Annotated in this window: 42 protein-coding genes and 1 tRNA gene (1 of these 43 running past the window's edge); 26 read left to right on the forward strand and 17 right to left on the reverse strand. The window is 65.1% G+C overall.

From position 1 onward, the window contains the following. The 10 genes from LK539_RS22510 to rpoC all read left to right on the forward strand — a co-directional run. Window positions 1-173 (forward strand): elongation factor Tu (locus LK539_RS22510; protein ID WP_227803379.1); only part of this gene is annotated, 173 nt, incomplete at its 5' end. 100 nt (window positions 174-273) lie between these two features. Next, window positions 274-349: transfer RNA gene (locus tag LK539_RS22515), tRNA-Trp, on the forward strand. Window positions 350-385: 36 nt separating this feature from the next. Then, a complete protein-coding gene (secE, locus tag LK539_RS22520; protein WP_227803309.1) occupies window positions 386-775 on the forward strand; it encodes a preprotein translocase subunit SecE in 390 nt (129 codons plus the stop codon). Then, complete coding sequence (gene nusG / locus LK539_RS22525; protein WP_227803310.1) at window positions 775-1,389, forward strand: transcription termination/antitermination protein NusG; 615 nt, start codon at window positions 775-777, stop codon at window positions 1,387-1,389. The genes secE and nusG overlap by 1 nt, the downstream gene beginning before the upstream one ends. 110 nt (window positions 1,390-1,499) lie before the next feature. Next, the gene (rplK, locus tag LK539_RS22530) at window positions 1,500-1,931 is read left to right on the forward strand and encodes a 50S ribosomal protein L11 (RefSeq protein ID WP_020653552.1); all 432 of its coding nucleotides are present in this window, start codon (window positions 1,500-1,502) and stop codon (window positions 1,929-1,931) included. Beyond that, entirely contained in the window at window positions 1,931-2,629 is a 699-nt protein-coding gene (gene rplA / locus LK539_RS22535; RefSeq protein WP_227803311.1) for a 50S ribosomal protein L1, read from the forward strand. Before rplK ends, rplA begins: the two co-directional genes overlap by 1 nt. 323 nt (window positions 2,630-2,952) lie before the next feature. Next, entirely contained in the window at window positions 2,953-3,477 is a 525-nt protein-coding gene (gene rplJ / locus LK539_RS22540) for a 50S ribosomal protein L10 (protein ID WP_227803312.1), read from the forward strand. Window positions 3,478-3,546: 69 nt separating this feature from the next. After that, complete coding sequence (gene rplL, locus LK539_RS22545) at window positions 3,547-3,927, forward strand: 50S ribosomal protein L7/L12 (protein ID WP_227803313.1); 381 nt, start codon at window positions 3,547-3,549, stop codon at window positions 3,925-3,927. A gap of 294 nt (window positions 3,928-4,221) precedes the next feature. Then, on the forward strand, window positions 4,222-8,331 hold the full coding sequence (gene rpoB, locus LK539_RS22550; protein ID WP_227803314.1) for a DNA-directed RNA polymerase subunit beta: 4,110 nt from the start codon (window positions 4,222-4,224) through the stop codon (window positions 8,329-8,331). Window positions 8,332-8,555: 224 nt separating this feature from the next. Then, window positions 8,556-12,806, forward strand: a complete 4,251-nt coding sequence (rpoC, locus tag LK539_RS22555; RefSeq protein WP_227803315.1) for a DNA-directed RNA polymerase subunit beta' — start codon at window positions 8,556-8,558, stop codon at window positions 12,804-12,806. Between the two features lie 104 nt (window positions 12,807-12,910). Here the strand turns inward: rpoC and LK539_RS22560 are convergent, their stop codons facing one another. The 4 genes from LK539_RS22560 to LK539_RS22575 all read right to left on the reverse strand — a co-directional run bounded on the left by LK539_RS22560 (window position 12,911) and on the right by LK539_RS22575 (window position 16,359). After that, window positions 12,911-13,780: a TIR domain-containing protein gene (locus LK539_RS22560; protein WP_227803316.1), complete on the reverse strand. Its 870-nt coding sequence runs from the start codon at window positions 13,778-13,780 to the stop codon at window positions 12,911-12,913. 120 nt (window positions 13,781-13,900) lie between these two features. Next, a complete protein-coding gene (locus LK539_RS22565) occupies window positions 13,901-14,704 on the reverse strand; it encodes a hypothetical protein (protein WP_227803317.1) in 804 nt (267 codons plus the stop codon). Between the two features lie 76 nt (window positions 14,705-14,780). Continuing rightward, window positions 14,781-15,512: a hypothetical protein gene (locus tag LK539_RS22570; protein ID WP_227803318.1), complete on the reverse strand. Its 732-nt coding sequence runs from the start codon at window positions 15,510-15,512 to the stop codon at window positions 14,781-14,783. Between the two features lie 487 nt (window positions 15,513-15,999). Further along, window positions 16,000-16,359 (reverse strand): hypothetical protein, encoded by a 360-nt coding sequence (locus tag LK539_RS22575; protein WP_227803319.1) that lies wholly within the window; start codon window positions 16,357-16,359, stop codon window positions 16,000-16,002. A gap of 247 nt (window positions 16,360-16,606) precedes the next feature. Here LK539_RS22575 and LK539_RS22580 point away from each other — a divergent pair, with 247 nt between their 5' ends. From LK539_RS22580 to LK539_RS22600, 5 genes are all read left to right on the forward strand, one after another. After that, entirely contained in the window at window positions 16,607-19,366 is a 2,760-nt protein-coding gene (locus LK539_RS22580) for a GAF domain-containing protein (RefSeq protein WP_227803320.1), read from the forward strand. Between the two features lie 65 nt (window positions 19,367-19,431). Further along, entirely contained in the window at window positions 19,432-20,421 is a 990-nt protein-coding gene (locus LK539_RS22585; RefSeq protein ID WP_227803321.1) for a hypothetical protein, read from the forward strand. Between the two features lie 82 nt (window positions 20,422-20,503). After that, entirely contained in the window at window positions 20,504-21,103 is a 600-nt protein-coding gene (locus tag LK539_RS22590; protein WP_227803322.1) for a PEP-CTERM sorting domain-containing protein, read from the forward strand. Between the two features lie 104 nt (window positions 21,104-21,207). Next, window positions 21,208-21,729, forward strand: a complete 522-nt coding sequence (gene sodC, locus LK539_RS22595) for a superoxide dismutase family protein (RefSeq protein ID WP_227803323.1) — start codon at window positions 21,208-21,210, stop codon at window positions 21,727-21,729. A 73-nt stretch (window positions 21,730-21,802) separates the two neighbouring features. Beyond that, complete coding sequence (locus tag LK539_RS22600) at window positions 21,803-22,255, forward strand: hypothetical protein (protein WP_227803324.1); 453 nt, start codon at window positions 21,803-21,805, stop codon at window positions 22,253-22,255. Window positions 22,256-22,365: 110 nt separating this feature from the next. On the opposite strand, the gene hpaR is transcribed toward LK539_RS22600, so the two are convergent. Next, window positions 22,366-22,833 carry a homoprotocatechuate degradation operon regulator HpaR gene (hpaR, locus tag LK539_RS22605; protein ID WP_227803325.1) on the reverse strand — a complete coding sequence of 156 codons (468 nt, stop codon included), beginning with the start codon at window positions 22,831-22,833 and terminating at the stop codon, window positions 22,366-22,368. Between the two features lie 113 nt (window positions 22,834-22,946). On the opposite strand from hpaR, the gene LK539_RS22610 reads away from it, so the two are divergent. After that, on the forward strand, window positions 22,947-23,888 hold the full coding sequence (locus tag LK539_RS22610; protein ID WP_227803326.1) for a bestrophin family protein: 942 nt from the start codon (window positions 22,947-22,949) through the stop codon (window positions 23,886-23,888). Between the two features lie 4 nt (window positions 23,889-23,892). Here the strand turns inward: LK539_RS22610 and LK539_RS22615 are convergent, their stop codons facing one another. The 4 genes from LK539_RS22615 to LK539_RS22630 all read right to left on the reverse strand — a co-directional run bounded on the left by LK539_RS22615 (window position 23,893) and on the right by LK539_RS22630 (window position 29,574). After that, window positions 23,893-24,732: an alpha/beta fold hydrolase gene (locus LK539_RS22615; protein ID WP_227803327.1), complete on the reverse strand. Its 840-nt coding sequence runs from the start codon at window positions 24,730-24,732 to the stop codon at window positions 23,893-23,895. A gap of 51 nt (window positions 24,733-24,783) precedes the next feature. After that, window positions 24,784-26,421, reverse strand: coding sequence for a M28 family peptidase (locus LK539_RS22620; protein ID WP_227803328.1), 1,638 nt, complete (start codon window positions 26,419-26,421; stop codon window positions 24,784-24,786). A 64-nt stretch (window positions 26,422-26,485) separates the two neighbouring features. Next, entirely contained in the window at window positions 26,486-28,792 is a 2,307-nt protein-coding gene (locus LK539_RS22625; RefSeq protein WP_227803329.1) for a M28 family peptidase, read from the reverse strand. Between the two features lie 116 nt (window positions 28,793-28,908). After that, the gene (locus LK539_RS22630; RefSeq protein ID WP_227803330.1) at window positions 28,909-29,574 is read right to left on the reverse strand and encodes an energy transducer TonB; all 666 of its coding nucleotides are present in this window, start codon (window positions 29,572-29,574) and stop codon (window positions 28,909-28,911) included. A 323-nt stretch (window positions 29,575-29,897) separates the two neighbouring features. Between LK539_RS22630 and LK539_RS22635 the strand changes: the two genes are divergently transcribed. Genes LK539_RS22635 through LK539_RS22650 form a run of 4 tightly spaced genes read left to right on the forward strand, consistent with a single transcriptional unit; the run spans window position 29,898 to window position 34,695 of the window. Further along, window positions 29,898-30,548, forward strand: coding sequence for a response regulator (locus LK539_RS22635; protein WP_227803331.1), 651 nt, complete (start codon window positions 29,898-29,900; stop codon window positions 30,546-30,548). Then, window positions 30,545-31,477: a hypothetical protein gene (locus LK539_RS22640; protein WP_227803332.1), complete on the forward strand. Its 933-nt coding sequence runs from the start codon at window positions 30,545-30,547 to the stop codon at window positions 31,475-31,477. Before LK539_RS22635 ends, LK539_RS22640 begins: the two co-directional genes overlap by 4 nt. Then, window positions 31,474-32,973 carry a sensor histidine kinase gene (locus tag LK539_RS22645; RefSeq protein WP_227803333.1) on the forward strand — a complete coding sequence of 500 codons (1,500 nt, stop codon included), beginning with the start codon at window positions 31,474-31,476 and terminating at the stop codon, window positions 32,971-32,973. The genes LK539_RS22640 and LK539_RS22645 overlap by 4 nt, the downstream gene beginning before the upstream one ends. 33 nt (window positions 32,974-33,006) lie before the next feature. Next, window positions 33,007-34,695 carry a M14 family zinc carboxypeptidase gene (locus LK539_RS22650; protein ID WP_227803334.1) on the forward strand — a complete coding sequence of 563 codons (1,689 nt, stop codon included), beginning with the start codon at window positions 33,007-33,009 and terminating at the stop codon, window positions 34,693-34,695. 81 nt (window positions 34,696-34,776) lie between these two features. Here LK539_RS22650 and LK539_RS22655 read toward each other — a convergent pair whose 3' ends face one another. The 7 genes from LK539_RS22655 to LK539_RS22685 all read right to left on the reverse strand — a co-directional run bounded on the left by LK539_RS22655 (window position 34,777) and on the right by LK539_RS22685 (window position 41,912). Next, a complete protein-coding gene (locus tag LK539_RS22655; protein WP_227803335.1) occupies window positions 34,777-35,934 on the reverse strand; it encodes an acyltransferase in 1,158 nt (385 codons plus the stop codon). Next, the gene (locus tag LK539_RS22660; protein WP_227803336.1) at window positions 35,931-36,680 is read right to left on the reverse strand and encodes a LytTR family DNA-binding domain-containing protein; all 750 of its coding nucleotides are present in this window, start codon (window positions 36,678-36,680) and stop codon (window positions 35,931-35,933) included. Before LK539_RS22660 ends, LK539_RS22655 begins: the two co-directional genes overlap by 4 nt. After that, window positions 36,677-37,711: a histidine kinase gene (locus LK539_RS22665; protein ID WP_227803337.1), complete on the reverse strand. Its 1,035-nt coding sequence runs from the start codon at window positions 37,709-37,711 to the stop codon at window positions 36,677-36,679. The genes LK539_RS22660 and LK539_RS22665 overlap by 4 nt, the downstream gene beginning before the upstream one ends. Before the next feature lie 38 nt (window positions 37,712-37,749). After that, complete coding sequence (locus LK539_RS22670) at window positions 37,750-38,229, reverse strand: nuclear transport factor 2 family protein (RefSeq protein ID WP_227803338.1); 480 nt, start codon at window positions 38,227-38,229, stop codon at window positions 37,750-37,752. Between the two features lie 164 nt (window positions 38,230-38,393). Then, a complete protein-coding gene (locus LK539_RS22675) occupies window positions 38,394-40,199 on the reverse strand; it encodes a DUF885 family protein (RefSeq protein WP_227803339.1) in 1,806 nt (601 codons plus the stop codon). A 16-nt stretch (window positions 40,200-40,215) separates the two neighbouring features. Continuing rightward, on the reverse strand, window positions 40,216-41,343 hold the full coding sequence (locus tag LK539_RS22680; RefSeq protein WP_227803340.1) for a branched-chain amino acid ABC transporter substrate-binding protein: 1,128 nt from the start codon (window positions 41,341-41,343) through the stop codon (window positions 40,216-40,218). An 83-nt stretch (window positions 41,344-41,426) separates the two neighbouring features. Beyond that, complete coding sequence (locus LK539_RS22685; RefSeq protein ID WP_227803341.1) at window positions 41,427-41,912, reverse strand: Lrp/AsnC family transcriptional regulator; 486 nt, start codon at window positions 41,910-41,912, stop codon at window positions 41,427-41,429. Between the two features lie 150 nt (window positions 41,913-42,062). Between LK539_RS22685 and LK539_RS22690 the strand changes: the two genes are divergently transcribed. The 4 genes from LK539_RS22690 (at window position 42,063) to LK539_RS22710 (ending at window position 54,958) form a co-directional block, all read left to right on the forward strand. Further along, window positions 42,063-44,027, forward strand: coding sequence for an aminotransferase class V-fold PLP-dependent enzyme (locus tag LK539_RS22690; RefSeq protein ID WP_227803342.1), 1,965 nt, complete (start codon window positions 42,063-42,065; stop codon window positions 44,025-44,027). Window positions 44,028-44,318: 291 nt separating this feature from the next. Continuing rightward, on the forward strand, window positions 44,319-52,355 hold the full coding sequence (locus tag LK539_RS24460; RefSeq protein ID WP_267877696.1) for a GH36-type glycosyl hydrolase domain-containing protein: 8,037 nt from the start codon (window positions 44,319-44,321) through the stop codon (window positions 52,353-52,355). Continuing rightward, the gene (locus LK539_RS22705; protein WP_227803343.1) at window positions 52,352-53,209 is read left to right on the forward strand and encodes an outer envelope protein; all 858 of its coding nucleotides are present in this window, start codon (window positions 52,352-52,354) and stop codon (window positions 53,207-53,209) included. Before LK539_RS24460 ends, LK539_RS22705 begins: the two co-directional genes overlap by 4 nt. Window positions 53,210-53,329: 120 nt before the next feature. Next, window positions 53,330-54,958: a CehA/McbA family metallohydrolase gene (locus tag LK539_RS22710; protein ID WP_227803344.1), complete on the forward strand. Its 1,629-nt coding sequence runs from the start codon at window positions 53,330-53,332 to the stop codon at window positions 54,956-54,958. Window positions 54,959-55,069: 111 nt separating this feature from the next. Here LK539_RS22710 and LK539_RS22715 read toward each other — a convergent pair whose 3' ends face one another. Then, window positions 55,070-55,645 (reverse strand): TMEM165/GDT1 family protein, encoded by a 576-nt coding sequence (locus LK539_RS22715; RefSeq protein WP_227803381.1) that lies wholly within the window; start codon window positions 55,643-55,645, stop codon window positions 55,070-55,072. Between the two features lie 146 nt (window positions 55,646-55,791). Between LK539_RS22715 and LK539_RS22720 the strand changes: the two genes are divergently transcribed. Both LK539_RS22720 and LK539_RS22725 read left to right on the forward strand, forming a co-directional pair. Further along, complete coding sequence (locus LK539_RS22720) at window positions 55,792-57,645, forward strand: M1 family metallopeptidase (protein WP_227803345.1); 1,854 nt, start codon at window positions 55,792-55,794, stop codon at window positions 57,643-57,645. Between the two features lie 25 nt (window positions 57,646-57,670). Beyond that, a protein-coding gene (locus tag LK539_RS22725; RefSeq protein ID WP_227803346.1) for a serine hydrolase crosses the window boundary here: on the forward strand, window position 57,671 shows a 1-nt sliver of it. The gene runs 1,592 nt beyond the window's last position; only 1 of the gene's 1,593 nt is visible here; its start codon straddles the right edge of the window (only 1 of its three bases is visible, at window position 57,671); the stop codon falls past the right edge of the window.

Raw genomic sequence — 57,671 nt, forward strand, 5'->3', positions numbered from 1 at the left:
TGACCGGTTCGATCGTGCTGCCGGCCGACAAAGAAATGGTCATGCCAGGCGACAACGTGTCGATCACCGTCAAGCTGATCGCTCCGATCGCGATGGAAGAAGGTCTGCGCTTCGCAATCCGCGAAGGTGGCCGTACCGTCGGCGCCGGCGTGGTTGCCAAGATCATCGCCTAATAAGTGATGCAAGAGGGAAGCGTCACAACGCTTCCCTCCAACAGCATTGCCTGGCACGCGCGTGCCATGTATAATGCTGGATTCAGCGAGAAGTTTTCGTAGGGGTGTAGCTCAATTGGCAGAGCGTCGGTCTCCAAAACCGAAGGTCGCGGGTTCGATTCCCTCCGCCCCTGCCACCGAATTCTGGTGCGCAAGCATCGAAAGAAAAGAAGATGTCCAATCAATCCGTGCAAACTGTCAGCACCTCGAATGACAAGTTCAAGGTCGCCCTGGCGGTAGTTGCCACGATTGCAGGCGTTGTCGGGTTCTTTTACCTGAAAGGCCAGAACAAACCAGCCTTGGTCGCCGCCGGCGCCCTCGTGGCTGGTTTAGTTTTTGCTGTCCTGCTTTTGTGGACTTCCACCACTGGTCGTGATTTCCTGAACTTCGCCAAGGAGTCGGTGCGCGAGACCAAGAAAGTTGTGTGGCCTACCCGCCGCGAAGCCACCCAGATCACCGGCATCGTGTTTGCCTTCGTGGTCGTGACGGCGATTTTCCTGTGGGGCACGGATAAGGTGTTGGAGTTCGTATTGTACGACCTGGTCCTGGGATGGAAAAACTGATGAGCGAAAACGTGCAAGACAATGCGCCGGGCCAAGACCCGGCGCAAGACGCTGGTGCGGCTCCCGTGAGTGTCCCGGTCAACAACAAGCGCTGGTACGTCGTCCACGTCTACTCCGGCATGGAAAAGAGCGTCATGCGCGCCCTGACCGAGCGTATCGAGCGCGCCGGCATGCAGCAGCAGTTCGGCCAGATCCTGGTTCCGACCGAGGAAGTCGTCGAAATGCGCAACGGCACCAAGGCCGTCTCCGAGCGTCGTTTCTTCCCGGGCTATGTCCTGGTTGAGATGGAAATGACGGACGAGACCTGGCACCTGGTCAAGAACACCAGCAAGGTCACCGGTTTCATCGGTGGCAAGTCGAACAAGCCGACGCCGATCCCGGCGCGCGAGATCGACAAGATCATGCAGCAGGTCCAGGAAGGCGTCGAAAAGCCGCGTCCGAAAGTCCTGTACGAAGTGGGCGAGCAGGTCCGCATCAAGGAAGGCCCGTTCACCGACTTCAACGGCAATGTCGAAGAAGTCAACTACGAAAAATCGAAGGTGCGTGTTTCTGTCACCATCTTCGGCCGCGCAACTCCGGTGGAACTGGAGTTCGGGCAGGTAGAGAAAGTCTAAAACGCCGAATCGGAGCGTCGCAGCAGCAAGGCGGAATCCGGTAAGAGGAGCCCCGCCGAAGAGTAGTAGCGGTGGGGCGCTACTACTCAATGCCAACTTAGGAGCCAGACATGGCAAAGAAGATTATTGGCTTTATCAAGCTGCAAGTCGCAGCCGGTAAGGCAAACCCCTCCCCACCGATCGGCCCGGCACTGGGCCAGCGCGGTCTGAACATCATGGAATTCTGCAAGGCGTTCAACGCCCAGACCCAGGGCTTCGAGCCGGGCATGCCGATTCCGGTCGTGATCACCGCCTTCGCGGACAAGTCCTTCACCTTCGTGATGAAGACCCCGCCGGCAACCTACCTGATCAAGAAAGCCGCTGGCATCACCAAGGGTTCGCCGAAGCCACATACCGACAAGGTTGGCACGCTGACCCGTGCACAGGCTGAAGAAATCGCAAAAACCAAGCAGCCGGACCTGACCGCCGCCGACATGGACGCCGCAGTGCGTATCATCGCTGGCTCGGCACGTTCGATGGGCATCACGGTGGAGGGTGTGTAATGGCTAAGCTGTCCAAGCGCGTTAAAGCAATGAAAGATAAAGTGGACCGCAACAAGGTCTACGCGTTCGACAACGCTGTGTCGATCGTCAAGGAATTCGCCACCGCCAAGTTCAACGAGTCGATCGACGTCGCCGTTCAACTGGGCGTGGACCCGAAGAAGTCGGACCAGGTCGTCCGCGGTTCGGTCGTGCTGCCTGCCGGCACCGGCAAGACCGTGCGCGTCGCTGTCTTCGCATCGGGCGACAAGGCTGAAGCTGCCAAAGCAGCCGGCGCCGACATCGTCGGTATGGAAGACCTGGCAGAGCGCGTCAAGGCCGGCGACATGCCGTTCGACATCGTGATCGCTTCGCCGGACACCATGCGTATCGTCGGTACCCTGGGTCAGATCCTGGGCCCGCGCGGCCTGATGCCGAACCCGAAGGTCGGCACCGTGACCCCGGACGTGGCTGGCGCCGTCAAGAACGCCAAGGCCGGTCAGGTTCAGTACCGTACCGACAAGGCAGGTATCATCCACGCCACCATCGGCCGCAAGTCGTTCTCGGACGAACAGCTGAAGACCAACCTGGCGGCACTGCTGGACGCCCTGAACAAGGCCAAGCCGGCAACCTCGAAGGGCGTGTACCTGCGCAAAGTCGCGATCTCGTCGACCATGGGCGCCGGCGTCCGCGTCGACCACGCTTCGATCGCTGCTGCTTAATAGCACTGAATTAAGCGACGGTGCTTGCACCGTCGTCCCGGCGCAGGCCGGGATCCAAGTTTAAGTCCTTATAGTTGTTTTATAAGGCGCATCTTTGGGCTGTCGGGGCAGATCACCGCTCCGGCAGGCAATCAAAGACCGTTGGGCCGAAGGCAGAGGTTGAGCCTGAGGTTAATAGACCACCCAACGCAGATGGTGTACCCGAACAAGTTTTGTAGTCCACGCTGCGTGAGTTCATCCGCGTTAGATTGACTTCTTAACTTCGGACGCCGTGTTCGAACCGATGCAAACAATGTTGTTCGCATCATTTAAGGAGATTGACCGTGGGTCTTAATCTGAATGACAAAAAGGCCGTCGTCGAAGAGGTAAGCGCGAAAGTTGCAACCGCGCAGACCATCGTCGTGGCTGAGTACCGTGGCATCCAGGTTGCTCACTTGACCAAACTCCGTGCAACCGCGCGCGCCCAGGGCGTGTACCTGCGTGTTCTGAAGAACACGCTGGCACGTCGCTCGGTGGAAGGCACGCAGTTCGCCCCGCTGGCTGACGCCATGACCGGTCCGCTGATCTACTCGATCTCGGACGACGCCGTTGCTGCCGCTAAAGTCATCTCTGACTTCGCGAAAACCAACGACAAGCTGGTCGTGAAAGCCGGTAACTATGCAGGCAAGCAGCTCGACGTAGCTGGCGTGTCGGCACTGGCGAACATCCCGTCCCGCGAAGTCCTCATCGCCCAGCTGCTGGGCGTTATGCAGGCACCGGTGTCGGGCTTTGCACGAGTTCTGGCTGCAGTCGCAGCACAAAAAGGCGAAGGCGCCGCTGCTCCGGCAGCGGAAGCCGCCGAAGCGTAATCGCTTCGCGACTTTTTGTTCAAGTAGAACCAATCCTGTACTACACACACAATATATTTGGAGTTTCAAATGGCAATTAGCAAAGAAGAGTTCCTGGACGCAGTTGGCGCAATGTCGGTCATGGAACTGAACGACCTGGTCAAGGCTTTCGAAGAGAAGTTCGGCGTGTCGGCAGCTGCAATGGCAGCACCGGCAGCTGGCGGCGCAGCCGGCGGCGGCGCAGCTGCTGCTGAAGAGCAGACCGAGTTCAACGTTGTTCTGTCGGAAGTCGGCGCGAACAAGGTCGGCGTCATCAAGGCAGTCCGTGAAATCACCGGTCTGGGCCTGAAAGAAGCCAAGGACCTGGTCGACGGCGCACCGAAGACCGTGAAAGAAGCCCTGCCGAAAGCTGACGCTGAAGCCGCTAAGAAGAAGCTGGAAGAAGCTGGCGCCAAGGCCGAGCTGAAGTAATACATTTGCAATGGGCACTCCAGGGTGCCCAGCGCGGGAGTCAAAGCTTGCAAACCTGCCGAAAGGGAGGGGATGCGGCTTTGGCTCTTTTGTCGTCCCTGAAACAAACGTTTGTGTCAGGTGCCGATAAGCAACACCAGTAGCACCAGCAGCAGAAGTCGGAAATATCGTAACACAGCAGTACGGCTGTCTTAATCACCTGGCGGGAAAGCAGAGGCTTCAGGCCTTGCGTGTGGTGTGACCACCACTGGCAATTCCTGAATTCTCATCCTTTCTGTCACTCACGGAGTGTCCATGCACTACTCATTTACTGAGAAGAAGCGCATTCGCAAGTCGTTCGCGAAGCGCGCCAACGTTCACAACGTTCCCTATCTTCTGGCTACCCAGCTCGAATCCTACGAGAATTTCCTGCAAGCGGATGCCGTTCCCTCCGTGCGCAAGAATGAAGGCCTGCAGTCCGCCTTCACCTCCATCTTCCCGATCGTGTCGCACAATGGTTTTGCGCGCCTCGAATTCCTGTCCTATGTGCTGGGCGACCCCGCGTTTGACGTGAAAGAGTGCCAGCAGCGTGGCCTGACCTTCGCGTCGCCGCTGCGCGCCAAGGTGCGTCTGGTGATCCTGGACAAGGAATCGCCGACCAAGCCGGTCGTGAAGGAAATGAAAGAGCAGGAAGTGTACATGGGCGAACTGCCGCTGATGACCACGAACGGTTCGTTCGTCATCAACGGTACCGAGCGCGTCATCGTCTCCCAGCTGCACCGCTCGCCGGGCGTGTTCTTCGAACACGACCGCGGCAAGACCCACTCGTCGGGCAAGCTCCTGTTCTCGGCACGTATCATTCCTTACCGCGGCTCGTGGCTGGACTTCGAGTTCGACCCGAAGGACATCCTGTTCTTCCGCGTCGACCGCCGCCGCAAGATGCCGGTGACGATCCTGCTGAAGGCCATCGGCATGACGCCGGAACAGATCCTGGCGAACTTCTTCGTCTTCGACAATTTCAATCTCCGCGATGAAGGCGGCGAGCTGGAGTTCGTGTCCGAACGCCTGCGCGGCGAAGTCGCGCGCTTCGACATCGTCGATCCGAAGTCGGGCAAGACCATTGTCACCAAGGACAAGCGCATCAACGCCAAGCACGTGCGCGACATCGAAGCTGCCGGCATCAAGTCGATCTCCGTGCCGGAAGACTACCTGCTGGGCCGCGTGCTGGCCAAGAACATCGTCGACCAGGACACCGGCGAAGTCATCGCCGTGGCCAACGACGAGCTGACCGAAGAGCTGCTGGGCAAGCTGCGCGACGCCAACGTCTCGGCGATCCAGACCCTGTACACCAATGACCTGGACCAGGGCGGCTACATCTCGCAGACCCTGCGCACCGACGACACCGCCGACCAGACCGCCGCTCGCGTGGCGATCTATCGCATGATGCGTCCTGGCGAACCGCCGACCGAAGAATCGGTGGAAGCCCTGTTCAACGGCCTGTTCTACAGTCCGGAACGCTACGACCTGTCGGCCGTCGGCCGCATGAAGTTCAACCGCCGTATCGGCCGTGACGAACTCGTGGGCGACATGACCCTGTCGAACGACGACATCCTGGCCGTGATCAAGATCCTGGTCGAGCTGCGCAATGGCCGCGGCGAAGTCGACGACATCGACCACCTGGGCAACCGCCGTGTGCGTTGCGTCGGCGAACTGGCTGAGAACCAGTTCCGTGCCGGCCTGGTGCGCGTGGAACGTGCAGTGAAAGAACGCCTCGGTCAGGCCGAAGCGGACAACCTGATGCCGCACGACCTGATCAACAGCAAGCCGATCTCGGCCGCGATCCGCGAATTCTTCGGTTCGTCGCAGCTGTCGCAGTTCATGGACCAGACCAACCCGCTGTCGGAAGTCACCCACAAGCGCCGCGTCTCGGCCCTGGGCCCGGGCGGTCTGACCCGCGAACGTGCAGGCTTCGAGGTGCGCGACGTGCACCCGACCCACTACGGCCGCGTGTGCCCGATCGAAACGCCTGAAGGCCCGAACATCGGCCTGATCAACTCGCTGGCACTGTATGCCCGCCTGAACGAATACGGCTTCCTGGAAACCCCGTACCGCAAGGTCGACGGTTCGAAGGTGACCGACAAGATCGAATACCTGTCCGCGATCGAAGAAGGCCGCTACATCATTGCGCAGGCGAACGCCGCGATCAATGAAGAAGGCCAGCTGGTCGACGAACTGGTGTCGGCGCGTGAAGCAGGCGAAACCATCCTGGTCTCGCCGGAACGCATCCAGTACATGGACGTGGCCCCGGGCCAGATCGTGTCGGTTGCAGCGTCGCTGATTCCGTTCCTCGAGCACGATGACGCGAACCGTGCACTGATGGGCGCCAACATGCAGCGCCAGGCCGTGCCTTGCCTGCGTCCGGAAAAAGCCTTTGTCGGTACCGGCATCGAGCGCACCGTGGCGGTCGACTCGGGCACCACCGTGCAGGCCCTGCGCGGCGGCGTGGTGGACTACATCGATGCGGGCCGTGTGGTGATTCGCGTGAACGACGACGAAGCGCAAGCTGGCGAAGTCGGCGTGGACATCTACAACCTGATCAAGTACACCCGTTCGAACCAGAACACCAACATCAACCAGCGTCCGATCGTGCAGGTTGGTGACCGCGTCGCCCGTGGCGACGTGATCGCCGACGGCGCATCGACCGACCTGGGCGAACTGGCACTGGGCCAGAACATGCTGGTGGCCTTCATGCCGTGGAACGGCCTGAACTTCGAAGACTCGATCCTGATCTCGGAAAACGTGGTCAAGGACGACCGCTACACCTCGATCCACATCGAAGAGCTGTCGGTCGTTGCACGTGACACCAAGCTGGGCGCGGAAGAAATCACCCGCGACATCTCGAACCTGGCCGAGAACCAGCTGGCTCGCCTGGACGAATCGGGCATCGTGTACATCGGCGCCGAAGTGCAAGCCGGCGACGTGCTGGTCGGTAAGGTCACCCCGAAGGGCGAGACCCAGCTGACTCCGGAAGAGAAGCTGCTGCGCGCGATCTTCGGCGAAAAAGCCTCGGACGTGAAGGACACCTCGCTGCGCGTGCCGTCGGGCATGGTCGGCACCGTCATCGACGTGCAAGTGTTCACCCGCGAAGGCATCCAGCGCGACAAGCGCGCCCAGCAGATCATCGACGACGAGCTGAAGCGCTACCGCCTGGACCTGAACGACCAGATGCGTATCGTGGAAGGCGACGCCTTCCAGCGTCTGGAGCGCATGCTGATCGGTAAAGTCGTCAACGGCGGTCCGAAGAAGCTGGCGAAGGGTGCTGCGATCACGGCCGACTACCTGGCGGACCTGGACAAGTTCCACTGGTTCGACATCCGTCCGGCCGACGACGACACCGCCAACGCGCTGGAAGCGATCAAGGAATCGATCAACGAGAAGCGCCACCAGTTCGACCTGGCCTTCGAAGAGAAGCGCAAGAAGTTGACGCAAGGCGACGAGCTGCAGCCTGGCGTGCAGAAGATGGTCAAGGTCTACCTGGCCGTCAAGCGCCGCCTGCAGTCGGGCGACAAGATGGCAGGCCGCCACGGTAACAAGGGTGTGGTCTCGCGTATCGTGCCGGTGGAAGACATGCCGTTCATGGCCGATGGTACCCCGGCCGACGTCGTGCTGAACCCGCTGGGCGTCCCGTCGCGTATGAACGTCGGTCAGATCCTGGAAACCCACCTCGGTTGGGCTGCGAAGGGCCTGGGCCTGCGTATCGGCGACATGCTGCGCGCTCAAGCGAAAGCGGAAGAGATCCGTGGCTTCCTGGGCAAGATCTACAACGAGACCGGCCGCAAGGAAGATCTCGACAACTTCAGCGATGAAGAGATCCTGACCCTGGCGAACAACTTGAAGAATGGCGTTCCGTTCGCAACTCCGGTGTTTGACGGTGCGCACGAGACCGAGATCCGCCGCATGCTGGACCTGGCGTTCCCGGACGAGATCGCGACCAACCTGGGCATGACCCCGTCGAAGAACCAGGTCACGATGTACGACGGCCGCACCGGCGAAGCATTCGAGCGCAAGGTCACCGTCGGCTTCATGCACATGCTAAAGCTGCACCACCTGGTCGACGACAAGATGCACGCCCGTTCGACCGGTCCGTACTCGCTGGTGACCCAGCAGCCGCTGGGCGGTAAAGCCCAGTTCGGTGGCCAGCGCTTCGGTGAGATGGAAGTGTGGGCACTGGAAGCCTACGGCGCGTCCTACGTGCTGCAGGAAATGCTGACCGTCAAGTCGGACGACGTGAATGGCCGTACCAAGGTGTACGAGAACCTGGTCAAGGGCGACCACGTGATCGACGCCGGCATGCCGGAATCGTTCAACGTGCTGGTGAAGGAAATCCGCTCGCTGGGTATCGATATCGATCTCGAGCGCAGCTAAGCAGGGCCGGTATGGCCGCCGCCTTCGGGCATGGCCTGCTGCCCCAGAACGTCGCTCCCGCGCAGGCGGGAGCCTAATTTCGGTGGAATAGCCGAAAACTTGGATCCCGGCCTGCGCCGGGATGACGCATTCAGGGGTGAGTGGTTCACGCAAGCACTGGCGAAAATCAGTGAGAAGCGGCGGTAGTAGTACTCAGTAAAGAATTCAATCACCTGGAGTGATACATGAAAGCACTGCTCGATCTATTCAAGCAAGTTCAAACGAACGAAAGCTTCGACGCCATCAAGATTGGCCTGGCGTCGCCCGAGAAAATCCGTTCGTGGTCCTACGGCGAAGTCAAGAAGCCGGAAACCATCAACTACCGTACCTTTAAGCCTGAGCGCGACGGCCTGTTCTGCGCCAAGATCTTTGGCCCGATCAAGGACTACGAATGCCTGTGCGGCAAGTACAAGCGCCTGAAGCACCGCGGCGTCATCTGCGAGAAGTGCGGCGTCGAAGTCACCCTGGCCAAGGTGCGCCGTGAGCGCATGGGCCACATCGAGCTGGCCTCGCCGACCGCCCACATCTGGTTCCTGAAATCGCTGCCGTCGCGTCTGGGCATGGTCCTGGACATGACCCTGCGCGATATCGAACGCGTGCTGTACTTCGAAGCATATGTCGTGACCGATCCTGGCATGACCCCGCTGAAGAAGTGCCAGATCATGTCGGAAGACGACTACGCCGCCAAGTACGAAGAGTACGGCGACGACTTCACTGCATTCATGGGCGCCGAAGGCATCCGTGAACTGCTGCGCTCGATCGACATCCACCGCGATGCCGAAGCCCTGCGCGTCGAGCTGAAAGAGTCGAAATCCGAAGCCAAGATCAAGAAATACGCCAAGCGCCTGAAAGTGCTCGAGGCGTTCCAGCGCTCGGGCATCAAGCCTGAGTGGATGATCATGGAAGTGCTCCCGGTCCTGCCGCCGGAGCTGCGTCCGCTCGTCCCGCTGGATGGTGGCCGTTTCGCTACCTCGGACCTGAACGACCTGTACCGCCGCGTCATCAACCGTAACAACCGTCTGAAGCGCCTGATGGAACTGCGCGCTCCGGAAATCATTACGCGAAACGAAAAGCGCATGCTGCAGGAAGCAGTGGACTCGCTGCTGGACAACGGCCGTCGCGGTAAAGCGATGACCGGCGCCAACAAGCGTCCGCTGAAGTCGCTGGCTGAAATGATCAAGGGTAAGGGCGGCCGCTTCCGTCAGAACCTGCTGGGTAAACGCGTCGACTACTCGGGCCGTTCGGTCATCGTGGTCGGTCCGCAGCTGAAACTGCACCAGTGCGGCCTGCCGAAGCTGATGGCCCTGGAACTGTTCAAGCCATTCATCTTCAACAAGCTGGAACTGATGGGTCTCGCGACCACCATCAAGGCAGCCAAGAAGCTGGTCGAAATCCAGGAACCGGTGGTCTGGGACATCCTGGAAGAAGTCATCAAAGAACACCCGGTCATGCTGAACCGTGCACCAACCCTGCACCGTCTCGGTATCCAGGCGTTCGAGCCGGTCCTGATCGAAGGCAAGGCAATCCAGCTGCACCCGCTGGTCTGCGCGGCGTTCAACGCCGACTTCGACGGTGACCAGATGGCAGTCCACGTGCCGCTGTCGATCGAAGCGCAGATGGAAGCGCGTACCCTGATGCTGGCGTCGAACAACATCCTGTTCCCGTCGAACGGCGAGCCGTCGATCGTCCCGTCGCAGGATATCGTGCTGGGTCTGTACTACGCGACCCGCGAAGCGATCAACGCCAAGGGCGAGGGCATGCTGTTCCCGGACGTGTCGGAAGTCATCCGCGCGTACGACAACAAGGAAGTCGAACTGGCGACCCGCATCACCGTGCGTATCGTCGAGAACCCGAAGGATCCGGTCACCGGCGAATTCGTGCAGACCCTGACCCGCTACGAGACCACCGTCGGCCGTGCGATCCTGTCCGAGATCCTGCCGAAAGGCCTGCCGTTCTCGGTGCTGAACCGCGCCCTGAAGAAGAAGGAAATCTCGAAGCTGATCAACACGTCGTTCCGCAAGTGCGGCCTGCGTGCGACCGTTGTCTTCGCGGACAAGCTGATGCAGTCGGGCTTCCGCCTGGCGACCCGCGCCGGCATCTCGATCGCCGTCGACGACATGCTGATCCCGGACGTCAAGAAGGGCATGATCGCGACCGCCGAAGCGGAAGTGAAGCAGATCGAGCAGCAGTACGCTTCGGGTCTGGTCACCGCCGGCGAGCGTTACAACAAGGTCGTCGACATCTGGGGCAAGACCTCGGACGAAGTCGGCAAGGCGATGATGGACCAGCTGAAAGTGGAACCGGTCACCAAGCGTGACGGCACCGAAGGCACCCAGGAATCGTTCAACGCGATTTACATGATGGCCGACTCGGGCGCCCGTGGTTCGGCAGCGCAGATCCGCCAGCTGGCAGGTATGCGAGGCCTGATGGCCAAGCCGGACGGTTCGATTATCGAAACGCCGATTACCGCGAACTTCCGCGAAGGCCTGAACGTTCTGCAGTACTTCATCTCGACCCACGGCGCTCGTAAAGGTCTGGCGGATACGGCACTGAAGACCGCGAACTCGGGTTACCTGACCCGCCGCCTGGTCGACGTGACCCAGGATCTGGTGGTCATCGAGGACGATTGCGGCACCACCAACGGCACGCACATGAAGGCGATGGTCGAAGGCGGTGAAGTCATCGAGCCGCTGCGCGACCGTATCCTCGGCCGCGTGACCGGTACCGACGTGGTGAACCCGGAAACCCAGGAAACCCTGTTCGAAGCCGGCACGCTGCTGGACGAAGACATGGTGGAAGAGATCGAACGCGTCGGCATCGACGAAGTGAAGGTCCGCACCCCGCTGAACTGCGACACCCGCTTCGGCCTGTGCGCCAAGTGCTACGGCCGTGACCTCGGCCGCGGCATGCTGGTCAACGCCGGCGAAGCAGTCGGCGTCGTGGCAGCACAGTCGATCGGTGAGCCGGGTACCCAGCTGACCATGCGTACCTTCCACATCGGTGGTGCGGCATCGCGTGCGGCAGTGGCATCGTCGGTCGAAGCCAAGTCGAACGGCACCGTGCGCTTCACCGCCACGATGCGTTACGTCACCAACGGCAAGGGCGCGCAGATCGTCATCTCGCGTTCGGGCGAAGTCCTGATCACCGACGACCACGGCCGTGAGCGCGAGCGCCACAAGGTGCCGTACGGTGCGACCCTGATCGTCAAGGATGGCATGGCTGTGAAGGCCGGTACCGCCCTGGCGACCTGGGATCCGCTGACCCGTCCGATCATTACCGAGTACGCAGGTACCATCAAGTTCGAAAACGTGGAAGAGGGCGTCACCGTCGCTCGCCAGGTGGACGAAGTGACCGGCCTGTCGACCCTGGTCGCGATCGATCCGAAGCGCCGCGGTTCGGGCAAGGTCCTGCGTCCGCAGGTCAAGCTGCTGAACGAAGAAGGCCAGGAAGTGAAGATCGCCGGCACCGAACACGCCGTGACGATCGGCTTCCAGGTCGGCGCGCTGATCATGGTGAAGGACGGTCAGCAAGTCTCGGTGGGTGAAGTGCTGGCACGTATCCCGACCGAATCGCAGAAGACCCGTGACATTACCGGTGGTCTGCCGCGCGTTGCCGAACTGTTCGAAGCACGTTCGCCGAAAGACGCGGGCATGCTGGCCGAAGTCACCGGTACCGTCGCATTCGGTAAGGAGACCAAGGGCAAGCAGCGTCTGGAAATCACCGACATGGACGGCAACAAGCACGAGTTCCTGATCACCAAGGACAAGCAAGTGCTGGTGCACGACGGCCAGGTGGTGAACAAGGGCGAGATGATCGTCGACGGTCCGGCCGATCCGCAGGACATCCTGCGCCTGCTGGGTATCGAAGCGCTGGCCCGCTACATCGTGGACGAAGTGCAGGACGTGTACCGTCTGCAGGGTGTGAAGATCAACGACAAGCACATCGAGGTGATCGTTCGCCAGATGCTGCGTCGTGTGCAGATCACCGATGCCGGCGACACCGACTACATCGTCGGCGAGCAGGTGGAGCGTTCGGAACTGCTGGAAGAGAACGACAAGGTCAACGCCGTCGGCAAGCTGCCGGCACAGTACGAAAACGTGCTGCTTGGTATTACCAAGGCATCGCTGTCGACCGACTCGTTCATCTCGGCCGCATCGTTCCAGGAAACCACCCGCGTCCTCACCGAAGCGGCGATCATGGGCAAGCGCGATGGTCTGCGCGGCCTGAAGGAAAACGTCATCGTCGGCCGCCTGATCCCTGGCGGTACCGGTCTGGCATTCCACCGCGCCCGCAAGGAGAAGGAAGTGTGGGAGGCGGAAGAGCGCCAGGCACTGCTGCAGCAGGAGAAGGCCAACATGGCCGCCGAGCTGCAGGCGATGGAAGACCAGCAGCAGGCTGCGGCTTCGGTCGAGCAGCATCATGGTGATGGCGAGTGATCGTCTGAGCTAGTAAGCTGAAATGAAGACGGCACCCTGAGGGGTGCCGTTTTTTTTTGCCAAATCACTATGGTCTTACTAATCGAAGAAACAAAATTTCCGACTTAAAAAGGAATGTCGTCGTCCATGTTAGCAAAATTTGGCATTCGTTTTCGAATTTTGGATGATATAGGCGAGATTCCAACATCATCTTTGAGTTCGGACTCATTTTGCAGAAGAATATCAATGCCAGCGTCGGTGATTGAGATTGCATAGTAGGGTTCGCCATCCCTATCCTCTCGGACAGTTCTCTCAATAAAGCCTAGCCGCAAAAGTTTCAACGCGCAAATATTAATAACATTCGCGGTTGTCCCAGTCATCTCATTCGAAATTTGCCAATGCGTCAGACCTTCTGGACTGGACACTTGGCTGGAGGCAGTTACTGCAAGCAATCGTATGTCCATTGGGTTTATTTGATAATTCGGCAGCTTCGCGCGCGTCGGCTTCTGGGTTGCACCAGCACCGCTAGTGCGTATTGGCCCTAGACGGTTAACTTCAGCCTCGATTTTCGTGCATGCAAAATTTAAAGCTGAACTCAAATCGCCATCGCCTCTATCTACAGCATAATCTGCAGTAGTAATGCCAAGCAAATCTGACGGAAAATGGAGATCTACTCCCCGCGGCTGAACAATGAAGCAGCGGTCCTTTCCGAGCGCGCCGATAAAAAGACCCAGCTCGAAAAGTACGTTGTCCCGCACTATATGCTCTGTTTTCCCCCTTATCTCAGCAATATCATCTGGGGTAAAAACAAAAACGGCAAAATCGACCTCGGAAGATTTTTGCGTCAAGCTTTCCAATGAATGGGATCCGAGAACAAACGTACCATTCGGCCATAACGTCGGAATTGTAGAATGATCAAGATTCGCGTTTATCGCTTTTGCTTCAGACAGGCCTTCTCGCGATGAGGCGATAAATACTTTTGGTCGATTTGACATTTCGATTCCTTAAGCTATTTGCACGACGGCTGGCGTATTCTAAGCCCTGAGTCGAATTCGCTAAGTGCTGGCAGTGCTAGCGTGAAGTTGATTGATGCATCATTTCAGAGATGTAGCGACTTATTTTGAATCACTAATTTTAGACTCGCAGTTTCTAGTGACAGACTGGAGTGGTGTACGATCATTTTGCTTGGGCTTCGGTAAGACTTTGTTGGAACCTGATGGTGGGGCGAAATTGGATTTGGGAGTTTCGAGGAAAAGCTGGACTGTTTGGTTGTTTGTATTCGCTGGTGCCAAGTTATCGCAGGTCGCCTCGACCGATGCTGCCAGTTTAGCCGTCGCTTTCTCGGAAGATGCTGCGGGGGCCACCGATCCAGACAACATATAAAAAATTGATAGCAGTCCTAAGATTCCTGCGATTATTATGGCAGCGAACTTAACTATCCTAAACGCCGGTTCACCTTTTTTTACTCGTTCCCACTCAGACTTTAAAATATCTTTGCAGTCTTGAGTTAACGCGTCGGTCAGCGTAGCTTCCATTTTTTTACTTGACGCATTAGCAGGATCTAGTGCAAGGATATCTGTTCTAAAATCCTTGAGTTTAGAAATAAGATTGCCATGCTCTTTAGGGTTGAGGCGTAATAAAATTCGATATTCGATCGCTTGAAGTTCTTGTATTACTTTTAGATTATCCTCAAGAAATTTTAGATCGTTATCTCCTTTTTTCTTCTTGTAGCTATATAACGTGGCAATCTCGATCGTACTGGCAATATAATGAGAAACGTCTTTTCGCAGCTCGTCAATCCATACTTGCCGGAATTCCGAGGTTTTTTGCTCCTTGGTAAGGACAGTCGAAATAAATACTACTAACCCGGCAATTGCTGCTGCAACGATTGATCCAATTGCAGCGTCTGGTATCTGCATAATCTATTCCTTAAACTTTCTTAGCTGCTTATAGCAGGTCGTTGTTCATATCCTAATCATAAGATTTACAACTCATTCATTCAGACTCCTTGGAAATTGCAATAAAGTACATATCTCCGGCATCTAAGTCGTATGCGCCATATTCTAGTACAGGGCAAGCGACGATTTTGAAAGGTTTTGGAGCTCGCTTGCTGAGATATTTCCGAAGGCTGCTGAAGCCTCTTTCAGTGTGAATGAAAAGATTAAATTCTTTTCCCGATATAAGATTGTGAGCTTTTGCTTTTGAAATAATTCCCCCGCCTGAGTCTAGCGCTCGCAGGGTAATTGGAATCTCTACCGGGTCGCCTAGGGTGCGCGTTGAAACGATCTTATGAAATGAAACTGAAGTATGATAATCAAAGACAAAAGTAGGTAATGCTCGACCAGGGTGAAAATCGATCTCAACAAGGCTGCCGTCATTTTGTCTGGCTCGAATGGCCGATGCGATTTGATCGAATTCCTTTGCGATAGACCGGTCCCCGTAAGCACGAGTTAGCCTTGCATCAGGCGTTTCTACCATTTTTTCATACGAAATCGGTTCTTGGGCGCCCGCTTTATAGTGCTTTCGCCGGCGTTCAGCCTCCTCAACCAGATTGACCTTATCGTCTGTGCTAGGAGCCTGCGCCTCTTCGTACGCTGGTGCGACTGCATCATTAATTCGCTCAATAATCTTATTTGATTGAGCGTCTCCTACAAGATCCGAGATGAAGCCGCCTTCCCGCGTTTGGAGTACCAAAAAATCAGTTGGCTCATAATCTTCGGTGGTCATCCGAGCATTTTTCCAAATCCCATCGTACTTTAAATCCAAATATGCTCTGTCGATTGCGGTCTGGATGTGGCCTAGAGTACGAGTGAACGTGCGAAGCTGGACAGCATGATTCTTGGCAATGGGGCCGTCGAAATGGATGGATATTTGATTTTTTTTCATTTTCGTTAAGTGAGTACTGGAAACAGAACAATTCTATTGCTGATTTGAAACCATTGGAAATTTTTTTTACAGAAAGAAGAAGGAAGGAGGTCGACAACACGTCGACGTCTCATTAAAGGACAAGATCTGACGGGCTAAGGATGTGGACGAGCAGTTTGTTCAGGCAGGCTGCATAGTGACTAAGAAGTGGCGCTTACCATACTGTTGCGGAAAACGAGCTTCGGCGAAGCCGGCCTTTCAAGCTCGCCATTCGGCTGAGCGTTCAACTCTAAATCGTTCTATTTCGAGCCCCTGAGTCCAACTTGATTGACAACGCAAGTCGCTTGCTTCAGTTAACTGCTGCGGCATGTTCGGTTCCAAGAGCAATAGGTGCACACGAATTCGTACAACGTTTGTAGGTGGCATCGCAGGCATCCGTCCGCTCACGGTTGCGCCGCTGCGCAGCCAGTCGCTCCGTCGCGTGCCCAGACACCGACGGAAGCTGTCCTGCACGCTCCGCGGTCTGCGCAAACGGATTCTTTTCTTCCGGCGTCGGCAACTTGTCGAGTTCGGTGAGCTTGCGCGCCCGCACCGTGCACTGCTCCTTTTCGGACGTGCACACCGATTTGCAGACAGAAGGCTCGTCGGCATGCGCCAGAGGCGTCGCGATCAGGCCGAAGAGGACGAGGAAGAGGGCAGAACGGTTCACGACGACTCCTTTGCTGGCAACATGCCGCAGAAAATACGTGCAGCTCACGAATCCATTCTAGAGCGACTCCCCGACAGTCACGGACATTCCGTCGCGCCCAGAAGCAATTTATCCATCATGAGTAATGTCACACTTTCCCACCCAAATGTTGCATACTTAACTCATCCGTACGCCCATTCGTGGTAATGACTGCTATGATGCGCTGCTGAGTTAGCGATCTATCCACATTTCTTGCCCACCGAGCACTATGCCTTGGCCCTTTGACACGACGCCGGACGCCGCCAGCGCATCGACTACCATGTCGGAGATGGAGCGCCAGATGCGCGCCTTCCCCTGGGAGACCACGGCTGTCGGCCCGGTGGCAGGCTGGCCGCAAAGCCTGAAAAGCGCCGTGCGCACCGTGCTCGACCTGCGCCTGCCGGCCTATCTCGCCTGGGGCGATGGGTACGTCCAGTTCTTCAACGACGCCTACGTCCCCATCCTCGGCGACAAGAAGGACAACGCCCTCGGCAACGATTCGCGCGTCACCTGGTCCGAGATCTGGCCCACCATCGGCCCCATGTGGCAACAGGTGCGCCAGGGCGAGGCGCTCGGCTCGGAAGGGCTGCCGCTGACGATCAACCGCTACGGCTACTACGAGACCTGCTACTTCAGCTATTCGTACAGCCCGATCTACGGCGACACCGGCAAGGTCGAGGGCGTGCTGGTCACCTTTGCCGACATCACCAAGGCCGTGCTGGGCGAGCGGCGCCGTGCTTACCAGATCAAACTGGCCGACACCCTGCGCCGCGAAACCGAATTCGGCCCGATGCTCAAGGCCACCATTCGCCTCACCAGTGAATACTTCGCCAACTCGAACGTCGCCTACGTCGAACTCGACGAGGGCAAGCGCACCTTCACCGTCAAGGAAGAGTGGAAGGACGGCGTCGAAACCGGCGGGGCCCAGGGCACGCTGCCGGTCGACATGCTATCGCCAAGCCAGCTCGACGCACTGCGCGCGGGCACCACGATCTGCATCGACGACGTCTCGACCGATCCCGAGTGCGCGGCCGTGGCCAAGCCCTGCATCATGCTGGGCATCCATTCGGTGGTGGTGATTCCGCTGAAGGACGGCGACCGCCTGCACGGCGCCGGCTTCCTGTACAAGGACCACCCCTACCGCTGGACCGACGACGAACGCACCCTGGCCGAAGACCTGGCCCGCCGCACCTGGGAAGCGCTGCGCCGCATCCGCGCCGAGGAGGCGCTGCGCGAAGAGACGCGCATGCTCGAGCTGATGAACCGCGCCGGCAGCGTGCTCGCCTCCACGCTCGACATCGACACCCTGCTGCAGGCAGTGACCGACGCCGCCACTGAACTGACTGGCGCCGAATTCGGCTCCTTCTTCTACAACGGCAAGGACGCCAACGGCGACGCCTACCTGCTCTACACCCTGAGCGGCGCCCCGCGCGAAGCCTTCGAAAAGCTGGGCCACCCGCGTCCCACGGCCGTCTTCGCACCTACCTTCGAAGGCGGGCCGCCGGTCCGCAGCGACGACATCACCAAGGATCCGCGTTACGGACGCATGGGCCCGCACCATGGCATGCCTAAAGGGCATCTGCCGGTGCGCAGCTACCTGGCCGCGTCGGTCTCGTCGCGCTCGGGCGAGGTGCTGGGCGGCTTGTTCTTCGGCCACTCGCAGCCGAAGATGTTCGACGAGCGCACCGAGGGGCTGATCTCCGGCTTCGTGTCGCAGGCCGCGGTCGCCATCGACAACGCGCGCCTGTACGAGCTGGCGCAGCGCGCCGCCAAGGAACGCGAAGGCATCCTGGCCAGCGAACGCGCCGCGCGCGCCGAGGCCGAGCGCCACAGCAAGATGAAGGACGAGTTCCTCGCCATGCTCGCGCACGAGCTGCGCAATCCGCTGGCGCCGATCACCAATGCGGCCCAGCTGCTCAAGATGCCGACCGTGGACGAGAACCTGCGCCTAAAGGCCGGCAACATCATCTCGCGCCAGGTGCGCCACATGACGGAACTGGTGGACGACCTGCTGGACGTCTCGCGCGTGACCCGCGGCCTGGTGAAGCTGGAAACCGAAACCCTGGAACTCACCTCTGTGCTGCGCTCGGCCGTCGAGCAGGCGCGCCCGCACATCGAGGCCAAGAACCACGCTTTGAGCGTGGAGATGCCCACGCGTCAGGTGGCGGTAGTGGGCGACCGCACGCGCCTGGTGCAGGTGCTGGTCAACCTGCTGAACAACGCCGCCAAGTACACGCCGGCCGGCGGCAAGATCATCCTGCGCCTGGAGGCAGGTCCTGAGCAGGCGCGCATGACCGTGATCGACAACGGCGCCGGCATGGACGCCAAGCTGCTGCCGCACGTGTTCGACCTGTTCACCCAGGCTGAACGGACTCCGGACCGCTCGCAGGGCGGCCTCGGGATTGGCCTGGCGCTGGTGAAGACCATCGTCCAGATGCATGGCGGCCAGGTGGAAGCGCACAGCGACGGCCCTAACCTTGGCGCTTCGGTCTCGGTGCTGCTGCCGCTGGCCACCGAGGCCGACGGCGCGGTGGCGCCGTCTCCGCTGCGCCGCAATGCGCCGGCCCGGCCGGTGGTGGCGTGCACCATCACCATCGTCGACGACAACGTCGATGCGGCCCAGTCGCTGGCGGTGCTGCTGCGCGAGCAGGGCCACACCGTCCACGTGTTCGACGGCGCGATGCGCACCCTGGCGTCCACCGAGATCGCGGGCACCCACGCCTTCATCCTCGACATCGGCCTGCCCGACATGACCGGCTACGAGCTGGCGCGGCGCCTGCGGCGCGAGCATCCGAAGGCCAGCTTCATCGCGCTCACCGGCTACGGCCAGGCGCGCGACCGCGATTTGTCGAAGCAGGCGGGCTTCGACCACCACCTGGTCAAGCCGGTGGAATTCCGGGCGCTCGTCGACATCCTGGCCCAGCTGCCGCAGTGTCATCCGAGTTCGACGCCCACCGCACAGGAACCAGATATTGCAGGCGTAAGTTGATTCCAGGTTGACTTTGTTGCTGGAACTCAGCACTATTGTTATATCCCTGACATCTGTACTCCGCTGTGTCCCGTAAAAAGAACAGTCGCCAGTGGGCCCGCCTGCGCATCCTGTGTTCTGGCGGCCTGCACCTGATGACCCTCATTCCCGATGCGCTGGAGCTGGTGCGCGAGCTGATTCCGAACAGCGCGTCCCAGCTGTACCTGCTCGCGCAGCAGTCGCCGGAAGACGTGCAGGAGGCGAATGTGCTCGGCGTGCTGCCGCCGCCGAACGGCTACTTCTATGGCGACTCGGTGGACTTCGGCGTCCTGCCCGCGGAGGCGCGGGCGCGCGCGGCCCACGTGCTCGAGGCGCGCCTGGGGCCCGCATCGAACCCGCTCGGCACCCTGACCCTGCTGCGCGACAGCGGTCCGGCCTTCGACACCGACGACGAGGAAGACCTGGGCCGCGTCGCCAACTACTTCGACCACGCGCTGCGCAACGCGGCCAGTGCCGGCAACGGCCTGTCTGGCGTGATCGAGGACGAGGCCATGCTGCTGGCCACCACCAATGGCGACATCCTGTTCCTGAGCGATTCGGCCGGCGCGCTGCTCGACCAGCTGGCCTCGCAGGAGCAGCAGGTGTTCGACCGCCGTACGCTGCCGCCGTTCTGCCTGCGCCTGGTGGAGTCGGTAGTCTATGGCGAGCGTTATCCCTGGCGCCTGCCGGCCGGAACCCTCGAACTGGCCGGCGGCGTGCTGGAAGCGCGCGCGCAGTGGATGAGCGCCGGGTCCTATGACGCCATCCACAGCCGCACCGTCGGCATCTTCCTGAAATTCGTGGTGCCCATGCCGCTGCGGATCTGGCGCGCGCTGGGGAGCGTCGAGCTGTCGCCGCAGCAGATGGAAGTGGCGTTCTGGATGGGGCTTGGGGGCGGACGCGAAGCCGCGCGCAGCCGCATGGACGTCAGCGACGCCGTGCTGCGCGACTGCGTCAAGGCGGTTTACGAGAAGTTCGGCTGCACCTCGGAAGCGGGACTGCTGGCCATCCTGCGCCCAAGCATCTCGCGCATGTAAGCGCTTCCCCCACCGGAGGGGGTGGAATGCATGTGTTTCAATTTTTATCATGTTTGCCTGATCAAACATGAGAGAAACCGCCATGAAACTGCATTCCCTGATCGCCGCCGTGCTGCTGGCTGCAGCCGCCTCGGCCGGCGCCGTCCCGGTGCACCAGTACGCGAGCACCCTCAAGGGCTTCAGTTCCGAATACGTGCCGGATAACGCGAGCTGGAATGCGATCCAGGTGCTCGGCGCCCCGGACACCTTCCAGTACGGCGACCATGGCACCGCATGGGCGCCTGCCACCCAGAACAGTGGCCAGGAGTGGATTTCGGTCGGCTTCGATACCGCCGTCTATGCGAACGGCGCCACCATCCGCGAAACCTACCACAACGGCTTCGTCTACCAGATCGACGCCATCGACACCCTCGGCAACCTGCACAAGGTCTGGAGCGGCGTCGACACCAGCACTGCGAACGTGCCCTTCGACTTCAGCGTCGCCTGGGCGACCACCCCTTACCTGGTGAGTGGCCTGAAGGTCTACGTCAACACCAACCACAGCGCGAGCTGGGAAGAGATCGATGCGATCCGCCTGCTTGGTGACACCATTGCGCCGGAGCTCCCGGAACCGGGCTCGCTGGCGCTGATGGGCCTCGGCCTGGGCCTGGCAGGCTTCCTGCGCCGCCGCCGCGCGGCCTGAGAGAGATCGGCCCGGCGGCTCTCCGGAACATCCCCCATCCAAGGGGATGGAATACACTTGCCGGGCTTTATATCATCTCAACCGGAATCCCAAGGAGGATTGTCATGAACATTCGATGGATGTGCGCCGCCGTTCTTGGCCTGGGCTGCGCCGCTGCCAGTGCTGCCGACATGAAGGTCACCATGAAGATGGCGACCGAGAAGGGAGAAGGGACGGACGTGGGCACCGTGACCATCAGCGAAACCAAGCATGGCCTCGTGTTCACCCCGGACCTCAGCAAGCTGCCGCCCGGCCTGCACGGCTTCCACGTGCATGAAAACGGCAGCTGCGGCCCGAACCAGAAGGACGGCAAGCCGGTACCCGCGGGCGCGGCCGGCGGTCACCTCGATCCCGCCAAGACCGGCAAGCACGGTCTGCCCTGGGGCGAGGGCCACCTCGGCGACCTGCCGGCGCTGACGGTGGACGACAAGGGCGCCGCCACCAATCCGGTGCTGGCGCCGCGCCTGAAAATGGCGGACGTCAAGGGCAAGGCCCTGATGGTCCATGCCGGCGGCGACAACCACGCCGACCACCCGGCGCCACTGGGCGGCGGGGGCGGGCGCATCGCCTGCGGCGTCATCCAGTAGCCATCCCTGGCTGATCAGGGATGAAATAAAATTTCAAGAATAAGCGAAAAACGAAATGAAATTTCACTCCCTGATGGCAGTAGCTTTACTGCTTCTCGCATGCCACAGCGGCGCGGCGCTGGCTTCCAGCGCCGCCGCCGAGCCGGCCGCTCCCAAGCTCGAACCGGTGCAGGCTTTCACCTACCAGAACGGCGACCTGGTGCTCGACATCCAGGATGCCGCCGGTGCCGAGATCCTGCGCGCCGGCCTGGATTATTTTTTCCACGACGAGCACATCGCCACGGCCAACGAATACCCCCTCGGGCCGATCGAGGCGATTCCAGCGCAGGAAGGCGTGGAGCAGTCCGCCGAGGCGCCGCTCGAGCCAGCCCCGCTGTCCGAGCCGCTGTCGCTGACCCTGTTCGGCGCGGGCCTGGCCCTGTTGGGCTGGACGCGCCGCCTGGGCAGCCAGCCCGCCGCACGCACCTGGCGACAGCGCGCGGTACGTGCCCTGTGGCCCTGGCCGAGCCTGTCCTGGTTGGACTGAATCGGTAGGGTGGGCGGGTTCTCCGCCCACGCGGTGATCGGTAACTGCTCCGCTTTCGTACCAGATGATCTTGTTGCCACCTATCCCCGCGTGGGCGGAATCCGCCCACCCTACGCGTCGCGAGCGGGCAACTCCACCTGCGGTACCGGCGTTGCCTGGGCCGCGATGAATCCCTCCAGCGCGTGGGTCAGGTCGTCGACCACGCGCTTGCCCCACGCCTTCTCCATCAGCCGGTACTGGCGCTCGATCAGCGGCGCGATCTCGTCGAACAGCCCGTCGCCACGCGGCGCCAGGCTGACCATCACCCGGCGCGCGTCGACCGCCACCCGTTCGCGCCGCACCAGTCCGATCTCTTCCATGCGCGCCAGCACCCCGGCCATGCTCGGGCTCAGGATCTGGCACAGCTCGCACAACTCGCGCGGCTCGAGCTGGCCGTGCTCGTCCAGCGCGCGCAGGATACGCCATTGCTGCTCGGTCACGCCGAAGTGGTTCAGCACCGGACGGAAATGCGACATCAGCGCGTCGCGCGCTTTCAAAAGCTGCTGCGGCAGGTTACGGTGGGTGATACGGCGGGCCAAGGTGAACTCCAATCATCGGGCCAGCGAGCTTGACTGGCTAACATATTAGTGATTAACTTACGAACGTATTAGCGAATATCGGTGTTCGCTGACTCTATTGTGCGGCAAAGATCGTGATTATCCGAGACAGGCCATCCGGCCTCAAGCTGTTCCTGCTGCTGCGCGGTTCGATCCTCCCCCGGATCCTGCCTTCGCTGATCGTCAATGTCGCGATCGCCAGCCTGGTCACCTGGCTGCATGGCGCCCTGGGCGACGTCAAGATCACGCTTACTCCCATTCCCTTCACCCTGATCGGCCTGCCGCTCGCGATCTTCCTCGGCTTTCGCAACAACTCGGCCTACGACCGCTTCTGGGAAGGACGCAAGCTGTGGGGCGCGCTGCTGCTGCACAGCCGCAGCCTGGCGCGCCAGTGCCTCAGCCTGATCGACGGTCCCGATACCGCCCACATCCGCAACGGCATGCAGGACCTGCGGGTGCGCATGGTCCTGCGCGCCGGCGCCTTCTGCCACGCCCTGCGCGATGCGCTGCGCGGCCTGCCGCCTGACCCCGCACTGACTGGGCTCCTGCTCCCGGCGGAGCGCGAGGCAATGCAGCGGGCCCCGAACAAGCCCGACTACCTGATGCAGCGCATGGGCCAGGACCTGCGCCTCGGCCTCAAGGAGGGGCGCATCGAGGCCTGCCTGGCCGCGAACATCGACACCACCCTGTCGGCGATGACGGCCAGCGCCGCCGCCTGCGAGCGCATCAAGAGTACCCCGATCCCGTTCTCCTACACGCTGCTGCTGCACCGCACGGCCTACCTCTACTGCTTCCTGCTGCCCTTCGGCCTGGTCGACACCATCGGCTTCATGACGCCGCTCGTGGTGGCCATCGTGGCCTACACCTTCTTCGGCCTCGACGCCCTCGGCGACGAACTGGAAGAACCGTTCGGGCTGGAGCACAACGACCTGCCCCTGAACGCGATCTGCCGTGCGATCGAGATCGAGATGCGCGCCGCGCTTGGGGACGACGACCTGCCGCCGCCGCTGGCGCCGGTCGATTACTGCCTGACCTGAGAAACTAGGACCGCGCGCTCAGCCAGTCCAGCGCTTGAGGCGCTGCGGCAAGCACGGAGATATGGCCGTCGCCCTCGCGGCGCCACAGCTCGGCCGAGGAGCAATGCCGGGCCAGCCATTCGGCATGCCCGATTGGCGCGATGCGGTCTTGCTCGCCGTGCAGCAAGAGCACCGGCTGCGTCAGCTGCGCGCAGTCGAAGCCCCAGGGTGTCACATAAGCGATATCGTCGTCGACCAGTCCGGCAGGTCCCTTGGCCGTGGCTGGGCCGACCACGCTGTCGAACCAGGACCAGGGCCCGGACAGGGTGGCCCAGTCGGCGTCGATGAACATGGCGGCATCGAACTCGGGATTGGAGGACTCGTAGGCGGTCTTGGCCGCGCGGCCTGCGAGGGCGGCGCGCAGGCCCGCTTCGGCCGCCGGACGCATGCCGGCGAACCAGTCGAGGTCATTGGCATCAAAGGGTGCAAGACCGGCGACGCAGACCGCCGCCAGCACGCGTTCCGGGAGCAGGGCGGCGCAGGCCAGCGCATGCGGGCCGCCGCCGGAATGTCCCATCACGGCGAAGCGTGCGATTCCGAGCCGGTCCGCGATGCGCGCCACATCGTGGGCGGCCGAGGCCACGTCGCGCCCGGGGCGCTCGCTCGAGCCGCCGTAACCGGGGCGGTCGTAGCCGATCCAACGGATGTTCAGCCGCACCGCATCGTCGAACAGCGGCGCCGGCGGCGGACCAATGTTGGGCGTGCCATGCAGCCAGAACACGGCCAGTTCCGCGCCTGTGCACGGCCCCTGGTCATAAAAGTGCAGCGTGCGCCCGTCGTCCAGGGCCAGGTCCCCTTCCTGCATGCTCGCTCCCGTGCCGGAAGGGCAGGCGCCCATCCGGCGGTGATGTTGCGATTACTTCGACGCGGTGCGCGCCTTCCCGAACGGATCCCCCGCCTTCCAAGCCGGCGCCTTCGGCGAATCCGCCACCATGCGGCCCAGGTTCAGCGTGAACTGCGCCTGCTGCACCATGCCCGACAGGTCCCAGTTCGGATCGTATTCATCGTTCGCCTGGTGGTAGCGCGCGGCGTAGGCCTTGCGCTTGGCGCTGCTCGCTTCCACGTCCTTCACCCAGTCATGGCCCTGGCCCACCGAGAAGGCCGGCACACCTGCCTTGGCGAAGCTGAAGTGGTCGCTGCGGAAGTAGCCGCCGCCGAGGTCCGGTTTGCTCGGTGCAATCACCATGCCCATGCTCTTGGCGGTGGCGGCCGCCATCGCGCCCAGGTCGGTGCGCTCACTGCCCGGGGTGGAGACGTCCTTTACCAGTCCCACGAAGTTCAGGCTGTCGAGGTTCAGGTTGGCGACCGTTTTCTCCAGTGGCCACAGCGGCTTGGCGGCATAGGCGGCGCTGCCGAGCAGGCCCTGCTCCTCGGCCGCGACCCACAGGAACATCTGGCTGCGCTTGGCCGGGTTGCGCACGGCTTCCTGCGCCATCGCCAGCAGGGCGGCGGTGCCGGACGCGTTGTCGACGGCGCCATTGAAGATGGTGTCGCCCTCGGTACCCTGCTTGCCCATGTGGTCCCAGTGGGCGCTGTACACCACCAGCTCGTCCTTGAGCCTCGGGTCGGTGCCCGGCACCACGCCGGCCACGTTGAACTCGTTCAGGGTGCGTACTTCGGCGCGCGCCTCACCTTTTACGCGGGCGTTCAGGACCACCGGCTTGAAGTTCTTGTCTTCGGCGGCAGCGCGCAGCTGGTCGAGGTCCTGGCCGGCGGCGGCGAACAGCTTGCGCGCCGTGGCGTCGGTCATCCAGCCCTGCAGGCCGGTGCCCAGCTTGCCCTCGGCCAGCTGGAAGCGCTCGGCCGCGGCCCAGCTGTTCTGCACCACGCTCCAGCCATAGGAGGCCGAGGCGTCGGTGTGGATCAGCAGTACGCCGGCCGCACCCTGGCGCGCCGCTTCTTCGAGTTTATAGGTCCAGCGGCCATAGTAGGTGAGGCCCTCGCCGTTGAAGCGCTTCGGCTCCGCGGCGGTCGGCTTCGGATCGTTCACCATCATCACCAGCACCTTGCCCTTGAAGTCCTGGCCCTTGAAGTCGTCCCAGTCTTCTTCAGGCGCGCTAATGCCATAACCGACGAAGACCATCTCGGCATCCAGGGTGTGATCGGCTTTCGCATCACCCGGACCCCAGACCCAGTCGCTGCCGAACTGCAGCGGCAACGCCTGGCCGCCAGCCACCAGGCCGAGGTTGCTCTTCTGCGGCAGGGCGCGCACGCCGGCAATCTTGACCGGCTGGCGGAAACTGCCCTGGTTCGCCGGCTGCAGGCCGATCGCGGCGGCCTGGGTTTCGAGGTAGGTGACGGTCAGTTCGCCGCCACGCTGGCCGGTGCCGCGGCCTTCGACGGCGTCCGAGGCCAGGAAGGCGAGGTGGGCGCGCAGCGGCGCCTCCTTGACGGTGGCGGCTTGGGCTTTCGGCGAGGCGGCATGGGCCGGGTAGGCCAGCGCCAGGCTGCCTGCAAGGGCGGTAAGGACAACGGAGGAGACAATCTTGTGCATGGTTTCCTGCTGCGTGGTTGATGGGTCGGTGCACGGTGTGCATCGACCATTGTATGCCAAGCCATCAGTAAAACCACAACACATCCGAGGCCACCGTCATGCCCGTTCCCGGCATGCGCTTGGGGGCGCCGGGCGGCAGCAGGTGCTCCGGCAGGCCGGGCATGCGCTCTTCGACGATCACCGCCAGCACGTCGACGTCCGGGACGTCGATCGTGAAGCGCAGCAGCTGGTCTTCCATGCCATACAAGGACAGCGACCATGCGCTTTCCTTCGACGTCAGCGCGTGCCCGTTCAGCGTGGAGCGGTGCGGCTTGCTGCCGGCCGCCCACATCTCGATGTGCGGGGCGCGGTTCTTCGAGCGCAGCGTGAATTCCACCTGGCGCAGCTTGGGTTCCTGCTTCGGCTTGGCCAGGCGCGGACTGCGCAGGAGGAAGGCTTCCGGGAAGGCGATGTCATCAATCTTCGGCGCCACCGCATACCACTGGCGCGGGCTGTGCCAGCCGAATGCGTCGACGTTGATCGCCGGCCGCTCCAGGTTGGGGAACAGCTGCTTCGACCACGGGTCGAGCGCCTCGGGCGGCAGCAGCCACCAGGAACGCCAGCTGTTCATGTCCTTCAAATACACCAGGCGGTTCGGCGCAATGCTCGGGCGCTCCTGCAGCAGCGGCGTGGCGCTTTGGCCCGGCAGTGCCACGCAGGCGGCAAGCGCCAGCACCACGGCGCCGATCACCACGCGTCCGAGCGGCAGCAGCAGGAACAGGCTGGCGAAGCACAGCAGCATCATCGCGATCACCACCGCCGGCACGTACAGCCCCTGCGGCGCAAGTCCGGCCCAGGTGTCGCGCAACGCCGGCAGCATGAGCAGCAGCGCCGGCGCCAGGCCGGCGGCCAGGATCAGCAGGCGCAAGAGCGCGCGGTCTTGCGCCTGCGGCGCCTGCAGTGCGGTGAACGCCGCGAGCGCCGCGGTGAGCGGCCAGGCCAGCAGCCAGGCCGTGTCCGGCGCCTTGAGGAGAATGAGCAGCAGCGCCACGCTCAGCCAGGCCATCGCTCCCAGGAACACGGAAACGCCGCCGGCGAACCTGCGCAACAGGTACAGGGCGCCGATGAACAGGCCGCTGCCTGCCACCAGGAACACGATCGCCGGGCCGCTGTCCTGCAGCCGGGTCAGCGCGCTCAGTTCTTCGTGCCGTTCCCACAGCAGCATGCGCGCCGCCACCAGCAGCAAGGCGATGCCGAAGATCCCCTGCAACACCGGCGCCACGGTGTTGCCGCTGTCCACCAGCGCCCGGCGGTAGCCGCGCACCAGCATCAGCACGCACAGCGCGCCCAGGCCCCAGCCCAGGATGGCCGGATGCTGGACGCCGCCCGCCAGCGGCAGGGTGAACCAGGCGTGCGGCTGCGAGCCGCCCCGCGCCAGCGTCGCGTCGCCGTAGTGGCGCGCCAGGCGCAGCATGTTCTCGCCCAGGCGCGCCACCATGGCCGGATCCAGGCGCTCCACGCTGTCGAGGGTGCCCTCGGCGTCGAGGCGCCGGCCGGTGTTCACGAACAGCAGGATCGGGGCATCGATCGCGGCCAGGGGACCGATGCGCGGCGTGTCCGGCAGCATCTTGACCAGGCGCGCCATCAGCGAGGAGCCGTCGGCCCCAAGCGCCAGCGCCCGGCCGCGCAGGGCGCTGCTGCCGGCGCCGGCGGCGTCGTAGAGCGTCAAGGGACCGGCGCTGCCGGCGGCGTCGAACTTGAGCGTGAGCCCGACTTCGCGCGCCAGCGGGTGCTGTTCGGCGAATCCCTTGGCGCCCAGGCCGCCGACGTCTTCGCCATCCATGAACAGCAGCAGGATGTCGTTCGCATGCGCCGGGCCGTTCTTCAGGGCGCGCGCGGTCTCCAGCATGGCCGCGACCTGGCTCGCGCCGCGCGCGGCGCCCAGCGTGTTCTTGCCGCTGTCGTAGTGGGTCGCCAGCAGCAGCGCGGGACGGCGCAGGCGGTCGGCTGCGCTGCCAGGCAGGCGCACCACGATGTTGTGCACCAGGCCGATCGTCATGTGGACGTTGCCGCCCCAGTAGCGGATGCTGGACTTCTGGACGGTGGTGGTCTGCACCATCGGCGCCAGGCCCATGGCGCGCAGCTGCCCGACGATGTAGTCGCGCGCGGCGGCGTTCATGCTGGTGGCGATCGGACGGGGGCTGGCGGCCAGCTCGGACACGTGCCGCATCATGCCGTCGAGCGGGGGCGGTGCATCCTGGGCCGGCTGCGTGGGGCCGCGGACGGCGCTCCATGCCAGCAGGGCCAGCACGACGATGGCAAACAGGCCGGCCGCCAGCGCGGCCAGGCCGGGGGCGCGCGGCGGCGCCGTCGGTACTCCAGCGGTAGACATTCTCTCTCCTCTTGTTCGTATTGTTGTGGTGCTGCGGGTGTGGTCGGCGGCGTTCTCCTGATAACAGGCGAAAAAAAGCCCGCGATGGGTGCGGGCTAAAAAGGGACGGGGACGACTTATTCGAGTGTCCAGACGTAGGCGATCTGCCCCCAGCCTGCCTGGGCCGCGCCATTGCTCATGGCCGGCTTGAACTGGCACAGGCTCAGGGCGTTCAGCGCGGCGCGATCCAGTTCGCGGTGGCCGCTCGACTTCTGCACCTTGGCGTCCTGCACGCGGCCGTCGGTGCCGACCAGCAGCGCCAGGGTCACGGTGCCGGTGTCGCCGTTGCGCGCCGCATTGATCGGGTAGTCCGGCTTGGCGCAGCCGTCTGCATTGGCCAGCACCGCGCTGAACATCTGGCCGGGGTTGCTGTTGCTGGTCGCCGGCTCGGCGGGCGGCGCGTCGGTGTTGGAGGGTTGCGACTGTTCCGGCACCGGTTCTGCTTCGGTAGTGGCCTGCACCTGCTGTTCCACCGGGGGCGGCGGCACCTCGACTTCCGTCTTCGGCACCACGATCGGCGGCTTGACCGCCTTGGTCTGCGGCGTCGGCGGTTGTGCGGGCGGTGGAGGTGGGACTTGCGGCTGGACCCAGACCGTCACGTCGTCGAGCAGCTTCGGCAGGGTGAAGGTCTTGGCGTTCATCATGTTGACGACACCCAGGGCCACCAGCGCATGCAGGCCGGCGACGAGGGCGAACTTCCCGGCCTTGCCGCCGGTCCCATCGTTGAGTTGTGTGAAGTGCATGGCGATCTCCTCCTTGTTGTTACGTCCGGCAAGCGCATCGCAGGACTTTTTGCTTAGGGAAAGATGTGCATCTGACAGCTTATGGAATCAATATATGCTAGGTGCTAGCAATGTGTAAAGCGGTTTCTGAGCAGTTTTGCTTCCAGTTGTAAGAGAACTGGCGCCCAAAGGGAGTTTGGATGGGGTCTCGCGTCGCGCCCCGTTGTATGAAATAATCCTCTTGCAACCCGCATGCTTTCCGTCGCTTGGCACACATAGCTGCCACGGATTGGTAAGCAGATGTAAGCGGGTTATGTCAGCAGCCGAAAACAGGAGTGATACTGGTGTCCGAACAGAAAAAACCGATCCGCGTCATGCTTGCGGACGACCATCCGATCGTCATGACCGGGTTTGCCATGTCGCTGGAGGCGGCCGGCATGCAGGTAGTGGGACAGGCCAAGACCCCGAGCGAAGCGGTGGCCCTGTATGCGTCGCAGCAGCCCGACGTCGTGATCCTCGACATGCGCTTCGGGACCGAGCTGACCGGCCTCGATGCCGCCCAGAGCATCCTGAAGGACGATCCGAGCGCGCGCATCATCTTCCTCAGCCAGTTCGACCAGGACAGCCTGATCAAGGAAACCTACCGCATGGGCGCGCACGCCTTCGTGACCAAGGACTGCGATCCGTCCGACCTGGTCACCGCGGTGCGCCACGCGCACGACGGCAAGCTGTACTTCCTGCCGCAGATCGCGTCGCGCCTGGCCAGCATGGCGGTGCGCGGCGACGTCACGCCGCAGTCGCAGCTGGACGAGCGCGGGCTGGAGATCTTCAAGCTGATGGCCGAGGGCCTGACCAACGCGGAAATCGCCGAGAAGCTCGACCTGTCGACCAAGACCATCAGCAACGTCAGCCAGTCGATCAAGGAAAAGCTCGGCGTGCACCGCCAGGCCAACATCACCTTGCTGGCCGTGAAACACGGCCTGATCGAGCCTTGATTTTTTCGCGCACCCTGCGCACGGCCCTGGCCGCGCTCGCGCTGTGCATCGGCTCCACGGCTGGCGCGCAGTCGCCCAGGGACGACGAGATCATGGGCTACCGTTCCCAGATCATCACCGGCGACGACAGCGAAGTCACGCGCCGCATCGCCGAAGACCTGTATAAGCGCCTGCTGCCGACCTTCGCCGCCTTCCGCACCGAGCTGGCCCAGCGCCACCGCATGCTGTACGTCGCGATCGGCCCCACGGCCCTGCGCGACGCCATCTCGCGCCGCTGCGACTGCGTGGTCATCTCGGCCTTCACCTCGAGCCAGGTGTGGCGCTCGCTCACTTCCAGCCTGTCGCCGGGCCGCGCGGCGCGCTTCAGCGCCGTGTATGCCGAGCCGGCGCCGGCCGACCAGCTGCGCCTGGCCGCGCTGCTGTACGGGCGTCCGGCGCGCGTCGGCGCCATCCTCGGCCGCGAAACCGCCTTCCTGCGCCCGACGCTGGAGCCGGACGTCGACGTCCAGGCCTTCGCGCCCGGCGAAGACATCAACCACGTCCTGAACCAGATGACGCGCGCTGAGGCCCTGCTGGCGCTGCCCGACGGCGACGTCTACAACCCGGAAAACGTGCGCAACATCCTGCTCTCGACCTACCGCCGCAAGCAGGGCGTGATCGGCTTCTCGGCCGACATGGTGAAGGTGGGGGCGCTGGCCACGACCTATTCCGAAATCGAGGACATCAACACCCAGGTGGCCGAGGTCGCGGCCCATTACGTGGCCACCGGCGAGCTGGCGCCGCCACAGTTCCCGCACTACTTTCGCACCGTGGTCAACGAAGGCGTGGCGCGCTCGCTCGACCTGCGCGTGACGAAGGAAGCGCGCAGCTTCGCGCGCCTGCCTGCGCGCGCCGCCGCCATTCCCGACGCGGCAGCGCGCAGGCCATGAAGCTGCGATTCTGGCGCGGCTGGAGCATCGGCCGGCGCATGACCTTCATCACGATGCTGCCGGTGACCTTCCTGTTCACCTCCTTCGTGTGGTACTCGTATTATTCGCACCGCGCCCAGGTGGCCGAGGAACTGGCCGAACGCGGCCGCATCCTGGCGCGCGCGCTGGCCGAGACCAGCGAATACAACGTCATCTCGGGCAACCTGTCCGACCTGCGCCTGACCATCAACGGCCTGGTGCAGTCCGACAGCAGCATCTACCGCATCGAGGTGGTAGGCGTGGACGGCGCCCAGGCGGTGCGCGTCGATTCCGAATCGGCGATCGACGCCCAGCCGCACCACTACGAGGCGCCGATCAAGAAGCAGGTGGTGTGGATCAACCTGTTCACCGACAACGGCACGCCGCACGTGTCGGCCTCCAGCGACCTGCGTCCGCCCACGCTCACCACCGAGATCGTCGGCTGGGTGCGGGTGACGATGTCGCCCTCGAACATGATGGCCAAGCAGACCAGGCGCTTCCGCTTCGAACTCGGCATGGCGGCGCTGGCGCTGGCCGTCAGCGGCGTGCTGGCCTGGGTGCTGGCGCGCTCGCTCACGGTGCCGCTGCGCGACGCGATCGGCGCGCTCTCCCGCATCCGCAACGGCGACTACCGGGTGCAGCTGCCCGTGAATTCGGGCGGCGAGGTGGGCGAGCTGCAGTCGTCGATCGGCGAGATGTCCCTGGCCCTGGACGAATCCAAGCGCGACCTGGAAAACAAGGTGGCCGAGCGTACCCGCGACCTGCTGGCGTCGCGCAACGAGGCGCTGCGCGCCGACGCCGACAAGCGCAAGCTGATCCAGAAGGTGAACTCGATCATCGAGGACGAGCGCAAGAGCATCGCGGTCGAGATCCACGACGAACTGAACGCGTCCCTGATCGCCGCGCGCCTGGAAGCCCAGTCCATCGGCGCGCTGGCCGCCAAGGCGCCGCCGTCCACGGAAGTCGAGGAAATCGGCCGCAAGTCGCAGGCCATCACCAAGCTGGCCCTCGACCTGTACGCCAACGGCCGCCGCCTGGTGCGCCGCCTGCGCCCGGAAGTGCTCGACATGCTGGGCCTGCACGGCGCGGTGGAAGAGATGGTGCGCCACTACGACGGCAGCGCCGGCTGCAGCTTCGAGTTCCACGGCGAAGGCGACTTCTCGCGCCTGTCGAACGAGCTGGCGATTTCGGCCTACCGCATCGTGCAGGAAGCGCTGTCGAACGTCATGAAGCACGCCCAGGCGACGTCGGCCCAGGTACGCCTGGTGCTCGACGAAGGCGCGCAGACCCTGCGCATCGTGGTGGCCGACGACGGCAACGGCTTCGACCCGGCCAGCGCGTCGGAGGGCATCGGCATCATCGGCATGCGCGAGCGCGTCTACGGCGTGCACGGCGTGATGGACGTGCGCTCCAGCGTCGGCGGCGGCACCGTGGTGGCGATCACGCTGCCGCTGCAGGTGCCCGCTACGGTATCCTAAGCGTTTCGCTTCAACCCCACTATTCAAGCAATCATGGCTGACCAACTCCTCACGCCCTATGAACAGGGCAACCAGAACCAGACCACCACCCTGGCAGAATGCATCGCCTGGTACCAGGACCTCGTGCGCCGCTATCCGAACGTGCTGCGCTTCGAACAGGTGGGCGTCTCGGATGCGGGCGTGCCGATCCACGCCGGCGTGGTGAGCAGCGACGGTATGTTCGACCGTGAGCAGATCAAGGCAGCGCGCCGCCCGGTCTTCTTCAACAACAACGGCATCCACCCGGGCGAGCCGGAAGGCGTGGACAGCTGCATGGCCCTGGTGCGCGACTTCTGCACCCAGCCCGAGCGCCTGGCCGCGCTGGGTAAGACCGTGTTCCTGTTCGTCCCGCTGTACAACGTGGACGGCAGCCTGAATCGCGCCGACACCTCGCGCGTGAACCAGGACGGCCCCGAGCAGTTCGGTTTCCGCGGCATGAGCCGCCACCTCGACCTGAACCGCGACTTCATCAAGTGCGACAGCCTGACGGCGCAGGTATTCAACAAGCTGTTCACGGCCTGGGATCCGGACGTGATGGTCGACACCCACACCTCCAACGGCGCCGACTACAGCTACACCATGACGCTGATCCACACCCAGCCGGACAAGCTGGGCGGAGAGCTGGGCGAGTTCCTGCGTTCGACCATGCTGCCGGCGATGTACGCCGGCATGGAACAGCGCGGCTGGCCGACCTGCCCCTATGTGAATCCGGTCAAGGACAGCCCGGACCACGGTATCGCCGACTTCCTCGAGACCCCGCGCTTCTCGACCGGCTACGCGGCCCTGCACCACACGATCGGCTTCATGCCCGAAACCCACATGCTCAAGCCCTTCAAGGACCGCTACGACTCGATGCGCGCCCTGGTCGAGACCGCGCTCGCGTTCACGGTGCAGAACGCGGAGCAGATCCAGGCGCTACGCCAGGCCGCCAAGGCGGCTGGCCGCACGCGCCGCGAATGGCCGATCCACTGGGCCATGGACGAAGCCAATCCCGACAGCTTCCGCTTCAAGGGTTACGAAGCCAAGTACAAGCCGAGCGTGCTGGGCGCCTACACCCGCCTGTGGTACGACCGTAGCAGCCCGTGGGAGCGCGACATCGCCTGGTACAACCGCTTCCCGGCCGACCTGAGCGTGCCGGCGCCGCGCGCCTACGTGGTGCCGCAGCAGTGGCGCGAGGCGATCGAGCGCCTGCAGTGGAACGGCGTGCGCATGGAGCGCGTCGACGTTGATCGCGTGCAGGAGGTGGACTACTACCACATCGTGTCCGCCACTCCGCGCCCGAACGCCTACGAAGGCCACATGTTCCACGACGACGTGGTGCTGGAAAAGCGCCGCGGCCAGGTCCACCTGCGCGCTGGCGACTACATCGTGCCGCTCGACCAGGACAATGCGCGCTACGCGGTCGAGACCCTGGAACCGCTGGGCCACGACAGCTTCTTCCGCTGGGGTTTCTTCAACAGCGTGCTGGAGAAGAAGGAAGCGTATTCGGACTACGTGTTCGAAGACCACGCGGCGGAACTGCTGAACGACGAGCCGGCTCTGGCCGCCAAGTTCGAGGCGTGGAAGGAGGCCAATCCTGCGCTGCTGTCGAATCAGGAGGCGGTGCTGGACTTCATCTTCGCCAACTGCGAGCGCTATCGCGAGCCGGAGTGGCGCCGTTATCCGGTGTTCATGATTGTGTGAGAACGACCGGCGAGGTTCTGCCCGGGAACCTCAAGACTGTCGCCCCGGCGAAGGCCGGGGCCCAAGTTCAGGAGCCGAGGCTCAGGCCTGATATTTAGACACGGCCCCGCCGTATGCAGTTTCCGTTTGAGGCGCCTTTGCTGCCCCCGTCGGATACCAGCGCTCCCGCAGCCGCATGAACGGCGTCTCCACCACCCGATACAGCACCCACCCGCCCAGGACCCCGGCCCCCATGACCGCAGCAATGGTCAAGGGCGCGCCCGGATCGATGCCGCGTTCCAGCAGCTCCGGACGCAACGCCATGAACACCGGCTTGTGCACCAGGTAGACCGCATACGACCACAGCGCCAGGCTGGCCGCGCCGGGAATGCGCAGGCGGTACAGGAGCGAGCCGGGGCTGAGCGCGGCGCAGGTCAGCAGGGCGAAGCTGGCAGCCACCAGCGAGAACCCGAAGGTCGATGCCATGAAGGCGTTCGGCGCCTCGTTCATCACCCCGTACAGGACCGCGGCCGCCAGTGCCAGGCCGGCCGCCAGCAGCGCGTTCCCATGGCGCAGGATGCGGGCGAAGGCGGCGGGATGGAAGTTCTTCAGCATGGCGATGGCCACGCCCGGCAGCAGTTCGTCGAAGCGGCAGAAGCTCGAGTAGTACACCGGCGCCGCGAACACGTCCTTGCCGTCCATGAAGGCCATGCCGCGCGCCATCATGCCGGCGCCGACCGCGGCAAGCAGGGCGCACCAGAGCAGGCGCGGCGAACGTGAACTGCCGACCAGCGCCAGCACTGCCAGCGGCAGGACCAGGTAGAACTGCTCCTCGATGCACAGCGACCATGAGTGCGTGAAGGTCTCGCCGTAGTTCAGGCCGAAGTTCTGGGTGAAGGTCAGATAGCGCCAGACCGGCGCCATGTCCTTGCCGGCAATCGGGCTGTCCGGCAGCAGGAGGTAGACGGCCAGCACCGCATAGTAGTTCGGCAAGGTGCGCAGCAGGCGCTTTGCGAAGAAGGCTTTCACGTCGAGGCTCTCGCCGCGCGCGGCGGGCGCCAGCAGCTGGTTGCCGATCAGATAGCCGCTCAGCACGAAGAACAGGTCGACGCCGGCCCAGCCGATGCTGCCGATGAAGCCGAAGGTGGGCGCCTGGCTGACGAAGCCGTGGTAGTGGGACATCAGCACCAGCGCGATGGCGAGCGCGCGCAGGGTATCCAGCCCGGCGAGCCGGGCGGGTTTCGATTCGAAGTGCATCATGCGGATTTCTTGTTAAGGTGGTGTAGTGCTTCCGCCAGGGCGGGCATATAGGTGCGGCTGGCGCGCAGCACGCTGCCGTCGCGCAGGCGCAGCAGGGCGTCGCGGTTGGTGAGGGCGCGCAGCTCGGCGATCATGTCCAGCCGCACGATGGTCGAGCGGTGCACGCGGTGGAACTGGCGCGGATCGAGTTGCATGGCCAGGTTGTGCAGGCGTTCGCGCACCAGCCAGGTCTTGCCGTTCGCATGCAAGGTAGCGTAGTCGCCGTCGGCCTCGATGCGCTCGACATCCGCCACCGGCACCAGCACCGTGCGTGCACCGACACGCACGCTGAAGCTGCGCACCGGCGGCGTGGCCGGTGCTGCCGCACGGCCCTGGCCGCGGTAGGGAAACGCCTGTTGTGCGCGGTCCAGGGCTTCGTCCAGGCGTTCGTCGTCGACGGGCTTGAGCAGGTAATCGAGGGCGGCCAGGTCGAAGGCTTGCAGGGCGAAGTTGTCGTAGGCGGTCAGGAGGATCGCCATCGGCCGCTGCCCAGGAGGCAGGGCGGACAGCACTTCAATCCCGGTCTTGCCCGGCATCTCGACGTCGACGAAGGCCAGGTCGGGGCGCAGCGCCGCGATGCCCTCATGGGCGCTGTTGCCGTCGCCGAATTCCCCCACCAGCTCGAAGCCGCTGCGCCCCGCCAGCCGGAGCTTGACCGCCAGCCTGGCCAGCGGTTCGTCGTCGACGATGACCACCCGGATGCTCATGCCGCCGCCTCCATGCGGCGCAGCGGCAGGGCGATGCGCACGCCGAAGCGGCCATCAGGTCCCCATCCGGCGTCGACGTTTTGATCGTTGCCGTATAGGTGGCGCATGCGTTCCCGCACGTTGGCCAGGCCGATGCCGCTCCCCGCCTGCGTCGCCGGCTGCCCGTCGTTCTGCACCTCGACCACCAGCTGCTTCCCGACACGCTCGACACGGATGTCGAGCCGTCCGGGGGCGGCCAGCGGTGCGATGCCGTGGCGGATCGCATTCTCCACCAGCGGCTGCAGCACGAGGTAGGGCACGATGCTGTCCAGCAGGTCGGGACCGGCCTTCATGCTCAGGCGCAGGCGCTCGCCAAGCCGTGCCTTTTCGATCTCGAGGTAGGCATCCAGCAGGGCCAGTTCTTCCGCCAGCGAATGCTCGTGGCGGCCGTCGTGGGCGAGGGTGGCGCGCAGGAACTCGGACACGCAGCCGAGCATGCGATTGGCCTCGCGGTTGGACTGGTTCGACACCAGCGCCGAGATCGCGTTCAGGGAGTTGAACAGGAAGTGCGGGTTGACCTGCAGGCGCAGCGCGCGCAGTTCGGCGTCGCGCGCCGCGGCCTGCGCCTGGGCCAGATGCAGGCGCACCTGTTGCAGCGACAGGTAATAGCCTGCCACCGCATGCACTGCACAGAACGAGATCAAGGCCAGCCAGCAGCCGTCCAGTCCCTCGGCGAGTTCATTCCAGTGGTAGGCCTTTATCTTCCCGAGCGAGATCGCAAGGCTCTGTCCCAGCACGGCGTTCACGATCGACATCGCGTAGGTGGATGCCAGGAGCACCAGCGTCATCCGCAGCCAGGGCCACTCGCGGCGCCACATCGCCCGTTGCAGCAGCGTCAGCGGAATCAGCCACGCCAGGCAGGCGACGAAGTACAGCGTACGGAAGGCGGCGGCATTTTCGTAATGGAAGACGGGCAGCCCGAGGATGGCCATGCAGGCGCAGACCGGCAGTGCGGCCAGCACGGGGACGAGCAGGGGCGTTTCGACTTTCACGCTGGCTTCCGGAATGGTGGTATGAAGATTCTAGCTTGTCAGTCGCCCATCGAGAACAGCATCGAGCTGATCTTCCAGCCGTCTTCCGCGCGCACCATCTGCCAGCTCTCGCTGCCGCGGTTGGTCACCTTGCCGGCGATGAGGAAGTCGAAGTCGAACCACACTGAAGCCACGGTGCCGTTGGTGTCGATGCGCACGTTGTAGAAGCGTTCCTCGACCGGCTGGTCCGACGTCTGAATGAAGTCGGCGAACTTCTTCCAGCTCGAGGGGAACACCTTGCGTGCCTTCGGGTTGCGCGCCTTGACCTTCTCCCAGGCCGCCGCGTCAGGCACCGACAGCCAGCTGTCATGGTCCTGCAGGAACAGGCTCCCCAAGGTCTTGCCGTCGCGGGCAATGATGGCGGCCTTGAATTGCTCGACGACGGCGTTGATCGCCGCCACGTCGGCGGCGCGATCGGCGGCACGGGCCGGGCTGGCCAGGGATAGTAGAAGCAGGATGGAGGAAAGTAGAACGCGCATGGCGGCTCCCGGGGTTGGAAAGCCCTCACCTTAGATAGGCGCCGGACAGCGGTCCAGCGGAATGCGCCGAGCCGTGCATGCCGTGCGGCGGGGCGGTGATGAACATCCGGCGCGCATAAAAAAGACCGGGGCAAGCCCCGGTCTCTTGTCTGCTCAGGCAGCGTTTACCTGGTCTCGGCGATCCACTTGTCCACCTTCGCCTCCAGCACCGCCAGCGGCAGCGTGCCTTCGCCCAGCACGATGGCGTGGAAGGTCGGCAGGCTGAACTTGTCGCCGAGCGCGGCTTCCGCCCGCTTGCGCAGTTCGATGATCTTCAGCGATCCGATCTTGTAGCCCAGCGCCTGGCCCGGCCACACCATGTAGCGCTCGATCTGCGCCCGTGCTTCCGCTTCCGAGTAGCCCAGCGTGTCCTGGAAATACTTAATGGCCTGGTTACGGCTCCAGCCCTTGGCGTGCAGGCCGGTATCGACCACCAGGCGCGCTGCGCGCAGCATCTCGTCGTTCAGGTGGCCGAAATAATCTTCCGGCTTCTCGAACAGGCCCATCTCCTTGCCCAGGGTCTCGGCGTACAGCGCCCAGCCCTCGGTGAAGGCGTTGTTGCCGCCGAACTTGCGGAAGTTCGGCAGGCCCAGTTCCTGCACCAGCGCGATGTGGAAGTGGTGGCCCGGCTGGCCTTCATGCAGGTAGAGCGTGACCATGCCCGTGCTGCCGTACAGCTTCGGATCGTTCACCACCGACCAGAACACGCCCGGCCGCGAGCCGTCGGCCGCCGGCGGGGTGTAGTGGTCCGAGGCGGAGGCGCGCGTCAGTTCCGGCTCCAGGCGCAGGTCGAGCGGCGCCTTCGGCCGCAAGGTGAACAGGGCCGGCAGCTTGTCGCGCACCTTCGCATCGAGCTCGCGGAAGACGTCGATCACCTGCTGGTCCGACGTAAACGGCTTGTACTTCGGCTGTTCCGACACCCAGCGCGGCAGGCCGGCGGCCGGGCCGGTATAGCCCATCTTCGGGCCGGTGACGGCGTACTCGCCCTGGATGCGCGCCACTTCCTTCAGGCCGATCTCGTGGATCTGGTCGGGCGTGAGATCGGTGGTGGTCATTGCCGCCACGCGCGCCGCGTACCAGGCGGCGCCGCCGGGCAGGGCGTTCCAGCCGGCACTGGTGCGCGTCTTCGGCAGGTAATCCTTCTCCAGGTAGGTCGCCAGGCGCCTGAGGGCTGGATTCAGTTTGTTGCCGATGGTCTTGCGGTAAGCCCGCTGCAGGCTGCGCTTCTCGCTCGCCGTGAACTTGGCCGGCATGTTCTTGATCGGCGTGTAGAAGATGCTGTCTTCCGTCTTGCTCGCGACCAGCTGCTTGAACTGGGGCAGGGCGGACTGCATCGGCTCGCGCGGCTGCACCACGCCGCGCTTGACGCCTTCGCGCATGTTGGTGATCGACTGGTCGATGTGCGGCACCAGCTGGGCCAGGCGGCTCAGGTAGGCGCGGTAGTCGCGCACCGTGGTCAAAGGCTGGGCGCCCTGGCCGCCGGCGTAGTTCGCCAGGATCACCGGCATGCTGACCATTTGGTCGATCGGGATCAGGTGTTCCGGATAGGCAGCCAGGCGCAGCGCGCTGTCCAGTTCGAACTTGAGGATGTCGTAGCTGGTCTGGTCGCGGCTGCCCAGGCGATCACGCGGGATGGTCGATAAACGCTGGAGGAAGCTGCGGTAGCGCGCGAACTGCTGCTGGCGGATCTTCGGCGAGATCGACAGGCCCAGCTTGTCGTTGAAGCGGTTGTCGCCGTTCTCGGTGGCCCATACCGGTTCGAAGCGCGCCAGCGATTCGTAGTACTCATCGGCCAGGGTGTTGATCGCCCGGCTTTCCTGGGTGGCTGCCGCGGACGCGGGCTTGGGCGCGTCCGGCTGGGCGGCCACTGCCGGGCCGCAGGCGAGCAGCGTGGCCGCGGCCAGAGCGGCTAGCTTGAAACATGCTTTCATCGTGTTTCCTTGTGAATCAATAGCTGGCGAGCGGCGTTAGCGCGCCGTTCTTGAAGGTATAGACGGTGACCGTGGTCTTCTTGAGGTTGCCCTTCGGGTCGTAGCCATAGCTGCCGACCACGCCCTGGTAGCTGATCGCGTGCATGGCGGCGCCGACCTTGGCGGCATCGACCGAATTGGCCGACTTCATGGCCTGGGCGATGAATTTGGTCTGGTCGTAGAAGGACGGGGCATACACGTCCGGGTCGCGCTTGAAGCGCGCCTTGTAGGCATTGATGAAGGCCTGGCCGCCCGGCTGCTTGGCGACGATGGCGCCGGCCTGGGCGCAGCGCACGTTCTCGCCGACGGCGCTGCCGCCGAGCTTCGCCATCTCCGGGCTGCACAGGGTGTCGCCGCCCAGCAGCGGCACGTTCAGTCCGAGCGCCTTCATCTGGCGCGCCATCGGCGCGGCTTGCGGCGCATAGCCGCCGAAGAACACCGCGTCGACGCGCTTGGCTTTCAGGGCGGTGAGGATGGCGGCGAAGTCGGTCGCCTTGTCGGTGGTGTATTCGTGGCCGGCGACCTTCATGCCATTGGTCTGGGCCTGGCGCTTGAATTCCATCGCGATGCCCTGGCCGAAGGCGGTGCGGTCGTCGATCACGCCGACGTTCTTCACCTTGAGTTCCTTGGCCGCGTAGCTTGCGACCGAGCCGCCCACCTGGGTGTCGCTGGCGACGATGCGGAACACGGTCGGGTAGCCGGACTGGGTGATCTTGGGATTGGTGCCGACGGTCGACATCAGGATGCCGTTGTCGTTGTAGACGCGCGAAGCGGGGATCGCCACCCCGGAGTTGTACGGGCCGAGCACGAACTTCACCTTGGCGTCGGCGAACTTCTGCGCCACGGTGACGCCCTGTTTCGGGTCGCCCTGGTCGTCTTCGGACTGCAGCTCGAAGCGGATGGTATTGCCGCCGACCTGGATCTTCTGGGTGTTGAGTTCTTCGATGGCGAGGCGCACGCCGTTCTCGTTGTCCTTGCCGGCGAAGGCATTCGCGCCCGACAGCGGGCCGCTGACGCCGATCTTGACGACTTGTTCGGCGGCGTTGGCGTGGATAGCAAGCAGCGCGGCCAGCGCCAGCGGCGCCATGTGCAGTTTGGATGGCATTCCCTGAGTCTCCGTGATGTTCAACGGACGCCATCATCGCATGAAAGCCGCCGCCGGTTAAGCGGCCGCGCGTGCCGACAGGATTACGCAGGCAGCCCGTGCGAAATCAGCTCCAGCGGCAGCGCGGTGGTGCACTTGATCTGCTCCATCGAGAAGGCCGAAGACACGCCGGTCAGGCGCGCGGTCTTGATCAGCTTCTTGTAGAAGCGGTCGTAGCCGGCGATGTCGGTGGTGACCACCTTCAGCAGGTAGTCGACGTCGCCGCTCATGCGGTGGAACTCGAGCACTTCCGGCAGCGCCTGCACCGCGGCGGCGAAGCGCGCCAGCCATTTTTCGTCGTGCTCGCTGGTGCTCACGCTGACGAAGACGGTGACGGGCAGGCCGACCTTGTCGCGGTTGACGATGCTGACCCGGCTTTCGATATAGCCCTCTTCCTCCAGGCGCTTGACGCGCTTCCAGCAAGGGGTGCTGGACAGGCCGACCTTTTCGCTGAGGCCGGAAATGGAGAGGGTGGCGTCTGCCTGCAATGCGGCAAGAATAGCGCAATCAAACTTGTCGAGTGAGTTCATTTTCCTGATATCGATATATCGAGAATATATATGCCAATGCAGCGCCATAAAGCGCAGAAATTAGGATATGTTTACCGGCGCGACTCCGTAACATATTCACTAACAATAACACGATCCGCAGCAACTAATTACTTTTTTGTAATTATCTTTATGAGCACTGAACTCTACCTCGACGCCAACGCCACTTCGCCCGTCCTGCCGGCCGCCATCAATGCAGCCCTGGCGGCGATGGGCGCCTGCTTCGGCAATCCGAGCAGCAGCCACGCCTGCGGCCTGCGCGCCAAGGCGCTGCTCGACGCCACCCGCGCCAGCGCGCGCCGGGTACTGGGGGCGGCCAGCGGCCGGGTGATGTTCACCAGCGGCGCCACCGAAGGCATCCAGACCGCAGTGCTGTCGGCGCTGTGCGCGCTGCGTGAGCGGCGCCGGCGCGGCGAAGCCTGCGGCGACCTGCTGCTCTATGGCGCCACCGAGCACAAGGCCGTGCCGGAAAGCCTGGCGCACTGGAACCGCCTGCTCGGCACCGACCTGGAGCTGCGCGCGCTGCCGGTCGACGCCGACGGCCGCCACCGCCTCGACGTGCTGCGCGAACTGGCGCCGCGCGCGGCCTTTGTCTGCACCATGGCCGCCAACAACGAGACCGGCGTCGTGTCCGACCTCGATGGCATCGCGCGCGTGCTGGCGGAGAGCGGCAGCCCGGCCCTGTGGATGGTCGACTGCGTGCAGGCCCTCGGCAAGCTGCCGCTGCAGCTCGACGCCACCCGCATCGACTACGCACCCTTCTCGGGCCACAAGCTGTATGCGCCGAAAGGCATCGGCCTGCTGTACGTGCGCGAGGGCGCGCCGTACACCCCTCTGATGTGCGGCGGCGGCCAGGAAGCCGGCCAGCGCTCCGGCACCGAGAACATGGCCGGCATCGCCGCCCTGGGCGCGGTGCTCGCCGCCTTGGAAGCAGGGGATACCTTCCGCACCCACGCCCAGCTGCGCAGCTTCCGCGAGCGCCTGGTGGCCGCACTGCGCGACGCCTTTCCCACCCTGGTGTTCAACGCACCGCTGGAAGGATCGCTGCCGACCACGCTGAATTTCTCGGTGCCCGGCATGAGCAGCAAGGAACTGCTCGACCTGTTCGACGCCGCCGGCGTGCGCGTCAGCGCCGGTTCCGCGTGTTCGGCCGCCAAGGCGGCGCCGAGCTATGTGCTGGATGCGATGGGCGTGCCGCTCGAGCGCAGCGCCTCGGCGGTGCGCCTCTCCTTCGGCCCGCTGGCGGACGACGCCTTCATCGAATCCGCCTGCGCGCGCATCCTGCACTGCGGCCGCGCGCTGGCCAACGCGCGTCCGGACGCGCGCCTGCAGCAGCTCGAATCGCAGGGCGCCAGCGGCTGGCTGTTGTTCGGCGACGACGGGCGCCACTGTATCGCCATCGATCCTCCCGCCGCGCAGGCGGCGCGCATCGCCGCCGACCTGCGCGCGCGTGATTGTGGCCTGCTGGCCTGTTTCGACACCAGCCATGGCGCCGGCGGCGCCGATGCCCTGGCCGAGCTGCTGGACGCGACGCCGGGCTGGCCGGGCGGGGCGCAGCAGGTCGTATTGCAGGGGCGGGCACTGGATGCGATCGCGTTTGGCGAGGACGTGCTGGCCAAGGATGGCGATGCGTATCTGCTGGGCCGCCCGGAGAACGGCGTGCTGGCGCCAGGCGCGGTGCGCTTCGTGTTTGGGGCCGCGCCAGGCGACGCCGGATTGGAGGCCGCCCTCTGCTGCGACCGTGTCGGCGAACCGGCCGTGTCGCGCCCCGGCGCCGATCCGCTGCCGATGGATGGCATCGACCTGGATCCGACCTCCGCCGCCGCCTACCTGGCGGCCCACCCGGACGCGCTACTGGTGGACGTGCGCGAGCTGCCGGAACACGCCGCGGCCGCCGCCCAGCTGCGTGGGCGCAGCGCCCACAATGTGCCGCTGTCGCAGCTGGCCGGCCAGGCGGCCCACTGGCTGCGCGAACCGCGTCCGCTGGTGTTCGTCTGCCGCAGCGGCAACCGCAGCGCACGCGCCGCGCGCCTGCTGCGCCGCCTTGGCCATGCCCAGGCCTGGCACGTCGCGGGCGGGCTGGCGCTGGCAAACTGACCTCTCATACCGTAGGGTAGGCGGGTCTTCCCGCCCACGCGGTCAGCTGACACGAGATCTGCCGCCGCGATTGCGCAATCGATAACGATCACCGCGTGGGCGGGGGACCCGCCCACCCTACAGCTGATCCCGTATCTTTCGCCTGTGTACGCCACCGCACAGTGGCTGCCGCCGGCATCTTCTAGCATTGCGGTGGCCGTGCGCGCCCTGCGTTTCCCTTCCCATTGACCTGCTTCCGGCGCTTTCATGCGCCAGCGGTCGACAGCGCGCGCCTCTGTGTCGAGGTCCCTGTTGAAGCAATTGAATAACCCGAAGGCTGGATCCGGCGCCGCCGCCATCGACGGCGCCGTCGGCCTGCGGGCGCTGCTGGCTGAACTGGCCGAGGCGCTCGATGCCGCCTGCGATGCGCTGGACGGCGCACGCCGCCGCGGCAGCGATCTGCCGCCGGCCGCCGCCGCCATCCTCGACCACAGCCCCCTGATCGATGCCCAGCTGCGCCAGGCGCGCGGCCAGTTGCTGAACGACCGCGGCGTCCTCCCGGCCTCGGCGCCAGGCGGCGCCCGCATCCTCGCACTGGCGCGCAAAGCAGCATCCGACGACGAAGGCCGCATCGACCGCGCCGCCCTAGAACGCTTTCTCGCCGCCAGCCAGCAGGGCGCGCCCCTGCGGCTGGCGGAACTGCGCTTGTTCCCCGCCGCGCTGCGCCTGGCCTTGCTCGACGCCCTGCGCCAGATCGCCGACCGCGGCGCCCGCGCCTGCGAGGAACGCATCCTGGCCGCCGACTGGGCCGGGCGGATGCTCGACACCGCCGCCCACCGCTCCGGCGACCTGGTCCTGCTGGTGGCTGACATGGCGCGCGCCGTGCAGCCGATGGGCAGCAGCTTCGTCGCCGAACTGGCGCGCCGCCTGCAGGGACAGGGCGGCGTCGCGCAGGCCCTGCAATGGATCGAAGCGCGCCTGCTCGACGAAGGGCTGAGCATCGGCCAGCAGGTGCAGCACGAACGCGACACCATGGCGGCCGACGGCACGCTGGCCGCCAACATCCTGGCCAGCCTGCGGGGACTCGCCGGGATCGACTGGCGCCTGCTCGCTGAAGAGGCCAGCACGATCGAGCCGCTGCTGCGCGCCGATCCGGACGGCAGCTATCCGCGCATGGATGGCGCCACCCGCGACATGTACCGGCTCGCCGTCGAAACCCTGGCGCGGCGCAGCAAGCGTTCCGAATCCGACGTCGCCCAGGAAGCGCTGGCGCTGGCCGGGGTGCATCGCGCACCCGGAGAGGGAGGACTCGACACGCGCCGCCGCCACATCGGCTACTACCTCGCCGGACCGGGCCTGCCGGCGCTGGAAGCGCGCCTGCTGCCAAAACGCGGCCTGGCCGCGCGCCTGCGCCACGCGCCGCTGGCGCTGCAGATCGGCGCAACAAGCCTGCTCACGCTGCTGTTCGCGGCGGTCGTGGTGCTATGCGCGCGACAGCAGGGCGCCGGAATCGTGCTCCAGTTCTTCATCGGCCTGCTGGCGCTGATTGGTGGCAGCAGCCTGGCGCGCGCGCTGACCGACATGATGACGTCCTGGCTGGCGCCCCAAGCCTGTACACCGCGCATGGATTTCGCCGACGGCATCCCGGCCGAGGCCCAGACCCTGGTCGTCGTCTCGGCGCGCCTGAGCAACCGCACCCAGGTCGACGCCTTGTGCCGCGACCTGGAAGTGCGCTACCTGGCCAACCGCGATCCGCACCTTCGCTTTTGCCTGCTGGCGGACCTGCACGATGCGCCGCTTGAAACGCTCCCGGAAGACGCCGACCTGATTGCGCATGCGGTGGCCGCCATCGAGGGTCTGAACCGCCGCTACACGCGCGAGCACAGCTTCGCCATCGTCGACGAGGACGGCCAGCCGGCCACCCGGAGGCGCCACATTGAACCCTTCCTGCTGCTGCAGCGCCCGCGTGTGTGGAACAACGGCGAGCAGGCCTGGATCGGGCGCGGCCGGCGCCGCGGCCAGCTGGCCGACCTGAATGCCTGGCTGGCCGGTGGCGCGCGCGAATGCTTCGCCGCCACCGCCGGCAGCAGCGCCGGGCTGGCCGAGATGCGCTACGTGATCGCGCTGGACGCCGCCACCGACCTGCCGCGCGACGCGGCGCGCCGGCTGGCGGGTGCCATGGCGCATCCGCTCAACCAGCCGGCCCTCGACGCCGGCAACAGCCGGGTGCTGGAAGGACACGCCATGCTGCGCCCCAGCGTCGGCGGCGCCTTGCCCGGTACGCAGGCTTTTCGCTACCAGCGCCTGTGGAGCGAGGGGCGCGGCACCTGGGGTGCGCGCATGGTCGGACGCGAATGCGAAGACCACGGCATGTTCGGCTGGGCCGCCATCTACGACGTCGATGCCTGCGAACGGCTGCTGCGCGGCCGTCTGTCAAACGATGCGCTGCCGGCGCCGGGCCTGGTGGACGACGGTTGCCTGCACGCCGGCCACGACTGCGAAGTGCGGCTGGAAGAAGCCATCCCCGCCAGCTATGGCGAGCACGCGCTGCGGCGCCATCGCGCGCTGCGCGCGGCCTGGCAGGTGGCGGGCTGGGTGCGTGGCCGCGTGGTGCAGGCCGACGGCAGCCGCGTAGTCAACCCGATGACGCCCGAAGCACGCTGGCAGTTGTTCGACACGCTGCGCGAAAGCCTGGTAGCGCCGGCATTGCTGCTGCTGCTGGTGCTGTGCTGGACGGGATTGACGGCGCCCGCGTTCTGGACCGGGGTGGTGCTGTCGGTGTTCTTCCTGCCGGCCCTGCTGGGCAGCCTCATTGCCCTGGTCGACCGTCCGCACGACGCGCCCTGGCGCCAGCACCTCGACAGCTGGGCGCGCGGCGCCCGCGTGCCGCTGGTGCGCGCGGCGCTGGCCGCCAGCTTCCTGCCGCACGCCGCCTGGTGCCAGGGCGATGCGCTGGTGCGTGCGCTCTGGCGCAGCCGGGTGTCGCGCCGGCGCCAGCTCGAGTGGAAGCCGAAAGCGCTGGCGCGTCCCGCGCGGATCATCGAGAACAACTGGCTGACCATGTGGTTTGCGCCGGTGCTGGCGGTGGCCACCGCGCTGCTGCTGACCTTTGCCAACCCGTATTCGCTGTTCCCGGCGGCGCCGGTGCTGCTGGTGTGGTTCCTGTCGCCGGTGCTGTCCTGGTGGACCAGCCTGCCGCTGCGCGTCCAGCGCCTGCCGCGCCTGCCGGCCTCGCGCCAGGCATTCCTGCAGCGCCTTGCGCGCCGCAGCTGGCGCTTTTTCGAGGACCACGCCGGCCCGGCCGGCAACTGGCTGCCGCCTGACACCGTGCAGGAGCATCCGCACCCGCTGGCGGACGCGCGCACCACGCCGTCCGGCATCGCGCTTTATTTGTTGTCCGCGCTGGCGGCGCGCGACTTCGGATTCATTCCCCCTGCCGCGCTGCTGCGCCGGCTGGATGCGGTGCTGGCCTCGATGGCGCTGCTGGAGCGCTGGAACGGCCACTTCCTCGCCGCTTACGACAGCGCCACCCTGGCCCCGATCGAGCCGGCCCATGTCGCCACCCGCGACAGCGGCTGGATGGCGCTTGCCATGCGCCTGCTGGGCGCCGGCCTGGACGAACTGGCCGACGCCCCGATCGCCGGTCCCCAGGACCTGGACGGTCTGCGCGCGGCCTTGCACGTCGTCGACGAACTGGCCCAGCACCAGCCGCACGGCGTGCGCGCCCAGGTGGCGGCCGTCTGGGCCGCGCTCGATCCGCAACGCTGCCGCGCCGCCGACACCCTCCCGGGCCTGTGCGAATGCCTGCGCCACGTTACCACCGCCGCCGATGCGCTGGAGGCCGGCCTCCCCACCGATGCCGCCCCGGCGCTGCGCGATTGGGCCGCCTGCCTGGCCGCCCAGTGCCACAGCCTGCAGGACGAGCTGCTGGCGCTGACGCCCTGGATGCGCGCCGCCGAGGAATACGTGTTCGACGCCAGCCTCACGCGTATCCCGAGCCTGCGCGAGCTGGCCGCCCTCGAGACGGCCCCCGGCACCCACCACGAGCTGGCGCGGCTGGTGCGCGAGGGCCGCCAGCATGCGCAGAAGCTGTTGAAAGAGACGGCGCGGCTGGCGCAGCAGGCGCGCGGCTATGGCGCCATGGACTTCCGCGCGCTGCTCGAGCGCGACACCGGCCTGCTGGCCGCCGGCTGCAACGTGCGAGACGAGCGCCTCGACAGCGACAGCTGCGACCTGCTGGCATCGGAGGCGCGCCTGGCCAGCTACCTGGCGGTGGCGCAGGACCAGCTGGGGCAGACCCACTGGTGGACGCTCGGTCGCCCGATGCGCGTCCAAGGGGCCGAACAGCTGCTGCTCTCGCGCAGCGGGGGGCTAGCGGACTACCTGGCGCCGCAACTCCTGATGCCGTCCTGGCGCGAAACCTTGCTCGACCACGCCGGCCGCGCCGCCGTGCGTGCGCAGGTGGTCCACGGCGCGCGCCACGCCATGCCCTGGGGATTCTCGGAATCGCTGTGTAACGCGGTCGATGCCCAGCTGCGCTACCAAAGTGAGTGCTTCGGCGTTCCGGTAGCAGGCCTGGCGCGCAGCGCCGGCGCCGACTTGGTGGCCGCCCCCCATGCGGCGCTGCTGGCGCTGCCGGTGCTCCCGTCGCCGGCGCTGGCCAACCTGGAGCGCATGGCCCAGGAAGGATTAAACGGCGAATACGGCTTCTACGACGCGGTCGACCATACCCCGGGACGGCTGCCGCACGGCGAGCGCCGCCACGTGGTGCGCGCCTACTCCGCCCGCCACCAGGGAATGAGCCTGCTCGCGCTGCTGCAGACCCTGCACGAGGCGCCGATGCAGCGCCGCTTCGAGCGCGATCCCGAGCTGCGTGCGGCCCAGGCCCTGCTGCAGGAGTCGCTGCCGGCCCGCGGCGCATCGACACCGTCACACTACGACGACGCGGCGCCGCAGGCCGTTCCCGCACCAGGCCGCGTGGTCGACCGTGCCGGAGCTGCCGCCGGGGCGCCGGAACTGCAGCTGCTGTCGAACGGCAGCTACCACGTGATGGTGGACAGCGACGGCGCAGGCTACAGCCTGTGGCGCGACTTCGTGCTGACCCGCTGGCAGCCTGATCCGCTCGGCGCCAGGGGCGGCCTGGCCTGCGTGCTGGTCGACGCGGCATCGAAGGAGCAGTGGTCGGCGACGCTGGCGCCGATATACGGCGCGCCGGAACGCTACGAGGCGGCCTTCGCCGAGGGCCGCGCCAGCTTCCGCCGCGAAGAGCGCGGCTTGATCATCGTGACCGAGGTGGTCGTGGCGCCCGACGACGACGTCGAGCTGCGCCGCATCCGCATTCGCAATACCCTCGATGCGCCGCGCACGCTGGACGTCACCGCGCATGTCGCCTTGCCGGTGCAGGAAACGCGGGTACGGTCCGACGCGCAGTCGCAAGCGCTGCTGTCGCTGGCCGGACCGGGCTCCCCGGTCGTGTTCTGCCGCATGGCGGTGCGCGGCGCGTCTGGCGCCCCCGTCTTCAGCAGCACCTGCACCGACCCGGCCGGACCGCTGCCGGAACTGATCGAAACGCCGCTCGAGCCGGCGCTGGCGATCCGCCGCAGCCTGAGCCTCCAGCCCGGCCACGAGATCACAATCGACCTGGCCCTGGGCACTGCCGCCACGCCGGCTGCCGCACGCGAACTGGCGCTGCGCTATGGCGATCCGCAGGCGGTGGACGAGGCGGTCGAGGCTGCGTGGACGCACGGCCAGGCGGCCTTGCGCGCCGCCGGCCTGGGCGACGCCGAGGCCCAGCGCTACAACCGCCTGGCCGCCTGCCTGCTGGCGCCCGTGCCCGGCCTGCGCGCCGACCCCGGCATCATCGAACGCAACATGCGCAGCCGCGACGCCCTGCGCCTGTACGGCGTCGACGCCGGCCGTCCACTCTTGGTGCTGCAGCCCGGCCTTGACAGCCGCCTGCTACCCGAGATCCTGCAAGCCCATGTCTACTGGCGCGTGCGCGGCCTGGAGGTGGACGTGCTGGTGCTGTGCGAGAACCGCGAGATCCGCAGCCAGGTGCTGGCGCTGGAACAGCCGGACGGCATCCACGTCCACCTGCTGGAAGAAGTTCCGCAGGAAGACCGCATCCTGCTGCGCGCGGCCGCCCAGGTGCTGCTGGTGGAGGAGGGCGGCAGCCTGGCCGAGCAGCTGCGCCGCGCGGCGCCGGCGCTGCCGGCCCTGCCGCCGCCATTCACGCCGCGTGAAGACGCCGCGCCATGGACGCTTGACGCGGCCTTGACGCCGGCAGCCTCGCTGCTGCACGACGACGGCGTGAGCGGCTTCACGCAGGACGGCCGCGAAGCCGTGGTCCACCAACCCTTCTCCGTGCCCTGGGAGCACCCGCTCGCAAACGGCGTGTTCGGCGCCATGCTGCGGGCAAGCGACACCGGCAGCACCTGGTACGGCCGGCGCGCGCGATGCCTGACAGCGAGCGAAGCCTTCTACCTGCGCGACGAAGACAGCGGCGCTGCCTGGTCCCCGACGCCCTGGCCGATGCCCTCGGATGAGCCGTACCGCACCCGCCACGGCTTCGGGTATACCCTGTTCGAACATCAGGTCCACGGCATCCACTCGGAACTGCGCTGCTTCGTCGCGCCGGGTGCGCCGCTCAAGTACATGGTGCTGCGCCTGCGCAACCTGTCGAGCGCGCCGCGCCGCCTGTCCGCGACCGGCTACGTGCAATGGTGGCTGGACGAGCAGCATGCCGCTCCCGGCCTGCAGATCGTCACCGGCATCGACGTCGCCAGCGGCGCGCTGCTGGCCAGGAACGCCTTCGGCACCGGCTTTGTCGATACGGTCGGCTTCTTCCACCTGGACGCCCCGCAACGGGCCTACACCGCCGACCGGCAGGAATTCATCGGCCGTCACCGCAGCCCGGCGCGGCCGGCCGCATTGGAACGCAAGGGACTGGCCGGCACGCTGGGCGCTGCGCTCGACCCCTGCGCGGCCTTGCAAACCACGGTCGAGTTGCAGCCGGGCGCCGACACCGAACTCGTGTTCCTGCTGGGCGCGGCCGGCCCCGACAGCCTGGCGGCCAGCCGCATGGCGCAGCAGCACGGCGGCGCCAAGGCGGCGGCGCTGGCCCTGCGCCAGGTGCACGCCTACTGGGACGAACTGCTCGGCAGCCTGCGCGTCGCCACGCCAGACCCCGCGTTCGACCTGTTCGCCAACGGCTGGCTGCCCTATGCGGCCTTGTCCGCCACGCGTGGCGGGGCGCCTGGCGCCCAGCTGCAAGGCGCCCTGGGCACGGTGCACGGCAACCCGGAGACGCTGCGCGCGGCGCTGCTGCGCGCCGCACGCGACGACATCGGCGCCGAAGGCAGCCCTGTCGAAGACTTCCTGTGGCTCCCCTTTGCGCTGCACCGCTACGTGAGCGTGACCGGCGACTACGGCATCCTGCGCGAGCCGGCCGGCGGCGAGCCCTCGAGCGGCACCCGGCTGGCGCGCGACGACCTGTACCAGGTCTGCGTGCACGGCCTGCGCGGCTGCCTGCGCTTCGGCCCGCGCGGCCTGCCTCTGCTGGGCGCCCGCATGCATGAGGACGAGCAGGACCTGGAGGAGCGTCCCGAGAGCCTGCAGCTGGCCTTCATGCTGGCCACCGTCCTGCAGCGCTTCGCCGAGGTGGCCGACCGCCGCGCCGACTTCGGCTTCGCCACCACCTGCCGCGGCGCCGCGCTGGCGCTGCGCGCCCAGGCCGAGGAGCACGGCTGGGACGGCGCCGCCTACGCCCTCGAAGGCGAAGGAGCGGACGCCGCCACTCAGGCCTGGGCCGCCATCGCCGGCGCCGAGTCCGGACGGGTCGCCTCCGCGCTGGATGTGCTGGACAAGGCCGCGCCGCCGGATGCGCGCACGGCGGCCTGGGCGGCGCTGGCCCTGGCGGGGGACGGCGCCGGTACCTCGGCCTGGGGACGCGTCCGCACCCTGGCCGCGCCCGGCGAAGCACGCGTGCGCTGTACCGACGCACCTTGCTTCATGATGGACGGCGTGGCGGCCGGGTGGCTGCACGTGCTGCTGGGCGACGCCCTGCTCGGACTGGAGCGCGCGGTCGACCGCATGGCGCTGGCGCCGCTGCTGCCCGAAGGCTGGGACAGCCTGCGCTTCCGCTACCGCATGGGCCGCACGGACTGGCAGGTGACGGTGCTGCGCGCCACGGTGGGCGAGGCCCTGGTGCTGGACGGCGCGCCGCAGGCGTCGAATACGATCGAGCTGGTCGACGACGGTCGCGAGCACAAGGTGGACGTGTATGTGGAACGCAGGCCGGGCGATGCGCGCGCCGGCCATGGAAACAATCAGCCAGGAACGACGACATGAGCAAGAAACTGACCGCGGCCGCCTGCGCCGCCCTGCTGTGCAGCGCTGCCCCGGCCATGGCGGTGGACTGGAGCGACAACGCCATCAGCTACCGCTACGGCACCCGCTTCGCAGAACCCTTCAACCCGGAGCACATCAAGAAGCACATCGTGGCCTTCACCCACGCCAGCGGCTACAAGTACGGCAGCAACTACCTGAACCTGGACGTGCTCAAGTCCGACAGCACGGACCCACGCAACCTGGGGAGCGACAGCGGATCACTCGAGGGCTACCTGCTGTACCGCCACACGCTCGACATCGGCGCGCTGCGCGGCCAGGAGATCCGCGTCGGCAAGGTAAAGGGCGTGGGCCTGACGCTTGGCTTCGACGTCAACCACAAGGACGACGTCGGCTACAACTCGCGCAAGCGCATGCTGGTCGCGGGTCCGACCCTGATGTGGGACGTGCCGGGCTTCCTGAACACCAGCATCCTGTGGCTGCGCGAATCGAACGCGCCGAGCGGCCCCTTCCCGCCGATCGCCAACGTGCGCGGGCGCTACACCTACGACACCCACCCGATGTTCGGCGCCAGCTGGGGCATCCCGGTGAACGAACGCTGGTCCTTCGAGGGCTTCCTGAACTTCATCGCCCCCAAGGGGCTCGACGAAACCGGCAACCCGACCAGCGCCGAGACCAACCTCGACATGGCGCTGATGGTCGACATCGGCCCGCGTCTCGGCTATGCGCCGAAGAAGATCCGCGTCGGCGTCGGCTACCAGTTCTGGAACAACAAGTTCGGCAATTCGCGTCGGACGACCGGCGGGGCAGGGCAACGCGCTAGCACGCCGATGGTGCGGGCGGACTTCCATTTCTAGGGGTTTGTCGAACAGTTGAAATTGCTCAACTGTTCTAGATAAATTTGCAATATCGGAGACGAATCGGCGCAAGGTGGAGTTCGGTGCAATTGTAAAAATTGCATTATGAAAACCATCACCTTGCCCCCCTCCCTCCGTGCGCTCCTGCTGGCCCTGTGCTGCGGCAGCGCTTTCGCGGCCCCGGCCGAGCACAAGGAATTCGAAGCGACCCTGCACGCGCCCTTCCGGGCCGAACAGGCGGATGCGCGCCGAACCTTCAGCCTGAACTTCAGCTATCCCGGCCTGGAACAGCCGGCAACCGTCTACTGGAAGCTGGAGCTGTTGAACCCCGAGAAGCGCGTCGTCCAGGTCTGGCGCGGCAGCAGCGCCTTCACCGGCGAAGATGTCCCGGCACAGGTCGTGTGGGATGGCCGTATCAAGGGCGCCGCGGCGCCGGCCGGCCTGTACACGGTACGCATGCGCGCCATCCTGCGCGGCGTCCACCACGACGACCAGCATGGCGCCGTCGAGCAGGACTGGCAGATCGCGGTCGGTCCCCAGCCGGCGGCGCGCATGCCGCGCTTCGCGCCGCTGCCCGATGGCCGCGCCCGGCGCGACGGCGTGCCGATGGTGCCGGCCACCGCCTCGCTTCCCTATACCGTCTACCTCGCCAACCTGCACAGCCAGAGCAACCACAGCGACGGCGGCGGCGCCCTCGACGACTGCAAGGGCGCGCAGGAGCCACTCAAGGCGAAGTACGGCCCGGAAGCCGCCTTTGCCTATGCCCGCGGGCGCGGCCTCGACATCCTGGCCGTCTCGGAACACAACCACATGTACGACGGGTCGGACGGCACCAACCTGGAAGGCGACCCGACCAAGGCCAAGGACCTGTTCAAGGCCGGCCTGGCCAGCGCGGCCGCCTTCAATGCCACCAAGCCCGGCTTCCTGGCGTTGTACGGCATGGAGTGGGGCGTCATCAACAACGGTGGCCACATCAACATCTTCAACAGCGACGAGCTGCTGGGCTGGGAAAGCAATGCCCTGGGCGAGCTGATGGCCGATACGCGCACCCCGCGCAACGACTACGCCGCGCTGTACTCCCTGATGCGCCAGCGCGGCTGGGTGGGGCAGTTCAACCATCCCTCGCACAGCGGCCAGTTCATCGTCAACGGCGTGCCGCTCGGGTACACCCCGGACGGCGACGAAGCCATGGCGCTGTGCGAGGTGATGAACAGCACCGCGTTCTCCGTCAACGACAGCGAGACCGAAAAACGCCGCAGCAACTTCGAGCAGGCCTGCAACCGCCTGCTGGAGGCGGGCTACCACGTCGCCTTCAGCACCAACCAGGACAACCACTGCGCCAACTGGGGCGCGTCCTATACCAACCGCACCGGCATCCTGCTGCCCAACGGGACGGCGCTCACGCGCGACAGTTTTGTCGAGGCGCTCAAGGCGCGGCGCGTGTTCGCGACCATGGACAAGGGCTCGCAGCTGGTGCTCACCGCAAACGGCAAGCTGATGGGCGAGCGCTTCACCAACCGCGGGCCGCTGAAGCTGGTGGCGAACTTCGCGTCCAGCGCCGGCAAGAAGGTGGCGGCGGTGTCGATCATGGAGGGTGTGCCGGGGCGGAACGGGACGGTGACGGAAGTCTCGAACCTGGCCACGAGCACCTTCACGCCGGCGCCGGGCAAGCACTTCTACTATGCCAGGGTGACGCAGGAAGACGGCAATGTGTTGTGGTCGGCGCCGGTGTGGGTGACACAGGAGTAGGGTGGGCGGATTCCGCCCACGCGGTGATTGTTATCGGCTTTTTTTTCGTGTCGGATGATCTTGCGGCTAACTATCGCCGCGTGGGCGGGACGACCCGCCCACCCTACAAGGTCAAAAGCCGAGTGATTCACCGGCGCCGAGCAGCGTAGCGATACCCAGCACTGCGAAGATCAGTGCCGCCAGGCCGTGCACCAGCGTCAGCGGCACGCGCTTGGCGATGCGCTCGCCGAAGATCACCGCGGGCACGTTCGCCAGCATCATGCCGAAGGTGGTGCCGGCGACCACCGCCGCCATCGATTCGTAGCGCGCCGCCAGGGCCACGGTCGCGACCTGGGTCTTGTCGCCCATTTCGGCGACAAAGAAGGCGAGCAGGGTGGTGAGGAATACGCCGTAGCGCGCCAGCGGCGTATCGTTCGGGTCGATCTCGTCGGGGATCATGGTCCAGGCGGCCATGCCGAGGAAGGACAGGCCCAGCACCCAGCGCATCGTGTTCGGTCCCAATAATTCGTTCACCAGGGCGCCCACCGCGGCGGCAAAAGCGTGGTTGGCGATGGTCGCGACAAAGATACCGAATACGATCGGCAGCGGGCGGCGGAAACGGGCGGCGAGAAGGAACGCCAGCAGCTGGGTCTTGTCGCCGATCTCGGCAAGTCCCACGATGCCGGTCGAGACGAGGAAGGCGTCCATGCAGTGGCGGTGCGTCTGGTGCAAAGCCGGATCATAGCAGAGGCAGCTGTCCTTACAGCGCGCACCAGGCGGGCGCTTGCGCTTTTCCGGTACGGTTGAAAGTGCTATCCTGCCTGCGCCCTCAGCCGACCCTTCCACGAGAGACCATGAAGACAAGCACCCTGCTGCGCGCCACTGCCTGCGCCTTTATCTGCCAGTGGAGCGCCTACGCGTTCGCACTCGATCCCCTCAGCTACGCCAAATACGACCAGGTCAAGACCACGGCCCTGCATCTGGACCTGAAGGCCGACTTCAGCCGCAAGACCCTGGCCGGCTACGCCGACCTGACGCTGAACTGGATCGACAAGAAGGCGACCACGCTCGACCTGGACACCCGCGAACTGAACATCTCGAAGATCGAGGCGCAGGATGCCAAAGGCGCTTGGGCTCCTGTGAAGTACACCCTCGACAAGCTCGATGCCGAGAAAGGCCAGGCGCTGCACATCGCGCTGCCCGGCCAGCCGGCCAAGGTGCGCATCCACTACCAGACCTCGCCGACCGCGCCGGCGCTGCAGTGGCTCACCCCGAAGCAGACCATGTCGGGCAAGTACCCGTTCATGTTCAGCCAGTCGCAGCCGATCGCCGCGCGCTCCTTCGTGCCGGTCCAGGACACCCCGGCGGTGCGCTTCACCTACACGGCGCGCATCCAGGCGCCGGAAGGCATGCGCGTCGTGATGAGCGCCGATAACGATCCAAAGGCGACGGGCAAGGGCGGCTGGAAGTTCACCATGCCGCAGCCGGTGCCGTCCTACCTGATCGCGATCGGCATCGGAGAATTGGAAGCGCGCACCCTGGGTGGTCGCACCGGCGTGTACGCCGAGCCGATGCGCATCAAGGCTGCCGAGTACGAGCTGGCCGATACCGAGAAGATGGTGGCTGCGGCCGAATCGCTGTATGGCCCGTATCGCTGGGGACGTTACGACATGCTGGTGCTGCCGCCGTCCTTCCCGATCGGCGGCATGGAGAATCCGCGCCTGACCTTCCTGACCCCTACCATGATCGCTGGCGACCGCAGCCTGGTCGACCTGGTCTCGCACGAGCTGGCGCACAGCTGGTCGGGTAACCTGGTGACCAACGCCTCGTGGAAGCACTGGTGGCTCAACGAAGGTTTCACTACCTACGTCACCACCCGCATCCTGGAGAAGCTCTACGGCGAGGAAGTGGCGACCATGAACCTGCAGTTGGAGCAGGAAGAGGCGCTCGATTCGCTCAAGGATATCCCGAAGGCCAAGCAGGCCCTGGTGACGCGCGACCCGGACACCTCGAGCGCCAACTATACGGACGAAGGCCTGGCCTATCCGAAGGGCGCCTGGTTCCTGCGCACGCTGGAACAGCGCGCCGGCCGCGCCGCCTTCGACCCCTTCCTGCGCGGTTGGTTCGACCAGCACGCCTTCCAGAGCGTGACCACCGACCAGTTCGTGCAATACCTGCGCACCAATCTGCTCGCGAAGAATCCGAAGATCATGAGCGACGCGGAGCTGGACGAGTGGCTGTACGGCCCCGGCATCCCGGCCAGCGCCAAGAAGGCCGTGTCGACCCGCTTGGCAAAGCTGAACGACACCACCGCACGCTGGCTCAAGGGCGAGATCACCACCGCCCAGTTGCCAGCCAAGCAATGGAATGCCGCCGAGTGGATGAAGTTCCTGAACGACATCGACAACAAGGCGAATGCCGCCAAGCTGGAAGAACTGGACAAGGCCTATGGCCTGGCCAAGACCGGCAACAATGAAGTGGCCTTCCGCTTCTACCGCGCCGCGGTGCATGCCGGCTACCGTGCGATCCGCCCGAACCTGGAAGCCTTCCTGATGAGTGTCGGCCGCCAGAAATTCGTGGTGCCGCTGTACGGCGCGCTGCGCGCCAATCCAGATGACCGCGCCTGGGCCGAGCGCGTCTACAAGGCCGCGCGCGAGCGCTACCACCCGGAGACGCAGGGCAGCGTCGACAAACAGATGAATAAATAACGAGGGGATGAACACCGTGTTTTCGA

The organism is Massilia sp. IC2-476 (assembly GCF_020707295.1).
GTDB lineage: Bacteria > Pseudomonadota > Gammaproteobacteria > Burkholderiales > Burkholderiaceae_D > Telluria.

Bases quoted from the DNA above. Each gene is read 5' to 3' on its own strand.
- rpoC (WP_227803315.1), top strand. From the start codon at position 8,556: ATGAAAGCACTGCTCGATCTATTCAAGCAAGTTCAAACGAACGAAAGC.
- LK539_RS22680 (WP_227803340.1), bottom strand. From the start codon at position 41,343: ATGCCATCCAAACTGCACATGGCGCCGCTGGCGCTGGCCGCGCTGCTT.
- LK539_RS22670 (WP_227803338.1), bottom strand. From the start codon at position 38,229: ATGCGCGTTCTACTTTCCTCCATCCTGCTTCTACTATCCCTGGCCAGC.
- rplA (WP_227803311.1), top strand. From the start codon at position 1,931: ATGGCTAAGCTGTCCAAGCGCGTTAAAGCAATGAAAGATAAAGTGGAC.
- LK539_RS22655 (WP_227803335.1), bottom strand. From the start codon at position 35,934: ATGATGCACTTCGAATCGAAACCCGCCCGGCTCGCCGGGCTGGATACC.
- LK539_RS22645 (WP_227803333.1), top strand. From the start codon at position 31,474: ATGAAGCTGCGATTCTGGCGCGGCTGGAGCATCGGCCGGCGCATGACC.
- LK539_RS22660 (WP_227803336.1), bottom strand. From the start codon at position 36,680: ATGAGCATCCGGGTGGTCATCGTCGACGACGAACCGCTGGCCAGGCTG.
- secE (WP_227803309.1), top strand. From the start codon at position 386: ATGTCCAATCAATCCGTGCAAACTGTCAGCACCTCGAATGACAAGTTC.
- sodC (WP_227803323.1), top strand. From the start codon at position 21,208: ATGAACATTCGATGGATGTGCGCCGCCGTTCTTGGCCTGGGCTGCGCC.
- LK539_RS22685 (WP_227803341.1), bottom strand. From the start codon at position 41,912: ATGAACTCACTCGACAAGTTTGATTGCGCTATTCTTGCCGCATTGCAG.
- rpoB (WP_227803314.1), top strand. From the start codon at position 4,222: ATGCACTACTCATTTACTGAGAAGAAGCGCATTCGCAAGTCGTTCGCG.
- LK539_RS22690 (WP_227803342.1), top strand. From the start codon at position 42,063: ATGAGCACTGAACTCTACCTCGACGCCAACGCCACTTCGCCCGTCCTG.
- rplL (WP_227803313.1), top strand. From the start codon at position 3,547: ATGGCAATTAGCAAAGAAGAGTTCCTGGACGCAGTTGGCGCAATGTCG.
- LK539_RS22620 (WP_227803328.1), bottom strand. From the start codon at position 26,421: ATGCACAAGATTGTCTCCTCCGTTGTCCTTACCGCCCTTGCAGGCAGC.
- LK539_RS22560 (WP_227803316.1), bottom strand. From the start codon at position 13,780: ATGTCAAATCGACCAAAAGTATTTATCGCCTCATCGCGAGAAGGCCTG.
- LK539_RS22715 (WP_227803381.1), bottom strand. From the start codon at position 55,645: ATGGACGCCTTCCTCGTCTCGACCGGCATCGTGGGACTTGCCGAGATC.
- nusG (WP_227803310.1), top strand. From the start codon at position 775: ATGAGCGAAAACGTGCAAGACAATGCGCCGGGCCAAGACCCGGCGCAA.
- LK539_RS22720 (WP_227803345.1), top strand. From the start codon at position 55,792: ATGAAGACAAGCACCCTGCTGCGCGCCACTGCCTGCGCCTTTATCTGC.
- LK539_RS22675 (WP_227803339.1), bottom strand. From the start codon at position 40,199: ATGAAAGCATGTTTCAAGCTAGCCGCTCTGGCCGCGGCCACGCTGCTC.
- rplK (WP_020653552.1), top strand. From the start codon at position 1,500: ATGGCAAAGAAGATTATTGGCTTTATCAAGCTGCAAGTCGCAGCCGGT.
- LK539_RS22600 (WP_227803324.1), top strand. From the start codon at position 21,803: ATGGCAGTAGCTTTACTGCTTCTCGCATGCCACAGCGGCGCGGCGCTG.
- LK539_RS22650 (WP_227803334.1), top strand. From the start codon at position 33,007: ATGGCTGACCAACTCCTCACGCCCTATGAACAGGGCAACCAGAACCAG.
- LK539_RS22705 (WP_227803343.1), top strand. From the start codon at position 52,352: ATGAGCAAGAAACTGACCGCGGCCGCCTGCGCCGCCCTGCTGTGCAGC.
- LK539_RS22630 (WP_227803330.1), bottom strand. From the start codon at position 29,574: ATGCACTTCACACAACTCAACGATGGGACCGGCGGCAAGGCCGGGAAG.
- LK539_RS22590 (WP_227803322.1), top strand. From the start codon at position 20,504: ATGAAACTGCATTCCCTGATCGCCGCCGTGCTGCTGGCTGCAGCCGCC.
- LK539_RS22625 (WP_227803329.1), bottom strand. From the start codon at position 28,792: ATGTCTACCGCTGGAGTACCGACGGCGCCGCCGCGCGCCCCCGGCCTG.
- LK539_RS22565 (WP_227803317.1), bottom strand. From the start codon at position 14,704: ATGCAGATACCAGACGCTGCAATTGGATCAATCGTTGCAGCAGCAATT.
- LK539_RS22570 (WP_227803318.1), bottom strand. From the start codon at position 15,512: ATGACCACCGAAGATTATGAGCCAACTGATTTTTTGGTACTCCAAACG.
- LK539_RS22615 (WP_227803327.1), bottom strand. From the start codon at position 24,732: ATGCAGGAAGGGGACCTGGCCCTGGACGACGGGCGCACGCTGCACTTT.
- LK539_RS22580 (WP_227803320.1), top strand. From the start codon at position 16,607: ATGCCTTGGCCCTTTGACACGACGCCGGACGCCGCCAGCGCATCGACT.